The 55,477-nt window shown below is 71.8% G+C and carries 50 protein-coding genes and 1 pseudogene (2 of these 51 cut by a window edge); 22 read left to right on the top strand and 29 right to left on the bottom strand.

The features are described 5' to 3' along the window. The 7 genes in view from ACFFIC_RS16020 to ACFFIC_RS15990 are tightly spaced (at most 60 nt apart) and all read right to left on the bottom strand, a layout consistent with a single transcriptional unit that may run on beyond the window. Positions 1-837, bottom strand: partial view of a Bug family tripartite tricarboxylate transporter substrate binding protein gene (locus tag ACFFIC_RS16020; protein WP_377052097.1) — the 5' portion only. It extends 138 nt beyond the left edge of the window; 837 of the gene's 975 nt are visible here — the first part of the coding sequence; its start codon is at positions 835-837; the stop codon falls past the left edge of the window. A gap of 60 nt (positions 838-897) precedes the next feature. Next, positions 898-1,890: a 3-hydroxybutyryl-CoA dehydrogenase gene (locus ACFFIC_RS16015; RefSeq protein WP_377052095.1), complete on the bottom strand. Its 993-nt coding sequence runs from the start codon at positions 1,888-1,890 to the stop codon at positions 898-900. Then, entirely contained in the window at positions 1,880-2,989 is a 1,110-nt protein-coding gene (locus tag ACFFIC_RS16010) for an NAD/NADP-dependent octopine/nopaline dehydrogenase family protein (RefSeq protein ID WP_377052093.1), read from the bottom strand. The genes ACFFIC_RS16015 and ACFFIC_RS16010 overlap by 11 nt, the downstream gene beginning before the upstream one ends. Next, positions 2,986-4,461, bottom strand: coding sequence for a class I adenylate-forming enzyme family protein (locus ACFFIC_RS16005; RefSeq protein WP_377052091.1), 1,476 nt, complete (start codon positions 4,459-4,461; stop codon positions 2,986-2,988). The genes ACFFIC_RS16010 and ACFFIC_RS16005 overlap by 4 nt, the downstream gene beginning before the upstream one ends. Then, positions 4,458-5,726 (bottom strand): acyl-CoA dehydrogenase family protein, encoded by a 1,269-nt coding sequence (locus ACFFIC_RS16000; protein WP_377052089.1) that lies wholly within the window; start codon positions 5,724-5,726, stop codon positions 4,458-4,460. Before ACFFIC_RS16000 ends, ACFFIC_RS16005 begins: the two co-directional genes overlap by 4 nt. Continuing rightward, positions 5,726-6,475: an alpha/beta fold hydrolase gene (locus ACFFIC_RS15995; RefSeq protein WP_377052087.1), complete on the bottom strand. Its 750-nt coding sequence runs from the start codon at positions 6,473-6,475 to the stop codon at positions 5,726-5,728. Before ACFFIC_RS15995 ends, ACFFIC_RS16000 begins: the two co-directional genes overlap by 1 nt. A 60-nt stretch (positions 6,476-6,535) precedes the next feature. Continuing rightward, positions 6,536-7,582, bottom strand: a complete 1,047-nt coding sequence (locus tag ACFFIC_RS15990) for a M29 family metallopeptidase (protein ID WP_377052085.1) — start codon at positions 7,580-7,582, stop codon at positions 6,536-6,538. 80 nt (positions 7,583-7,662) lie between these two features. Between ACFFIC_RS15990 and ACFFIC_RS15985 the strand changes: the two genes are divergently transcribed. Further along, positions 7,663-8,082, top strand: coding sequence for a MarR family winged helix-turn-helix transcriptional regulator (locus ACFFIC_RS15985; protein ID WP_377052083.1), 420 nt, complete (start codon positions 7,663-7,665; stop codon positions 8,080-8,082). Here the strand turns inward: ACFFIC_RS15985 and ACFFIC_RS15980 are convergent, their stop codons facing one another. Together ACFFIC_RS15980 and ACFFIC_RS15975 are read right to left on the bottom strand one after the other, a co-directional pair. Then, positions 8,083-8,844, bottom strand: a complete 762-nt coding sequence (locus ACFFIC_RS15980; protein WP_377052081.1) for a 3-oxoacyl-ACP reductase — start codon at positions 8,842-8,844, stop codon at positions 8,083-8,085. It lies immediately after the preceding gene. After that, positions 8,841-10,517 (bottom strand): electron transfer flavoprotein-ubiquinone oxidoreductase, encoded by a 1,677-nt coding sequence (locus ACFFIC_RS15975; protein ID WP_377052192.1) that lies wholly within the window; start codon positions 10,515-10,517, stop codon positions 8,841-8,843. Before ACFFIC_RS15975 ends, ACFFIC_RS15980 begins: the two co-directional genes overlap by 4 nt. 76 nt (positions 10,518-10,593) lie before the next feature. On the opposite strand from ACFFIC_RS15975, the gene ACFFIC_RS15970 reads away from it, so the two are divergent. Both ACFFIC_RS15970 and ACFFIC_RS15965 read left to right on the top strand, forming a co-directional pair. After that, positions 10,594-11,496, top strand: a complete 903-nt coding sequence (locus tag ACFFIC_RS15970) for a uracil-DNA glycosylase (protein WP_377052079.1) — start codon at positions 10,594-10,596, stop codon at positions 11,494-11,496. Positions 11,497-11,828: 332 nt separating this feature from the next. Continuing rightward, complete coding sequence (locus ACFFIC_RS15965; RefSeq protein WP_377052077.1) at positions 11,829-13,859, top strand: lytic transglycosylase domain-containing protein; 2,031 nt, start codon at positions 11,829-11,831, stop codon at positions 13,857-13,859. 9 nt (positions 13,860-13,868) lie between these two features. On the opposite strand, the gene ACFFIC_RS15960 is transcribed toward ACFFIC_RS15965, so the two are convergent. Beyond that, positions 13,869-14,330, bottom strand: a complete 462-nt coding sequence (locus tag ACFFIC_RS15960) for a MarR family winged helix-turn-helix transcriptional regulator (RefSeq protein ID WP_377052075.1) — start codon at positions 14,328-14,330, stop codon at positions 13,869-13,871. A 153-nt stretch (positions 14,331-14,483) separates the two neighbouring features. On the opposite strand from ACFFIC_RS15960, the gene ACFFIC_RS15955 reads away from it, so the two are divergent. Together ACFFIC_RS15955 and ACFFIC_RS15950 are read left to right on the top strand one after the other, a co-directional pair. Then, positions 14,484-15,206, top strand: a complete 723-nt coding sequence (locus ACFFIC_RS15955) for a class II aldolase/adducin family protein (protein ID WP_377052073.1) — start codon at positions 14,484-14,486, stop codon at positions 15,204-15,206. A gap of 14 nt (positions 15,207-15,220) precedes the next feature. After that, positions 15,221-16,183 carry a Bug family tripartite tricarboxylate transporter substrate binding protein gene (locus tag ACFFIC_RS15950; RefSeq protein ID WP_377052071.1) on the top strand — a complete coding sequence of 321 codons (963 nt, stop codon included), beginning with the start codon at positions 15,221-15,223 and terminating at the stop codon, positions 16,181-16,183. Between the two features lie 47 nt (positions 16,184-16,230). Here the strand turns inward: ACFFIC_RS15950 and gtdA are convergent, their stop codons facing one another. Next, positions 16,231-17,304: a gentisate 1,2-dioxygenase gene (gene gtdA, locus ACFFIC_RS15945; protein WP_377052069.1), complete on the bottom strand. Its 1,074-nt coding sequence runs from the start codon at positions 17,302-17,304 to the stop codon at positions 16,231-16,233. A gap of 159 nt (positions 17,305-17,463) precedes the next feature. On the opposite strand from gtdA, the gene ACFFIC_RS15940 reads away from it, so the two are divergent. Continuing rightward, entirely contained in the window at positions 17,464-18,690 is a 1,227-nt protein-coding gene (locus tag ACFFIC_RS15940; RefSeq protein ID WP_377052067.1) for a 3-hydroxybenzoate 6-monooxygenase, read from the top strand. A gap of 258 nt (positions 18,691-18,948) precedes the next feature. Here the strand turns inward: ACFFIC_RS15940 and ACFFIC_RS15935 are convergent, their stop codons facing one another. Further along, positions 18,949-21,765, bottom strand: a complete 2,817-nt coding sequence (locus tag ACFFIC_RS15935; RefSeq protein ID WP_377052065.1) for a phosphoenolpyruvate carboxylase — start codon at positions 21,763-21,765, stop codon at positions 18,949-18,951. Positions 21,766-22,085: 320 nt separating this feature from the next. Between ACFFIC_RS15935 and ACFFIC_RS15930 the strand changes: the two genes are divergently transcribed. From ACFFIC_RS15930 to uca, 4 genes and pseudogenes are all read left to right on the top strand, one after another. Continuing rightward, positions 22,086-22,574, top strand: coding sequence for a hypothetical protein (locus tag ACFFIC_RS15930; RefSeq protein ID WP_377052063.1), 489 nt, complete (start codon positions 22,086-22,088; stop codon positions 22,572-22,574). Continuing rightward, positions 22,571-22,885, top strand: a pseudogene (locus tag ACFFIC_RS15925) (FAD-dependent oxidoreductase); the annotation flags it as partial. The gene ACFFIC_RS15930 and the pseudogene ACFFIC_RS15925, both read left to right, overlap by 4 nt. 19 nt (positions 22,886-22,904) lie before the next feature. Further along, positions 22,905-23,768, top strand: a complete 864-nt coding sequence (locus ACFFIC_RS15920; RefSeq protein WP_377052206.1) for a hypothetical protein — start codon at positions 22,905-22,907, stop codon at positions 23,766-23,768. A gap of 88 nt (positions 23,769-23,856) precedes the next feature. Then, entirely contained in the window at positions 23,857-27,465 is a 3,609-nt protein-coding gene (uca, locus tag ACFFIC_RS15915; protein WP_377052061.1) for an urea carboxylase, read from the top strand. Here the strand turns inward: uca and ACFFIC_RS15910 are convergent. Genes ACFFIC_RS15910 through ACFFIC_RS15855 form a run of 12 tightly spaced genes read right to left on the bottom strand, consistent with a single transcriptional unit; the run spans position 27,462 to position 40,474 of the window. Beyond that, complete coding sequence (locus ACFFIC_RS15910; protein ID WP_377052059.1) at positions 27,462-28,748, bottom strand: MFS transporter; 1,287 nt, start codon at positions 28,746-28,748, stop codon at positions 27,462-27,464. The genes uca and ACFFIC_RS15910 overlap by 4 nt on opposite strands. Continuing rightward, entirely contained in the window at positions 28,738-30,324 is a 1,587-nt protein-coding gene (mdoH, locus tag ACFFIC_RS15905; RefSeq protein ID WP_377052057.1) for a glucans biosynthesis glucosyltransferase MdoH, read from the bottom strand. The genes ACFFIC_RS15910 and mdoH overlap by 11 nt, the downstream gene beginning before the upstream one ends. Further along, a complete protein-coding gene (locus ACFFIC_RS15900; protein ID WP_377052055.1) occupies positions 30,321-30,926 on the bottom strand; it encodes a uracil-DNA glycosylase family protein in 606 nt (201 codons plus the stop codon). The genes mdoH and ACFFIC_RS15900 overlap by 4 nt, the downstream gene beginning before the upstream one ends. A 41-nt stretch (positions 30,927-30,967) precedes the next feature. After that, the gene (locus tag ACFFIC_RS15895) at positions 30,968-31,705 is read right to left on the bottom strand and encodes a PIG-L deacetylase family protein (RefSeq protein WP_377052053.1); all 738 of its coding nucleotides are present in this window, start codon (positions 31,703-31,705) and stop codon (positions 30,968-30,970) included. Positions 31,706-31,716: 11 nt separating this feature from the next. After that, positions 31,717-32,955, bottom strand: a complete 1,239-nt coding sequence (locus tag ACFFIC_RS15890) for a glycosyltransferase family 4 protein (protein WP_377052051.1) — start codon at positions 32,953-32,955, stop codon at positions 31,717-31,719. Then, the gene (locus tag ACFFIC_RS15885) at positions 32,952-33,776 is read right to left on the bottom strand and encodes a sugar phosphate isomerase/epimerase family protein (protein ID WP_377052049.1); all 825 of its coding nucleotides are present in this window, start codon (positions 33,774-33,776) and stop codon (positions 32,952-32,954) included. Before ACFFIC_RS15885 ends, ACFFIC_RS15890 begins: the two co-directional genes overlap by 4 nt. Next, positions 33,776-35,272 carry a YcaO-like family protein gene (locus tag ACFFIC_RS15880; RefSeq protein WP_377052047.1) on the bottom strand — a complete coding sequence of 499 codons (1,497 nt, stop codon included), beginning with the start codon at positions 35,270-35,272 and terminating at the stop codon, positions 33,776-33,778. The genes ACFFIC_RS15885 and ACFFIC_RS15880 overlap by 1 nt, the downstream gene beginning before the upstream one ends. Then, on the bottom strand, positions 35,269-36,120 hold the full coding sequence (locus ACFFIC_RS15875) for an MBL fold metallo-hydrolase (RefSeq protein WP_377052045.1): 852 nt from the start codon (positions 36,118-36,120) through the stop codon (positions 35,269-35,271). Before ACFFIC_RS15875 ends, ACFFIC_RS15880 begins: the two co-directional genes overlap by 4 nt. After that, positions 36,111-37,145, bottom strand: a complete 1,035-nt coding sequence (locus ACFFIC_RS15870; RefSeq protein ID WP_377052043.1) for a Gfo/Idh/MocA family protein — start codon at positions 37,143-37,145, stop codon at positions 36,111-36,113. Before ACFFIC_RS15870 ends, ACFFIC_RS15875 begins: the two co-directional genes overlap by 10 nt. After that, on the bottom strand, positions 37,139-38,248 hold the full coding sequence (locus ACFFIC_RS15865) for a class I SAM-dependent methyltransferase (RefSeq protein ID WP_377052041.1): 1,110 nt from the start codon (positions 38,246-38,248) through the stop codon (positions 37,139-37,141). The genes ACFFIC_RS15870 and ACFFIC_RS15865 overlap by 7 nt, the downstream gene beginning before the upstream one ends. Further along, positions 38,245-39,162 carry a hypothetical protein gene (locus tag ACFFIC_RS15860; protein ID WP_377052039.1) on the bottom strand — a complete coding sequence of 306 codons (918 nt, stop codon included), beginning with the start codon at positions 39,160-39,162 and terminating at the stop codon, positions 38,245-38,247. The genes ACFFIC_RS15865 and ACFFIC_RS15860 overlap by 4 nt, the downstream gene beginning before the upstream one ends. A 10-nt stretch (positions 39,163-39,172) precedes the next feature. Continuing rightward, on the bottom strand, positions 39,173-40,474 hold the full coding sequence (locus tag ACFFIC_RS15855; protein WP_377052037.1) for an inositol-3-phosphate synthase: 1,302 nt from the start codon (positions 40,472-40,474) through the stop codon (positions 39,173-39,175). Positions 40,475-40,556: 82 nt separating this feature from the next. Between ACFFIC_RS15855 and hisD the strand changes: the two genes are divergently transcribed. Genes hisD through ACFFIC_RS15840 form a run of 3 tightly spaced genes read left to right on the top strand, consistent with a single transcriptional unit; the run spans position 40,557 to position 43,641 of the window. Then, positions 40,557-41,864 carry a histidinol dehydrogenase gene (hisD, locus tag ACFFIC_RS15850; RefSeq protein ID WP_377052035.1) on the top strand — a complete coding sequence of 436 codons (1,308 nt, stop codon included), beginning with the start codon at positions 40,557-40,559 and terminating at the stop codon, positions 41,862-41,864. Beyond that, on the top strand, positions 41,861-42,625 hold the full coding sequence (locus ACFFIC_RS15845; RefSeq protein ID WP_377052033.1) for an SDR family NAD(P)-dependent oxidoreductase: 765 nt from the start codon (positions 41,861-41,863) through the stop codon (positions 42,623-42,625). The genes hisD and ACFFIC_RS15845 overlap by 4 nt, the downstream gene beginning before the upstream one ends. Beyond that, positions 42,622-43,641: a LacI family DNA-binding transcriptional regulator gene (locus ACFFIC_RS15840; RefSeq protein ID WP_377052031.1), complete on the top strand. Its 1,020-nt coding sequence runs from the start codon at positions 42,622-42,624 to the stop codon at positions 43,639-43,641. The genes ACFFIC_RS15845 and ACFFIC_RS15840 overlap by 4 nt, the downstream gene beginning before the upstream one ends. A 10-nt stretch (positions 43,642-43,651) precedes the next feature. Here the strand turns inward: ACFFIC_RS15840 and ACFFIC_RS15835 are convergent, their stop codons facing one another. Continuing rightward, complete coding sequence (locus tag ACFFIC_RS15835; protein ID WP_377052029.1) at positions 43,652-44,338, bottom strand: aspartate/glutamate racemase family protein; 687 nt, start codon at positions 44,336-44,338, stop codon at positions 43,652-43,654. Beyond that, entirely contained in the window at positions 44,335-44,523 is a 189-nt protein-coding gene (locus ACFFIC_RS15830) for a hypothetical protein (protein WP_377052027.1), read from the bottom strand. Before ACFFIC_RS15830 ends, ACFFIC_RS15835 begins: the two co-directional genes overlap by 4 nt. 548 nt (positions 44,524-45,071) lie before the next feature. Here ACFFIC_RS15830 and ACFFIC_RS15825 point away from each other — a divergent pair. Then, positions 45,072-46,067 carry an isopenicillin N synthase family dioxygenase gene (locus ACFFIC_RS15825; RefSeq protein WP_377052025.1) on the top strand — a complete coding sequence of 332 codons (996 nt, stop codon included), beginning with the start codon at positions 45,072-45,074 and terminating at the stop codon, positions 46,065-46,067. A 191-nt stretch (positions 46,068-46,258) separates the two neighbouring features. Further along, positions 46,259-47,887, top strand: a complete 1,629-nt coding sequence (locus ACFFIC_RS15820) for an SDR family oxidoreductase (RefSeq protein WP_377052023.1) — start codon at positions 46,259-46,261, stop codon at positions 47,885-47,887. Positions 47,888-47,978: 91 nt separating this feature from the next. Here ACFFIC_RS15820 and ACFFIC_RS15815 read toward each other — a convergent pair whose 3' ends face one another. Next, on the bottom strand, positions 47,979-48,311 hold the full coding sequence (locus ACFFIC_RS15815; protein ID WP_377052021.1) for an NIPSNAP family protein: 333 nt from the start codon (positions 48,309-48,311) through the stop codon (positions 47,979-47,981). Positions 48,312-48,346: 35 nt separating this feature from the next. Beyond that, positions 48,347-48,937, bottom strand: a complete 591-nt coding sequence (locus ACFFIC_RS15810) for a TetR/AcrR family transcriptional regulator (protein WP_377052019.1) — start codon at positions 48,935-48,937, stop codon at positions 48,347-48,349. A gap of 269 nt (positions 48,938-49,206) precedes the next feature. Between ACFFIC_RS15810 and ACFFIC_RS15805 the strand changes: the two genes are divergently transcribed. From ACFFIC_RS15805 to cynS, 7 genes are read left to right on the top strand one after another with little or no spacing between them, the layout of a single operon-like run. Further along, positions 49,207-49,746, top strand: coding sequence for an OsmC family protein (locus tag ACFFIC_RS15805; protein WP_377052017.1), 540 nt, complete (start codon positions 49,207-49,209; stop codon positions 49,744-49,746). Further along, complete coding sequence (locus tag ACFFIC_RS15800) at positions 49,746-50,870, top strand: acyl-CoA dehydrogenase family protein (RefSeq protein ID WP_377052015.1); 1,125 nt, start codon at positions 49,746-49,748, stop codon at positions 50,868-50,870. Before ACFFIC_RS15805 ends, ACFFIC_RS15800 begins: the two co-directional genes overlap by 1 nt. Positions 50,871-50,897: 27 nt before the next feature. Beyond that, positions 50,898-51,773, top strand: coding sequence for a sulfurtransferase (locus tag ACFFIC_RS15795; protein WP_377052013.1), 876 nt, complete (start codon positions 50,898-50,900; stop codon positions 51,771-51,773). Positions 51,774-51,795: 22 nt separating this feature from the next. Then, positions 51,796-53,139 (top strand): CmpA/NrtA family ABC transporter substrate-binding protein, encoded by a 1,344-nt coding sequence (locus ACFFIC_RS15790; protein ID WP_377052011.1) that lies wholly within the window; start codon positions 51,796-51,798, stop codon positions 53,137-53,139. Between the two features lie 5 nt (positions 53,140-53,144). Further along, positions 53,145-53,993, top strand: a complete 849-nt coding sequence (gene ntrB, locus ACFFIC_RS15785) for a nitrate ABC transporter permease (RefSeq protein WP_377052009.1) — start codon at positions 53,145-53,147, stop codon at positions 53,991-53,993. Between the two features lie 4 nt (positions 53,994-53,997). After that, a complete protein-coding gene (locus ACFFIC_RS15780; RefSeq protein WP_377052007.1) occupies positions 53,998-54,882 on the top strand; it encodes an ABC transporter ATP-binding protein in 885 nt (294 codons plus the stop codon). A 9-nt stretch (positions 54,883-54,891) separates the two neighbouring features. Further along, positions 54,892-55,338 (top strand): cyanase, encoded by a 447-nt coding sequence (gene cynS, locus ACFFIC_RS15775; RefSeq protein WP_377052005.1) that lies wholly within the window; start codon positions 54,892-54,894, stop codon positions 55,336-55,338. A 25-nt stretch (positions 55,339-55,363) separates the two neighbouring features. Here the strand turns inward: cynS and ACFFIC_RS15770 are convergent, their stop codons facing one another. Next, on the bottom strand, positions 55,364-55,477 hold the 3' portion of the coding sequence (locus tag ACFFIC_RS15770; RefSeq protein WP_377052003.1) for a glutathione S-transferase family protein. The gene runs 849 nt beyond the window's last position; 114 of the gene's 963 nt are visible here — the last part of the coding sequence; its start codon lies off the right edge, out of view; the stop codon is at positions 55,364-55,366.

Genomic DNA, 55,477 nt, shown 5'->3' with positions numbered 1-55,477 from the left:
CGGGCTCTCGATCGCCGCGCGGAGAAGGGCGTTCAGGCGCTCCACCACCGCCGGCGGCGTGCCGGCGGCGACGGAGACGCCCTGCCAGCCATAGGCCACGGCGCCGGGATAGCCGAGCTCCACGGCGGTCGGCACCGCCGGCAGCGCGACGGCGCGGCTGTCACCCACCACCATCAGGGCGCGGGCGCGGTTGGTGGAAAGGAAGGGAAGGCCATTGGTCACGTCCACCACCACGCAGTCCACCTGGCCCGCGACCATGTCGTTCATCGCGGCGGGCATGCCGCGATAGGGGATATGGGTGGCGTCCAGCCCGGAGCGGCGCTTCAGCACCTCCATCGCCAACTGGTGCGGCGAGGCGACGGCGGGGGTGCCGAAGGTGATGCTGCGCGTCTTCGAGGCCGCCAGCATGGAGGGGAAGTCCGTGAAGGGACTCTCCGGGCGCACCACCACCAGCATGGGGAAGCGGCCGATGAAGCCGACGCTGGTGAGGTCGCGGTCGGGGTCGAAAGGCAGGCGGGCGTAGAGGGCGGGATTGTAGACGAGCACGCCGTTGTCGACGTGCAGCAGGCTGTAGCCGTCGGCGGGGGAACGGACGACGTTCTCCGTGGCCACGATGGCGCCGCCGCTCGGGCGGTTCTCCACCACGATGTTCTGGCCGAGCGCCGGGCCCATCTGGCGCGCGATCATGCGGGCGAAGATGTCGCTCGCGCCGCCGGGGGCATAGCCGACGACCCAGCGGAGCGGGCGCTCCGGCCAGGGGCCCTGGGCGCGGGCCCCCGTGGCGGTGGCCGCCGCCCCGGCAACCGCCAATGTTGAAAAATCCCTTCGACCGATCATCCAGCGTCTCCTGATGCCTGCGGCCGTGGCTCCGCGCGTCGTCCCCTGTCGCGCCCCGGTTCAGTCCGGCAGCACGGGTGGTTTGGCGAGCCCTTCGGCCCGCAGCCTCTCCACCAGGGCGCCGAGGCGCTGGCGGCGGTAGGAATCGATGTCCCGGCCCGCATAGTCCAGGAAACCCTGCCCGGTGCGAAGCCCGATCCGGCCGTCCCGCATGTTGCGCTCGATCACCTCGGGCGCGCGGTAGCGCTCGTGGCCGAGGGCGCCGGTGAGGTAGCGGCTGGCGTGGTAGAGGATGTCGCCGCCGCCCCAGTCGATGAACTCGAGCATCCCGAGAACGCCGAAGCGGAAGCCGAAGCCGTATTTCACCGCGCGGTCGATCTCCTCCGCGCTGGCGACGCCCTCCTCCACCATGCGGGCGGCCTCGTTCATCGCGAGCGTCTGCAGGCGCGGGACGATGAAGCCGGGGCTGGCGGCGCAGGTGACGGGGACCTTGCCGACGGATTCCAGCAGGGCGTTCAGGCGCGCCAGCGTCTCGGGCGCGGTGTCGCGGCCGGGGGATACCTCCACGAGCGGGACGATATAGGCGGGGTTCAGCCAGTGGGCGTTGAGGAAGCGCGCCGGGTCGGCCACCGCCGGGGAGAGATCGTCCACGAGGATGGTGGAGGTGGTCGAGGCGAGGATGGCGCCGGGCGCCATCATGGCGGAGGCGCGGGCGAGGGCGTCGCGCTTGAGGTCGAGGATTTCGGGCACGCCCTCGAAGACCACGGCCGCTTTCCCCAGGGCCCCGGCGGCGGCTGCTTCGGGCACCACGCGAACGCGGGAGAGCAGGGAGTCGGCGTGCGCGGGATCGAAGAGGCCGAGTTCGCCGAGGGTGCGGAGCGCGTCGCCGATCTCCGCGAGGGCCTCGCGCTCCAGGGCGGCGAAGGCCTCGGGCGGGCGGGGCTTGGCGTCCACCAGCGCGACCTCGTGGCCGGCATAGGCGAATCCCACGGCGATGCCGCGGCCCATGCGTCCGGCGCCGAGGCAGGCGATGGGCGGGCGCTCAGAAGCCATGCTGGAGGACCCGGGCGATGCCCACGCGGTCGAGGCCGCCGAGGCCGGCATCGGCCAGGGTGCGGCCGGCGAAGTCCGGCGTCTCACCGCGGATGGCAGCGCCGATGGCGGAGAAGGCGCGCGCGAGCGGGACCGGCACGCCCGCGAGTTCGGCCGCCGAGATGATGAGGGAGAGGCCGAGGCGAAGGTCCTCCATCATGTAGCGGTGCTCGGTGAGCACGATGCGCTCCCGCCAGTCGCCGGACTCGGTCAGGCGGTCATGCGAGGCGCGGCCGTACATCCATTCCTCGCCGGTCTTCGCGTAGTGGTGGGCGAGCGGGAAGTGCGGGGCGCGGTAACCCAGCGCCTCGCGCACCGCCACGCGCTCGGCGTCCAGCGCGTCCGTGGTGCGGCGGATGGCGGGAACGGTGCCCTCGTTGTGGATGTCCCATTTCTCGAAGTGCTCGAGCGGGCCCGCGTTCATGACGATGAGCGGGGGGTGAATGATGGCGCCGGCATTCATCAGCGCGCCCGACAGGGCATCGCCGCAGGGCTCGATCACGCCGGGGAAGGCGGCGCCGATGACGTCCAGCGCCATCTCCGCGCGATCCAGCGGGAAGACGCCGACGGGAAGCCGCGTGGCGCGGACGGTGATCGAGACCTGGTGCGGCCCGTGCTTGCGGGCGAGCCAGGGCAGCGTGCCGGTCTCGGCGAAGGCTACCCTCGGCGCGCGGCCCGCGTTATGCAGCGCGCGGGCCATCAGCACCGTGCCGAGCGTGCCGGGGGGAAGGAAGACGACCTGCCCGTCCGCCAGGCAGGGGGCGAGGAGGCGGGCGATGTCGGGCTGCGCGGTGGCGGGGGCGGGGCAGAGGATCAGCTCGGCGCCGCGCAGGGCCTCCGCCATGTCCGTGGTGACGAGGGCGAGGCGCGCCTCCTGCGTGCCGCGCGCATCCTTCACGGCGATGCTGCCGCCGGCGGCGCGATGGGCTTCGACGGCGGCCGCGTCGCGCCGCCAGAGCCGCACCTCGTGCCCGGCCAGGGTCATGTCGCCCGCGGCGGCGAAGGAGCCGTTGCCGCCCCCGAGCACGGCGATGCGGAGGCGGCGGGCGGGCGGCGTCATGCGCGGGCGGTCTCCATCAGCGGGCGGAGCTCGAAGTGGCGGACCTTGCCGAGCGCGGTGCGCGGCAGGGTGTCGGTGAAGACGACGCGGCGCGGCACCTTGAAGCGGGCGAGCTGGGCCGCGACGTGCTCGCGCACCGCCTCCTCCGCCAGGGCCGCGCCGGGGCGGAGGACGAGGAAGGCGACGGGCACCTCCTGCCATTTCGGGTCGGGCGCGCCGAGCACGGCGGCCTCGGCGATGGCGGGGTGCTCCAGCAGCACGCGCTCGACCTCGGCGGGGTAGATGTTCTCGCCGCCGGAGATGATGAGGTTCTTGCGGCGGTCGTGCACGTGGAAATGGCCGGCTGTGTCGCGGGTGGCGATGTCGCCGGTGCGGTACCAGCCGCCCTGCATGCAGGCCGCCGTCGCGGCCTCGTCGCGCCAGTAGCCGCGGAAAAGGTTGCGGCCGCGGAGAAGCACCTCGCCAGCGGTGCCGGGCGGAAGCTCGCGACCGTCGTCGTCGGCCACGCGGGCCTCGCAGAGAAGACCGGGCAGCCCGGTGGAGGTCGGCGCGGTCGTCGCGCAACCGAGGCGCGTGTAGATCGCGATGGGGCAGCTCTCCGTCGCGCCGTAGACCTGCAGCAGCGGCAGGCCCCGGGCCGTCACGGCCCCGACCAGGGCGGGATGCACGGGCTCGGAGCCGGTGCTGATGGCCCGGAGGGATGAGAGGTCGGTCGTTTCCCATCCCGCAGCCGCCATCAGGGCGCGCAGCGTGGCGGGCACGGTGAGCAGAAGGCTGGGGCGGTCCTTCGCCACCGCCGCCAGCACGACGTCGGCGGAAAAGCGCGGGTGGATGGTGATGGTGGCGCCGGCCTGGAGGGCGGGCGTGGTCTGGATGTTCAGCCCGCCGACATGGAAAAAAGGGAGAACGGAGAGGACGTGATCCTCCGCCGTCATGCCGTGCATGTGGTGGCTCATGACCGCGTTGTGGAACAGCGCCTCCTGCGCCAGCAGCGCGCCCTTGGGGCGGCCGGTGGTGCCGGAGGTGTAGACGAGCAACAAGGGATCATCGAGCGTGCCAGGGCCATCCTTGTCCTCGGAACCTTCGGGGATGGCCAGCGGGGCGGTGGGCAGATCGGGCGCTGCCTCGTGCAGCGTTTCTGCAAAGGCGGCTTCAGCAAAGGCGATGCGCGGCTGGGCGTGCTCGATGATGTAGCGCAGCTCCGGCGCGGCCAGGCGCCAGTTCAGCGGCAGCAGGATCGCGCCGAGGCGGGCGCAGGCGTAGAGCAGCGAGAGATAGGACGGCGCGTTCGCCGCGAGCACGGCCACGCGGTCGCCGGGGCGCACGCCGTGGCGCGTGCGCAGCAGGTGCGCGGCGCGGGCGATCTCCCGCGCGAACTCCGCGTAGGTGATCGCGGCTCCCTCGAAGCGGATCGCGACCTTGTCCGGTGCGAAGGCGGCGTTGCGGTCGATGGGGGCGGCGAGGTTGGTCACTCGTCCTTCTCGCCGGGCTTGTAGAGCGTGTCGCGGCCGAGGCGGTCGAGGCAGATCTCGGCGGTCCAGGGCAGCATGAGGGAACCGCAGCGGCTGTCGCGGTAGATGCGCTCCAGCGGCAGGCTGCGCAGCATCGCCTGGCCGCCGCAGGTGCGGATGGCCTTGGTGGCGAGGGCGTTCGCGTTCTCCATCACCGTGTACTGCGCGGCATAGGCGCGCTGCACCTGCTCGCGCGTGGGGTCGGGGCGGGCCTCCCGGATGGCCTGGAACCAGAGGGCCTTGGTCTGCTCGAGCATGATCCGCATCTCGGCAACCGCGATCTGCTTCGTCGGGAACATGCGGCGCTTCACGGGGGGCGTGCCCGGCACCTCGCCGCGGAGGTAGGAGACGGCGAAGTCGTAGGCGGCCTGGGCGAGGCCCATGTAGGTCGGCGTCAGCGTCATGAACATGTGTGGCCAGCGCCCGGCGGCCTGGAAGTAGACGCCGCGCGGCATGAGCATGGCGTCCTCCGGCACGAAGACGTCCTTCAGCAGCAGCGTGCGGGAAACGGTGCCGCGCATCCCCAGCGGATCCCAGTCGCCGACGATGGTGACGCCCTCAGCCTTCGCGGGGATCGCGAGATAGAGGGTGTTGCGGCGGCTGGCGGGCTCGTTGCCCGTGCGTTCCGTGCAGAGGATGCCGTAGTAGTCGGCGGCACCCGACAGGCTGGCGAAGATCTTCTTGCCGTTCACGATGTAGCCACCCTCCACCGGGCGCGCCTCGGTGCCGAAGGCAATGGCGCCGGCGGCGGCCGCCCCGCCCTCGGAGAAGGGCTGGGAATAGATGGCGCCCTCCTCGACGATGCGGCGGTAGTGGCGGGACCGGCGGGCGCGGTGGGTGGCGCGGTCGGCCTCAGCCATCTCCAGGTCCTCCGACAACAGGCCGGACCAGAGGGTGGAGCAGACGTGCATGTTCCAGGAGAGGGCTGTCGCTCCGCAGTAGCGGCCGAGTTCCGCGGCGGTAAGGCAATAGGTGGTGAAGTCCGCGCCCTCTCCGCCGTCCTCCTCGGGCACGCAGATGCGGAGAAGCCCTTCCCCGTGCATGTCGTGGAAGTTCTCGATGGGGAAGCGCGCCTCGCGGTCGTAGGTGGCGGCGCGGGGAGCCAGCACCGCCTTGCCGAAGCGGCGCGCGCGGGCGGTGAGCTCGGCCTGCTGGGGCGTGAGGTTGAAGGCCTCTGGCGCGAAGATCGGCTCGTCCTGCAGGAGGTCGGCGGGAAGCGTGTCCATCAACGGGGCCCTTTCAGGTGGCGGTCCAGGAAGTCCAGGACGGCGGCGTCGAAGGCATCCGGCGCCTCGATGTTCGGCAGGTGGCCGGTGTTGGGAAGGCAGACATAGGCTGCGCCCGGGATCTTGCCGGCCATGCGCTGCATCATCGGCGCGGGCGCGTTGGTGTCGGCCTCTCCGGCCAGGCACAGGACGGGGACGCCGATGGCGCCGAGGTTGGCGCGCTCGTCGAAGGTGACGAGGGCCCGGACCGCCGCGCGGAAGGTGGCTTGTGGTGTCGCGCCCAGCGCTTCGATCGCCAGATCGCGGAAGGGGGTGCCGCCCGGGCCGGTGAGGGCGGCGAGGGTTTCGGGCGCGATGTCGGCCAGGGTCCGGCCCTCCTCCAGCGGCTTCAGGCGGGCGGCGACGAATTCGCGCTGGAACTCGCCGGAGGGATTCCCGAAGGCGGGGCTGGTGGCGCAGAGGATGGCGGCGGCATAGGCGTCGGGCCGGCGGCGCAGCAGGGTCTGGGCGACCATGCCGCCCATGGAGTGGCCGAGCAGGACGGGGCGTCTCAGGCTGCGCGCCCCGATGGCGGCCTCCACGTCGGCGGCCATGGTCTCGAAGTCCAGCGCATCGACCGGCGGGCGGGCGCCGTAGCCGGGGAAATCCAGCGGGATGGCCTCGTAGCCGCACGCGGCGAAGGGCGCGCGCTGGGGTCGCCAGAGCCGTCCGTCCGCGCCGATCCCGTGCAGCATCACGACCGGGGTCATGGATAGGCCCTCGTTGCCGCGCCGATCATATGAAAAGGAATGGATCTGTCCAGCACGGAATCACCCGAACACCGGCTGAACCTCACCGCCCAGCACCACGGGGGTGCCGTCGATGAGAATGTCCGTACCCATGACGGGGATGTCGAAATGGCCGGGCGTGTAGCGGCCTGCGAACTCGTTGGCCCCGGTGGAGAAGAGGAAGTTGCCCGCCACGGCGCGCAGCTCCGTACCGTTGGTGTCGCGCCCGTCGTACATGGAGAGCGCCTCGTAGCGCGCGGCCGGGTTCATGCCGAAGCCGACATGGGAGACGGCGTAGGCCTCGCGGTCGCCCCAGGCGGCGAAGCTCCGGCGCAGCATCTCGGCATCGGGGCCGGTGCCCTCGATGGCCGTGACGTAGTCGGACTCGATCGTCAGGCGGATGGGGGCGGCGAGGTAGCGCTTGAAGGTGAGGTTGATGTCGCCGGTGTCCAGCACCAGCGTGCCGTTGACCGTGCCGGCGGCGGGAAAGCTGACAACAATGCCGCCGGGCCAGTGGGCGAGGGTCCCCGGGCGGTCCGTCCAGCCCCAGACACCGACGGTGGCGGCGCCGGCCATATCGACCTCCAGCGCCGTGCCGGCGGCCGAGCGGACGCTCATGCGGTGCGATCCGCGCAGCATCTTCGTGGCCGCGCGGACCTGGGCGGCCAGCGCGTCGTCCGGGCGCATCCGCTCCAGCGCCTCCGGATGCTCGTTGGAGATGGAAAGGATGCGGGCGCCGGCCTTGAGGATCGCGGCGGTTTCCCGCGCGTGCATCAGGCCTTGCACGGTGAGGTCCACGACGAGGCTGCTGGCGGAGAGGGCCCCGACCACGGGGGCCAGGCCCTCGATCGCCTCGCTCGCGCCGGTGGAGCGGATGGGAACGGGGTGCGGGTTGCGGGCGGTCGGCAGGACGATGTGGAAAGGGCGGGCGCCGAGGCGGAGAAGGGCGAGCTCGGCCAGATGGACGTTGAGAGCGCGGGACTGCGTTTCCGAGAGGATCGCGACCACCTCCCCCGGGCGGACCGCGCATTTGGCCAGAACCTCGGCGAAGGCCTCGATCCACTTGTGCTCGATGCGGTCCGCAAACATGCTGCCCCTCCCCTGCTCGCGGCGCATTCGGGCGCGGGTGGCGGCCGGCGTCAAGAAATATGAAAAGAGATGGGTTTCCCGTGGCCTTCACCGAGACCTACCTGCCCTATCTTCTCGCGCGGGCGAGCCATTCGGTGTCCTCCTCCTTCCACGCCGCGCTGAAGGACTGGAACCTGTCGGTGCCGGAATGGCGGGTGCTGGCCTGCCTGGCCGAGGCGGACGGACTGGCCGTGGGGAAGCTCGCGGATATGGTCATGATGAAGCAGCCGAGCATGACCAAGGTGCTGGACCGGATGGAGGGGGAGGGCCTTGTGCGCCGCAAGGGTGCGCGGGAGGACCGGCGGCGGGTGCTGATCCACATCACGCCGGAGGGCCGTGCCCGGGTGAAACCGGTGCTGGCGGCCGCCCGCGCCCATCAGCGGGAGAGGCTGGCGCCCTTCGACGAGGCGGAGCGCGCCATCATCCTGCGGGCACTGCAACTGCTGATCGGGGAGGACTGATCAGTCCCGGACGAGGCCGCCATCCACCACCAGGTTCTGGCCCGTCACCGCACGGCTCCAGGGGGAGGCGAAGAACAGGACGGCATCCGCGAATTCCTCGGGCGTCGTCACGCGGCGCAGCGGTGTGGATTGCGCGATGAGGTCGAAAACCGCCCCGGGCGTCGCGGCGCTCGCGTCCGTGGTGCGGAGAAGGCCACCGGAGAGCATGTTCACCGTGATCCCCTGCGGCCCGAGATCGGCGGCGGCGGTGCGGGTGAGCGAGAGCAGCGCGGCCTTGGCGGCGGTGTAGTCGTGGTAGGGCACCACCGGGTTCTGGAACAGGTTCGTCCCGATGGTGACGATGCGGCCGAAGCCGCGCGCGGCCATGGCGGGGGATGCGGCCTGGATGAGGTTCAGGGCGCCGCGGACGGAAACCTCCATCTGCGCCGCGAAGTCGGCCCAGGAAATGTCCGCGATCTTCGCACGGTCATCGCCGTTGAAGCGGAAGTCCGAAAGGGCGTTGTGCACGACCGTGGTGACGGGCGTGCCGAAACGGATCTCGGCCGTGGAGAGCATGGCCGCCACCGCGCCGGGATCGGTGACATCCGCCTGCATGGCCATGGCGCGGTCCCCGAAGGGTGCCGACACCGCCGCCGCCGCCTCGGCGCTGCGGCGATAGTTCACCACCACCCGCGCGCCTTCCCGGCCAAAGGCGGCCGCGATGGCCGCCCCCAGCCCGCGTCCGGCGCCGGTGACGAGGACGACCTGCTCGTCGATCCTCACATGCCACCGATGTAGTTGGGCCCCCCGCCGCCCTCGGGCGTGCGCCAGTCGATGTTCTGCGTGGGGTCCTTGATGTCGCAGGTTTTGCAGTGGACGCAGTTCTGCGCGTTGATGACGAGGTGCACGGCGGCGTCGCCGGCCTCGGTCGTGGCACCCTGCCCCGTCGCCTCGGCGTCCGGCGTGCCGCGCAGCTCGCGCTCGGCTTCCGGGCCCACGGCCTCGTAGACGGCGGCGGGGCAGTAGCGGCTCTCGGGGCTGCGGAACTGGTCCCAGTTCACGCCCTTCCAGCGCGTCGGCTCGCGCAGCACGAGATGGCTCGGCTGGTTCTCCTCGTGGTTCGTGTTGGACAGGAACACGGAGGAAAGGCGGTCGAAGGTCAGCTTCCCGTCGGGCTTGGGATAGGTGATGCGCTTGCTCTCGGCGGCGGGCTTGAGGGTCTCGTGGTCGGCGTGGTGCACCCAGGTCCAGGGCGCCTTGCCGCGGAACACATAGGTGTCGAGCGCGGCGGCGGCCATGCCGCCCCAGAAGCCGTATTTCGCGAAGCCCGGGCGGATGTTGCGCACGCTGTGCAGCTCGTCCCAGACCCAGGAGTGGCGGATGGCCTCGGGATAGCTCTCCAGCACCGGCGGCGGGCTGCCGCTGGCAAGCGCCGCCGCCACGGCCTCGGCCGCGACCATGCCGCTCTTCATCGCGGTGTGCGTGCCCTTGATCTTCGGCACGTTCAGGAAGCCGGCGGTGTCGCCCACCAGCATGCCGCCGGGGAAGATCAGGCGCGGCACGGACTGGGCGCCGCCCTCGTTCAGCGCGCGGGCGCCATAGGCGATGCGCTTGCCGCCCTCGAGGAAGCCGCGCACGGCGGGGTGGGTCTTGAAGCGCTGGAACTCGTCGAAGGGCGAGAGCCAGGGGTTCTTGTAGTCGAGGCCGACGACGAAGCCGATGGAGACGAGGTTCTCGCCGAGCATGTAGAGCCAGGAGCCGCCATAGGTGTCGCTCTTCAGCGGCCAGCCCGTGGAGTGCCACACCAGGCCCGGCGTGTGCTTCTCCTTCGGGATCTCCCAAAGCTCCTTCATGCCGAGCGCGAAGGTCTGCGGCTGACAGTCCTTCCGCAGGTCGTACATCTCAAAGAGGCGCTTGGTGAGCGAGCCGCGGCAGCCCTCGGCGAAGATCGTGTAGGTGGCGCGGAGCTCCATGCCCGGCTGAAAGTCCGGCCCCTCCTCGCCCTCCTTCGTGATGCCCATCACGCCCGCGACGATGCCCTTCACCTGCCCGTCCTCCACCACGAGGTCGGAGGCGGCGAAGCCCGGGTAGATCTCGATTCCCATCGCCTCGGCCTTCGCGCCCAGCCAGCGGCAGACGTTGCCCAGCGAGACGACGTAGTTGCCGTGGTTGTTCATCGCGGGCGGCGTGGGCAGCTTGATGGCGCGCTTCTCGGTCAGCAACATGAAGCGGTCGTCGCCGGCCGGCGTCATCAGCGCCGGTGGGTCGTCGCGCCAGTCGGGGAACAGCTCGTCCAGCGCGCGCGGCTCCAGCACCGCGCCGGAGAGGGTGTGGGCGCCGATCTCCGAGCCCTTCTCCACGAGGCAAACGGTGGCGTCCGGCGCGGCCTGCTTCAGCCGGATGGCGGCCGCCAGCCCCGCGGGGCCGCCACCGACCACCAGGACGTCGAATTCCATGCTCTCGCGGTCTGACACGGGTGCTCCTCCTGAGATTGCTCCGGATGTAGCGTCGCCCCGGGCCGGCTGTAACCCCATGCCATTGCACGAAGACCCGCCGGGGGGCGATACCTGGGGAATGGAGCTCGACGGGGCCGAGACGGCCGCCTTGCTGGCCGCGCTGGAGTTGCAGATCGCCTGGGGCGCCGACGAGGCGCTGGACGAGGCGCCGCAGGACCGCACCCGGCCGCGGGCGGCGGCGGAACCGCTGGCCCCGCCGTCCGCCCGGCCCGCCGCGGCTCCGCCTCCGGCGGCTTCCACCCCGCCCGCCTCTCCGGGCCTTCCCCTGCCCGCCCTGCGGCCCGCGCCTTCCCTGGCCTTCGCCCCCGCATCGGCCCGGGCCGGGGCGCTGGCTGCCGGCGCCGACAGCATCGGGGCGTTGCGCGAGGCCCTGGCCGCGCTCGACCATCCCCTGCGGGAAACCGCGGGCAACCTGGTTCTGGCCGATGGCGTGCCGGATTCCGGCCTGGTGCTGGTGGGCGAGGCGCCCGGGGCCGACGAGGACCGCCAGGGCCGGCCCTTCGTGGGCGTGTCCGGGCAGTTGCTGGACCGCATGCTGGCCAGCATCGGGGTGGAGCGGGCGCGCAACGCCTATCTCACCAACATCCTGCCCTGGCGGCCACCCGGGAACCGCACCCCCACGGACGCGGAGATGAACATCTTCACGCCCTTCGTCCTGCGGCACCTGGCGCTGGTCCGGCCGCGCCACGTGGTGCTGCTGGGCGGCACGGCCGCCAAGGCGCTGCTGCGGCGGAACGAGGGGATCACCCGCCTTCGTGGGCGCTGGCACGCCCTGGATGTGCCGGGGCTGGGAACGGTGCCGACCCTGGCCACCCTCCACCCTGCCTATCTGCTGCGCCAGCCGGCGGCCAAGCGGGACTCCTGGGCCGACCTGCGGCTGCTGCGGCGCGCGCTGGATGAACCCGCTCCGGCAAGCTGACCGGAACGTGAAGGGCTCGCCCGGGCCAAGCCTTTGATTCCGGGTTGTGCGGGTGCGGCATCACGCGCTCGCGGGTTGCCCCTCCCGGCACAGGCCCCTAACCGTGCCGCCATATGCGAGCTTCCCCCCCCGGGCTCGATCGCCGTCCCCCCCGGCGAAGGCGTGCGGCATGGGCGGTGCTGTTGCTGGCGGTTCTCCTTTGCGGACCCGTCGCGGCCGCCCCGCACCGTGCGCCGGAGAGCCATACACGGCGCGAGCAGGTTCTGCCGCGCGACAACCAGCGTGCCGCGGTTTCGCGGCCAGGACCCGTGCGTTCCGGGCCCTCGCGACCCGTGTCCGTGCGGCCCGTGCCTCCTCGCCCCGCGCGGGGCCAGGCGGGACCGGCGCGGGCCGAAGCGCGCCCGGCGGCGCGCGGCCGGGCGCCGGAAGCGAAGCCCCGGCACGAGCCGGCGCGCGCGGCGCGGCGCGAACCGGCGCGCGGCATCGCGCGCGCCGCGCGGCCTTCCAGGCCTTTGTCGAAGGCCGCGGAGCTTCGCCCCCATGCGCCGGAGCCGGCTTCCCTCGCCCCATCCCAGCCCCGGGCATCCTTCGGCCGGCTGCAGGAAATGCAGACGCCGCAGGAAATCGCGCTGGCCTTCGAGCGCACGCCGCTGGCCGGCTTCGCGCAACCGGCCACGCCGCCGGGCCTCCCGCAGCCCCTGGCCCCTTCCGACGCGGCGCGGCTGCGGCGGATCTTCGAGCTGCAGGCCCGGGGCGAGATGATCCAGGCGACGCGCGAGGCGGAGCGGCTCGATGACCGGCGGCTCATGGGCCACGTGCAGGCGGACCGCTGGCGGCCCGGCGGGGTGGAGCCGACGGTGGCGGAGCTGCGCGCCTGGCTGGCCGAGCACGCCGACCAGCCCGACGCGCCCCGGCTGCACGCCCTGCTGGTGGCGCGCCTGCCCCAGGGGACTGCCGTGCCGCCCTTGCCCGGGGAAGCCGTGGCCGAGGAGGTGCCAGCCCCCGGCCAGGAGGTCCCGCCGGAGGAGCGCGCCCCGCCCGCCGCCGCCGGCGCGCCGCTGGCGCGCAACCCCGCGCTGGACCGCACGGTGCGGGACATGGCCGCCCGGGGCGATGTGCAGGACGCGCTGTGCTTCATCGCGAACACCCGTGGGATGACCCCGGCCTATGCCGCGGCCCTCCAGACGGATGTGGCCCTGGCGCTCTTCACCGGGGGCAAGGACCAGGACGCCTTCCGCGTCGCGTCGCTCGCCACGCGGGCGCCCCAGGCACCAGCGCAGGCATCCTATCTGGCGGGGCTCTCGGCCTGGGGGCTGGGCCAGTACGAGACGGCGCTGCCCTTCTTCGAGAAGGCGGCGCGCGACGAGGCCGCCCCGGCCGTGCTGCGCGCGGCCGCCGCCTTCTGGACGGCGCGCGCCGCCGTGCGGTCCCGCCGGCCGCAGGGCTATGTGCCCTGGATGCTGCAGGCCGCGCAGGAGCCGCGGACCTTCTACGGGCTGGTGGCGCGCCGCGCGCTGGGCCTGCCGCCCGGCTTCGCCTGGGAAAGCGACGTGGCCGGGGAGGCGGAAAGCGCCGTGCTGGCCGAGACTGCCGGCGGGTGGCGGGCGCTGGCGCTGATCCAGGTCGGGCAGAAGGCGCGGGCGGAGGCAGAGCTGCGCCGGCTGTGGTCGGTGGCCAAGGGCAATCCGGCGCTGGCGCGCGGGATGCTGGCGGCGGCGACGGGCGCGGGGATCACGGAACTGGCGACCATGCTCGCCTCCCAGGCGCAGGCCGCGGACGGGCGCCCGCGCGACTACGCCCGCTTCCCCGTGCCGCGGCTGGAGCCGCAGGGCGGCTGGCGGGCCGATCCGGCGCTGATTTACGGGCTGGCGCGGCAGGAATCCAACTTCGACCCGGATGCTGTCTCGCCCGCCGGGGCGCGCGGGCTGATGCAGGTGATGCCGGCCACCGCCGCCTATGTCACCGGCGACGCGGCGCTGCGGGATGGCGGCAACCGGCGGCTGCACGATCCCGGCTACAGCCTGGAGCTGGGGCAGCGCTACCTGCTTCAGCTTTCCGGGCAGGAGAACGTGCAGGGGGACCTGATCCGGCTGCTGGCGGCCTACAATGCCGGGCCGGGCAATCTTTCCCGCTGGATGCCCGCCAACGGGCATCGCGAAGACCCATTCCTGTTCATCGAGAGCATCCCGTTCAACGAGACGCGGGCCTATGTGCAGCGCGTGCTGGCCTATTCCTGGATCTATGCCAGCCGGCTCGGCCTGCCCTCGCCGAGCCTGGACGCGCTGGCGGCGGGCAGCGCCCCGCGCTTCCTGGGCGTCGATGAGCTGGCGCGCATGGTGGCGCGCAGCCGGGCGGGCCGCTAGCGCGCCACCCTACCCCGCCGCGCTCCGGCGCAGCGGGGCCGGCGTCACCTCGTTGTGGACCTCGGCCAGCTGGGCGAGCAACCGCATGAAGGTGAGGCGGTCCGCGTTGGAGAGGGGGGCGAGGATGCGCTCCTGCACGCGGCGGACCGCCGGCTCCACCCGGCGCAGCAGGGCCTCGCCGGCCGGGGTGATCCGGAGGCGCTTGGCGCGGCGGTCCCCTCCGGCATGGGCACGCTCGATCCAGCCCTTCGCCTCCAGCCGCTCCAGCACCCCGCCGAGCGTCGAGCGGTCGAAGGCGATCAGGGCGGACAGGCGGGTGGCGTCCACCTCCGGGTTCTCCCGGATGGCGTAGAGGGCGCTGAACTGCACGGAGGTGAGGTCATGCGCGCCGACCTCTTCGGCGAAGAGGGCGCCGGAGATCTGCTGGGCACGCCGGATCAGGTGCCCGGGCATCGCGTAAAGATCGTGCATCGGGTGCGGGTTCCGTGTTCGTCCTTGGGGGTGGATGCGCTTCAGCCTCCGGCAGGGCCGGTTCGATTGACGGCATGCTGAAAGAACGCATACTGCCTTTCAACGAAAATGGGCAGGGCACCTGGTGTTCTCCCCCGGGGATGGAGGCCGCGCTTGAAGCAGGACCTGTACGGCATGCTCGGCGATCTGGTGATCGCCAACCGGATCCTCGCGCATGAGGGCGTGCTGGACGATTTCGGGCATGTGGCCGTGCGCCATCCCGACCGCGCGGACCGCTTCTTCGTGTCCCGCTCCCGCTCCCCCGAGATCGTCACGCGCGACGACCTGCTGGAGTTCACGCTGGATGGGGTGCCGGTGGACCCGAAGGGGCTGCGGCCGTATCTCGAGAGCGTGCTGCACGCGCGGATCTTCGCGGCCCGGCCGGACGTGCAGGCGACGGTCCACCACCATTCCCCGGCGGTGCTGCCCTACACCGTGATCGACTACGTGCCGCTGCGCCCGGTGTTCCACATGGCATCCGTGCTGGGCGGGCCGGTGCCCGTGTGGGACAGCCGGGACGAGTTCGGCGACACCAACATGCTGATCGACGACGTGCCCAAGGCCGACAGCCTGGCGCGCGCGCTGGGCGGCGGCACCTCCGTGCTGTTGCGCAACCACGGCGCCACCTGCGCCGCGCATTCCCTGCCGGCCGTGGTCTTCGTGTCCGTCCGCATGAAGGATAACGCGGAGCTTCAGTCCCGCGCCATGGCCATGGGCAAGCCCCGTTACCTCACCGAGGGCGAGACGCGCATGACGGCGGAGATGCTGATGGGGGAGCGTCCGCTCGACCGGGCCTGGTCCTACTGGCGCGCCCGCGCCGGTTATGGCGGTATCTGAGAAGGAGAGTGGGCATGAGCATCCACCGACGCCATCTCGGGGCCGCCGCCCTGCTGCTCGGGCTTCCCGCCGCGGCGCGGGCCCAGCGCCGGCCGGTCCGCCTCGTGGTCCCGGCCGCGCCGGGCGGGGCGATCGACGTGATCGGGCGCATCTACGCGGCCCGGCTGAACGACGTGCTCGGCGCCACCTGGGTGGTGGAGAACCGCTCGGGCGCCAACAACACGCTGGGCGCGGCCGAGGTGGCGCGCTCGGCGCCCGACGGGCTGACCTTTCTGGTCAATGCCGACATCCAGTTGATGGCGAAGCGCGTGATGCGCAGCGTGCCCTATGACCCCGTGGCGGACTTCACGCCGATCTCGCGCCTGGCGACCGCACCCATGGTGCTGGTGGGCCATCCGCGCAACACGCCGGAGGGCGGGGCCGCCGCGCTGGTATCGGCCATGAAGGCGGCACCCGACCGCTTCGCCTTCGCCAATTCAGGCCTGGGTTCCATGGGACACCTCGCCACCGAGGGCTTCAAGCGCGAGGTGGGGCTGGACAGCCTGGTGGTCACCTATCGCGGCACGGCGCCGGCGCTGACGGACGTGATCTCGGGCAACACGGCGCTGATGGTGGCACCGCTGGGCTCGGCCCTGCCGCAGATCGAGGAAGGCCGGCTGCGCGCCTTCGCCATCATGGGGCCGCGCCGCGCCGCCCGCGCGCCAAACATCCCGACCATCGCGGAGCAGGGCATGCCCTCGCTGGACTTCACGCTGTGGTACGCGCTCTGGGCGCCCAAGGGGCTGGCGGATGCCGAGGCGGACCGGGTGAGCGCGGCCGTGCAGGCGATCTCGCGCGAGCCGGAGACGCGCGCCAAGATCGCCGAGCAGGGCGCGGAGCCCGTGACGGAGGACCGCGCCACCTTCGCCCGCTTCATCGCCACCGAGGACGTGCGCAGCGGGCAGATGGCGCAGGTGGCCCGGATCGAGCCGGAGTAGCCCCTCCGGCCCGCACGCCGTCAGGCGTTGCCGCAGGCAGCGGCACTTCAAACGTTGCCGCGGTCCTCGCGCCAGAGGTGCAGGGCCTCCTGGATCGGGCGGTCGGAGAAGGAGAACAGCACGCTGTCCTCCGCCGGCTCGTGCCGCACGCTCTTCCAGGAGGGTACGACGAAGACGTCGCGCTTGCCCCATTCCACCACGAAATCGTCGCCGATGATGGAGCGGCCGCGGCCCTCCATGGGCACGAAGACGGTGGCGTCGGTGGAGCGGTAGGCGGCGGTGGCGAAATCCTTGGGCAGGAGCTGGATGAAGGTGCCCATGGTCGCCATGGCGTGGTTGCCGGTGATCGGGTTGGCGTAGCGCATCTTCAGCCCGTGGCAGGGATCCCAGGCCTCGGCGCGGCGCATGCGCTCCAGCGCCTCCCGCGTGCGGGCATAGGGATAGTTGAACACGGGGGAGCTGCCGCCGCTGGCTTTGTGGTCCACCGGAAGCAGGTTGGCGCCGAAGCGGGCGTCGCTGTCGCCCAGCGGCCGTGTGACGGGCTGCTCGTCCTGGCCGAGATGCTCGGCGAAGGAGGCGTCGAGAAGCTGCACCACCGGGATGTCCAGCCCGTCCAGCCAGAAGATCGGGCGGTCGCTGTCGTTGCCGTGGTCGTGCCAGGCCATGGGGGGCGTGATGATGAAGTCGCCCTCCTCCATGATCGTGCGCTCGCCGTTCACGGCGGTGTAGGCGCCGCTGCCCTCCAGCACGAAGCGCAGCGCGGTCTGGGTGTGGCGGTGGGCGGGCGCGACCTCGCCGGGCAGGACGAGCTGCACGCCGGAATAAAGCGAGGTGGTGATGCGGGACTGGCCGCGCAGCCCCGGGTTCTCCAGCACCAGCACGCGGCGCTCGGCCTCCTTGGCGGTGATGAGGCTGCCGGCCTCCATCATGGCCGCGCGGATCTCGTCGAAGCGCCAGCTGGCCGGGCGGCAGGCGCTGCGGGGTTCGGGGGTGACGAGCTCGGCGAGCGAGAGCCAGAGCGGCGTCATGTTCCGCTGGCCGATGCGGCCATAGAATTCCTGGCGCTTCGCCTCCACGGCCGCATCCTGCGTGCCGGGCGCGGCATTCAAGTTCGTGTCCATGGTCGCCTCCCTGTTTGCCGTTTGACCGTACACGGACAATCCGTGTAGGGTCAATTATTCCCTGCCGGTTCCCCTGGGCCCTGCGGAATGTGCACCGCATCCGTGCCGCCCAGCCCAGGGCCTGCCAATCAACAAGACCATGCACCCGGAGGACCAAGGATGACCACTCGCCCCGAAAAGCCGATCCTCATCGCGGGTGGCGGCATCGGCGGCCTGGCCGCGGCGCTGGGCCTCGCCCGCGCCGGCTTCACGGTGACGGTGTTGGAACGGGCGGCGGTGCTGGGGGAGATCGGCGCGGGCATCCAGCTCGGCCCCAACGCCTTCCAGGCCTTCGACCACCTCGGCATCGGCGACGCCGCGCGGGCCATGGCGGTCTATGTGGACCAGCTTCGCCTGATGGACGCGCTGACGGCGGAGGACATCGCCGTGATCGACGTCACCGAGCCTTTCCGCAAGCGCTTCGGCAACCCCTATGCCGTGGTGCACCGCGGCGACCTGCACGGGGTGTTCCTGCGCGCCTGCGAGGCCAGCCCACGGATCACGCTGCGCACCGGCTGCGCCGTGATGGACTACCGACAGGAGGGCACGGGGGTCACGGCCCTCCTGCAATCGGGCGAGGCGGTGGAGGGTTCCGTGCTGATCGGGGCGGACGGGCTGTGGTCGCGCATCCGCGCCCGCGTGGCGGGCGACGGGCCGCCGCGCGTGACCGGGCACACCACCTACCGCTCCGTCATCCCCACGGAGCAGATGCCCGAGAACCTGCGCTGGAACGCGGCGACGCTCTGGGCCGGGCCGAAGTGCCACATCGTCCACTACCCGCTGTCCGGCTGGAAGCAGTTCAACCTCGTCGTCACCTACCACAACGATGCGCCGGAGCCGGTGGCCGGGCAGCCCGTGGAGGAAGAGGAGGTGATGCGCGGCTTCCAGCACGTCCATCCCCTGGCGCAGAGCATCATCCGGCACGGGCGCGACTGGAAGCTCTGGGTGCTGTGCGACCGCGACCCCACGGAGAGCTGGGTGGACGGGCGCGTGGCCCTGCTGGGCGATGCCGCGCATCCCACGCTGCAATACCTGGCACAGGGCGCCTGCATGGCCATGGAGGACGGCGTCTGCCTGGCGCAGGAGATGGCGGCGCACCCGGGCGCGGCGGAGACGGCGCTGGAGAACTACCGGCGGCGGCGGGTGCTGCGCACCGCGCGGGTGCAGCTGCAGTCCCGCGCGGTGGGGGACCACATCTACCACCCGGCCGGGGCCCATGCGGCTCTGCGCAACAGCGTCATGGGCGCCAAGACCCGGGAGCAGTGGTACGACGCGATCGACTGGCTCTACGGCCAGACCGGCCTGGGCGACGTGCCGGCGGGCGCACGGGTGGCGGCGGAGGTCTGACGGAACTTTTCCCGGGATGGCCCTTGGGAGAGGAACAAAGAGTTCTTCCCCTCCCCATCGGCTTTTTCTCTGCCACGGGAATTTTCCGCGGTGGGGGCGCCTCGGGTCGGTGACCCGAGGCGAGGGCTGGGAGCAGGGAACACCCGCAACAGACGGATGGGCATCCAGGGGCCTCATGCCCGGGGCGTGAAAGGCCCGGAGAGGACGGCGCCCTTTCCGGGGCCGCAGCGGCTGACGCTCAGCATGCGAGCCCCCGCCTCACCCGAAGGCGCCGCACTCGAGCGACACCACCGCGCTGGCCTCGCGCACCATGGCGAACAGCTCGCGCAACGGCTCCATCAGCTCCGCGTGCTCGCGCCCATAGCCGCCATAGCGGGGCGCAGGAGGCTCGCCATAGTCCAGGGCGGCGCTGGGCGGCTCGTGCGCGGGAAAGACCTGGTCCAGCAGCGTCGCCGCCTCCTCCACGTCCAGCCGCAGCAGCCGCCGCAGCAGGCTCTCGCGCGTGACGCCGTGGCGGGGCGAGAATTCCGGCATGTTCACCGCGCGCATCCAGATGCGGTGCACCAGCATCAGCCGCAGCGCGTGCACGGCGAAGAGCCGGTCGGACATATGGGGAGCATCGCCCTCGGCGGGCCAGGCACCACGGAGAGCGGTGTCGTCGGCCAACAGGCGGCGGAACACGCGGCGGACGGGATCGCCCAGTCCCTGCTCCTCCAGCGCCGTGGCGACGGCTGAGAGGGAAGCGGCATTGGCGGGGCTGCGCGCATTGGCCGCGCGGTCCAGCCACATGCCGGGGTCGAGCGTGGTGACGTAGCCGCGCAGGATATCGGGGTCCGAAAGCGAAAGGCCCGCGCGGGCGAAGGCCATGGCGCCGGCGAAGCGGGGCGACTTGCGGAGCAGCTCGGAGAAGCCCTCCGGCTCCCGCGAGGCGCCGGCGCCCAGGCCGTGGGTGAGGTTGGCCAGGAAGCCGAGTTGCTGCAGCACGGCGTTGTTCGGTATGGCGCGCAGTTCGCGGGCGTGGCGGATGGTGGCGGGGCCGCCCGTGTCGCTCTGCCGCGCGGCGGGGCGCGATCCCGTGCGGTCGAGCAGGGCCGGGCCGAAGCCGCCGAGCAGGCCGGCGTAGCCGGGATCGTCCACCAGCACCGCCATGGCGCTGCGCATGCCCGCGAAAAGGTCGGCGGCAAAGCCGGCCTCGATGTAGACGGGGTCCTTGATCTCCCCTGGCACCTCGCCCGGCGGCGGGGCGAAGGCGTGCTCGGCGATGCGGGCGATGGCGGCATGGGCCAGGGCGGGGGTGCCGAACAGCGCGTAGCCGTCGCCGCCCTGGAAGCTGGTCTCGATGCGCGTCGGGATGCGGGCGGCGGCGAAGGCGGCGCGGACGGCCGGCGGGTCCAGGTAGTCCAGGCGGGCGGCCAGGCCGTCCGGATGGCCGCCGCGGCCCAGGCCCTCGCCGTGCGTCTCGAAGAGAACCACCTCCAGCTCCCCCATGCCGTGGCGGGCGAGGAGGTCGGCGACGCGAAGCTTCAGCCGCTCGATCAGGTGGCTGGCGGCGGGCTGGCCGACATAGCGGCCGGAATCCGAGTAGCCGAACTGGAGGCACAGGCGCCCGATCCCGCGCAGATAGGCCCGCCAGTGCGGGGAGCGCAGCGCTTCCTCGATCACGCGCTCGCCCCGGCGCTCCAGCGCTTCCGCAGTTTCGAAGAGGGGGCTGATCTCGACATGGCGCTCCACCCCGCAGAGGCGGGCGAGGAGGAGGGCGGCGAGGAGGGTGAAGCCGCTCTCGGTTTCGGCGACAAGGAAGCGGACGGGCTTGGAGGCGTCCACGTGCTTGGCGATCTGCGCCACCGTCATCATCAGCCGCATGGCGCTGGCCGATTCCGCCAGCAGGCCCCCGGTGTCCACCGGCTCGGGCTTCGCCTCGTCGAGCGCCGCGTTGATGGCGCCGAACAGGGCGCGGCGGCGGGCGGCATCGTCCGGGGCGCCGCCGAGGGCGGGCACGCGCAGCCGGGCGGCGTTGTGGAGCTGGGCGGCGTTCAGGCGGGTGTGGGTCTGGGCGAGGGACAGGCCGTGGGCCGCCAGCCCCGCGCGGGCGACGCAGAGGGCGAGGCGGGCCTGATCGTCCGGCGCCTGGGCGATGGCTGCGCCGAACAGCTCCAGCAGGGGCTCGGGCGTGGTGAGGGCGTCCTCGCGGCGCCCAACCAGAAGCAGGGCGAACTGGCGGGCGGCCTCGGGGTCCACACCCGCCCCGGAGGGCGGGCAGGCGGCGATCTGGGCGCGCAGGGCTTCGAGCGCCAGCGCCAGGCGCTCGCGCAGCGGGCCGGTGCCGTCCGGCGGCAGGGCGGCGATCTGCGCCTCCAGCCGGGCGAGGCCGAGTTCCTTCATGCGCAGGCGCAGGCGCAGCGTGTCCTGCCAGCCGATATCGGTGCGCCCGTCCGTGTCGTAGCCCACCCAGGAGGAGAGCAGCACGGGAGAGGGCACGAGGCTGCGCCAGCGGTCCGGCCAGAAGTCCCGGCCCACCGCAAGGAAGGCGGCGGACAGCCGGTCCAGGGCGTCGCGCCCGTTGGCCATGGCGGCGACGGCCTGGGTGAACTCCTCCTCCAGGTCCGGCGGCACGGGGCGCAGGGGGAGGCCCGGCGGGGCTGGCGTGCCGCAGGCGGCCTCGGCCAGGGCACGGTTGGTGCCACGCGGCAGGGAGAAGGTGGGATGGGCGGTGAACACCGCGGCGGCCCGCGGGCGCTCGCAGGCCTGGCGGAAGGCGGCGAAGGGCACGGGGCTGTCCGCGGGGTCGGGGCGGGCGGCACGGGTGGCGACCGCGATCAGGGCGGCGTCCGTGGCACCGGCATCGGTGCCGCCGAGCTTGCGGGCCAGGGCCGCGGCGCGGTCGGCGAAGGCGAGGTCGCCCAAGTGGCGCAGCGCCTCGCGCAGGGTGTCCAGGGTCAGGTCGCCGTCGTCCAGCCGGCGGCTGAGGACGAGGGCCATGGCCAGCGCCGGGGTGGCGAAGGGATCCCCATGTCCCTGGGACCGCGCGGCGGCGGCCAGGCCGGGCAGGTCGGGCATGTTCGTCCGTTGGGCCATCGCTTCTCTCCCGCATCGCGTACCGCCCGACGCAAGATCGGGCCGCGGAGGAGGGTGGGCGCCCCAGGCGGTTTGGCAAAGCCCTTGCGCGTGCGCCGCAGCACGGCGGCGGGCGCCAGGGAGATGGAAACTGCGAGTTCTTCTGGTGGATGCGGATGCGGAGCGCGCTGCCCTGGTCTCGGCCGGGCTGGAAGCGGCGGGCTGCACCGTGGTGGCCATCGCCTCCGACACCGCGGACCTGACAAGGCTGGCGCGGGGATCGGGGGCGGAGGTGATCGTCTGCGACCTGGACGACCCCGGGGCGCGGTGCACTGGAGAGCATGCGGGCCCTGAACCGCAACGGACCGCGCCCCGTGGTGCTGTTTGCCGAGAAGGGCGAGCCCGAGCAGATCGAGGCGGCGCTGGAGGCGGGAGTTGCCGCCTATGTGGTGGAAGGGCTGGTGCCGGGCCGGGCGCGGCCGGTGATCGAGGTGGCGATCCGCTGTTTCCGCGCGCACCACGCCATGCGGACGGAGCTGGACGCAACGCGCGCGACGCTGGCGGCCCTGTCCGGGTATCTCGTCGGCGAGGTGGAGCAGGCGGCGCTCATGACGCACTTCCTGGCCGGGCCGCAGGCGGCCGGGGCGCGATACCGGCCCGGCAAGCCGATCGCCTCGCTCGACCTCGCGGCGCGCTGCGCGGTCACGGGGCGTGGAGAGCGGATTGCCTATGACGGGTGCGTGCTGGCCACGGGCAGCAAGTCCTTCCGCCTGCCGCTGCCGGGCGCGGACCTGCGGGGCGTGATTCCCTGGCGGAGACGCGGCGAATGATCGAGGTGGCGCGCGAGGGCTGGCCCATGGAGCGGCAACTCGGCCACGACGCGGGCACGCTGCTGGCCGGGCGGCTGCGGGCACGCGACCTGATTCTGCGCATGCCGGTGGAAACCGTGGCGATCGAGAGCAACGGCCGGGTGGAGGCGGTCTGGCTCAAAACCGGCGAGCGCATTCCGGCGCGGCTGGTGGCGATGTCGGTCGGCGTACGGCCGAACACGGACCTGGCCCGCGCGAGCGGCCTGTCGGTGAAGCGCGGGATCGTTGCGGACGACAGGATGCGCACCAGCGACCCGCATGTGCTGACGGCCGAGGAATGCGCCGAGGTGGATGGGCGGACCATCGGCCTCGTTGCCCCTCCTGCGCCCGGCGGGGGAGGCGCGGCCGGACTGGTGGATCATCGCCCAGGTGGCGGCGCGGCTCGGCTGGGCCACCGATTTCACCTGGGACGGGCCGGCCGCGATCTTCCGCGAGCACGCGGCGCTGACGGGGCTCGGCAATGGCGGCCGGCGGGCCTTCGACATCTCGGGCCTCGCGGGCATGACGGACGCGGAATACAAGGCCATGGCGCTCACGCGCTGGCCGGTGCCGGCAGCGGGCGCGGCCCCCGCGCGCTTCTTCGCCGACGGCGCCTTCCCCGCGGGACGCGCGAGGTTCGTCGGGGTGTCGCATGCCGAGCGTCCGGAGGGCGACGGGCGGCTGACGCTGCTCACCGGCGGCACGACCCGGCAGGGGTCGAGGCGCCGGCGGAGGCCTTCGCCCGGCTCGTGGCCCTGCTGCCGGTGGAGGGTGGGGAATGGGCGCGGCTGGAGGATCCCTCCGGCCGGGCTGCATCGCGGCGTGCTGCTGCGCGAAGGGCGGGCAGAGGCGGCGCTGTTCCTGGGGCCGCACCAGCGCCTGCCGCCGCGGGACTGGCCGGCGGGGGTGCTCGCGGGGAATGGCGTGGCGCCGCTGGCCGCGCTGCTCGCCGGGAGGGTAGCGGATGGGCCGCCGCCCTCCCCCAACCTCCGCGTCTGCCACGGGGTTTCCCAGGACGCGGTACGGGGCGCGGTGCGCGGTGCGCGGCGGGGCGTGCAGCCTGGCCGCGGTGGGCGAGGCGACGCGCGGGCACGGGCTGCGCCCGGAGATCGCGGCGCTGCTCGCGGCCGGGACCGTGGCCGCCTGAGCGGAGCCGGCCGTTCCGGCATGGCATGAGGCTTGCTGCGCACGGGTCGCGGCCTGGGCGCCGGCCCGCGCGAGACGGGCGACCCGGGCTCGCCAAGAGCCCGGAGCCCCGCCCCCAGTGTCGCAGAACGTCCCGTTCCAGACCGTCCTGATCGCAAACCGCGGCGAGATCGCCGTCCGCATCGCGCGCACCCTTAGGGCGATGGGCATCCGCAGCGTCGCCGTGTACTCGACCGCCGACCGCAACAGCGCCCATGTCGGCGCCTGCGACGCGGCGGTGGAGCTGCCCGGGAACGGGGCGGCGGAAACCTATCTCCGGGGCGAGCTGATCATCGCGGCGGCGAAGGCCGAGGGCGCGCAGGCCGTGATCCCCGGCTACGGCTTCCTGGCGGAAAACGCCGACTTCGCCGAGGCCTGCGAGGCGGCGGGGCTGGCCTTCGTCGGTCCGACGCCGCAGCAGATGCGGGACTTCGGCCTCAAGCACGCCGCACGCGCCATCGCGGAGAAGGCGGGCGTGCCGCTGACGCCCGGCACCGGCCTTCTCGGCGGGCTGGAGGAGGCGCGCGCCGCGGCGGCGCGGCTGGGCTATCCCGTGATGCTGAAGAGCACGGCGGGCGGCGGCGGCATCGGCCTCACCCGTTGCGCGGACGAGGCGGCGCTGGAAGCGGCCTGGGATGCCGTGCAGCGGCTGGCCGCGAACTTCTTCAAGGACAGCGGCGTGTTCCTGGAGCGCTGCATCGACGACGCGCGGCACGTCGAGGTGCAGATCTTCGGGAACGGGCGCGGCAAGGTGGTGGCGCTGGGGGAACGCGACTGCTCGCTCCAGCGGCGGAACCAGAAGGTGGTGGAGGAGACGCCGGCGCCGAACCTGTCCGACGCTGTGCGGGCGCGGCTGCTCGACTCCGCGGCGCGGCTGGGGGAGGCGGTGGGCTACCGTTCCGCCGGAACCGTGGAATACATCTACGACCGCGCGCGGGAGGAATTCTACTTCCTCGAGGTGAACACGCGCTTGCAGGTCGAGCATCCCGTCACGGAGGCCGTGCTCGGCATCGACCTCGTGGAGTGGATGATCCGCACGGCGGCGGGCGAGCCTCCCGCGCTGGAGGCGCTGCCGGTGCCGCGCGGCGCCTCGATCGAGGTGCGGCTCTACGCGGAGGACCCGGCGCATGGGTTCCAGCCCTCTCCCGGCACGCTGACGGAGGTGCTCTTCCCCGCCGATGCGCGGGTGGATGGCTGGGTTTCCACGGGCACCGAGGTCTCGCCTTATTACGACCCGATGCTGGCGAAGCTGATCGTCCACGCGGAGAGCCGGCCGGCAGCCATCGCGAAGCTGCGCGCGGCGCTGGACGCGACGCGGCTGGGCGGCATCGCGACGAATCTCGACTACCTGCGTCAGGTGGCGGCCTCGCCCGCCTTCGCGGCGGGTGACGTGTCCACCCAGGCGCTCTCGCGCTTCGCCTACCACGCCATGGCGGCGGAGGTGCTGGAGCCCGGCACCTTCACCACGGTGCAGGACCATCCCGGCCGCGTCGGGCACTGGGACGTTGGGGTGCCGCCCTCCGGCCCGATGGACGACCTCGCCTTCCGCCTGGGCAACCGCATCGTCGGCAACGGGGAGGACGCGGCGGGGCTGGAATGCACGCTGGCGGGCCCGACGCTGCGCTTCCACACGGATGGCGTGGTCGCGCTGACGGGCGCACCGGCATCCGCCACGCTGGACGGCGAGCCGGTGGCGTGGTGGGCGCCCGTGCCGGTGCGCGCCGGCCAGGTGCTGACGATCGGGCGGGCGACGACGGGGTGCCGCAGCTATCTCGCGGTGCGCGGGGGCTTCGACGTGCCGATGTATCTCGGCAGCCGCTCCACCTTCGTGCTCGGGCAGTTCGGCGGGCATGCCGGGCGCGTGCTGCGGACGGGGGACATGCTGCCGCTCGGGCGGCCCGCACCGGGTGCGCCCGCGCCGGGCGCGGCGCCGGCCGCGCTGGTGCCGTCCTATCCCACGGAGTGGGAGGTGGGGGTTCTCTACGGCCCGCACGGCGCGCCGGACTTCTTCACCACCGGGGCGATCGACGCGTTCTTCGCCGCCGCCTACGAGGTTCACTACAACTCCAACCGCCTGGGCATCCGCCTGATCGGGCCCAAGCCGAGCTGGACGCGCAGCGACGGCGGCGAGGCCGGGCTGCACCCCTCCAACGTGCACGACTGCGAGTACGCGATCGGCAGCGTGAACTTCACCGGCGACAGCCCGGTGATCCTGACGCGGGACGGGCCGAGCCTGGGCGGCTTCGTCTGCCCCGTGACGATCGCCAAGGCGGAGCTGTGGAAGGTGGGGCAGGCCAAGCCGGGCGACCGCATCCGCTTCCGCCCCATTCCCTTCGACACGGCGCTCGCGCTGGAGCGCGCGCAGGATGCGTCGATCGCCTCGCTCTCGGCGCCGGACGTGGTCGCGATGCCGGCGCCTTCCCTCGCGCCGGCCGGTACCGTCTCGGCCTGCGTGCTGGCCGAGTTGCCGGCGGAAGGCGACCGGCCGGAGGTGGCCTATCGGCAGGCGGGCGACCGCTACATCCTGCTCGAATACGGCCCGCCGGTGCTGGACCTGCGCTTCCGCTTCCGCGTCCACGCGCTGATGGAGGCGCTACGGGCCGATGCCGTGCCGGGCATCCTGGAGCTGTCGCCCGGCGTGCGCTCGCTGCAGGTGAACTACGACAGCCGCGTGATCCATCAGCGCGCCTTGCTGGAGACGCTGATCGCGCTGGAGGCCAGGCTGCCGCCCGTGGCCGCGATGCGCGTGAAGACCCGCGTGGTCCACCTGCCCATGGCCTTCGAGGACAGCGCGACGCTCGGCGCGGTGGACCGCTACCGCGAGACGGTGCGGGCCAGCGCGCCCTGGCTGCCGAACAACGTGGATTTCATCCAACGCATCAACGGGCTGGCAACGCGGGACGAGGTCAGGAGCACGATCTTCGCGACGAGCTACATGATCCTCGGCCTGGGCGACGTTTACCTCGGCGCGCCCTGCGCCGTGCCGGTGGACCCGCGCCACCGGCTGCTGACGAGCAAGTACAACCCCGCCCGCACCTTCACGGCTGAGGGCACGGTGGGCATCGGCGGCGTCTATATGTGCATCTACGGGATGGACAGCCCGGGCGGGTACCAGCTCGTCGGGCGCACGCTGCCCATCTGGAACAAGTTCCTCCGCAACCCCGTCTTCACTCCCGGGGAGCCCTGGCTGCTGAAGTTCTTCGACCAGGTCCGCTACTATGAGGTGAGCGAGGCGGAACTCGACCGGCTGCGGGAGGACTTCCGCGAGGGCCGCGCCAGCATCCGCATCGAGGAGGAGGTCTTCGACCTCGGCGCGCACGAGGCCTTCCTGGCCGAGCAGGCGGAAAGCATCGCGGCGTTCAAGGCGCGACAGGCGGTCGCCTTCGAAAGGGAGGTGGCCCGCTGGCGCGAGGAGGACACCCAGCCCGCGGCGGAGGCAACCGAGGCGCCGGCCGAGGAGGAGATGGACGGGCGCAAGGTCGCGGCCGACATCCATGGCAGCGTCTGGAAGGTGCTGGTGGAGGAAGGACAGGTCGTGTCCGCCGGCGATGCGGTGGTCATCCTCGAGGCGATGAAGACGGAGCTTCGCGTCTCCGCCCCGATCGGCGGGACCATCCGCAGCATCCGCTGCCGGCAGGGGCGCCCGGTGACGGCCGGGGAAACGCTGCTGGTGATGGAGGAGGCCTAGGAAAGCCCCAGCCGCCGCGCCACGCCCAGGCGCGACAGCAGGGCGAGCAGGCCGAAGGCGCTGCCGGCCACGAGGCCGACCAGCGGCAGGCCGACAGCGGAGGCGACCTGGCCCGCCATGGCCGAGCCCGCGACGTCGCCCATGTTGAGCGATGCCATGAAGAGGGCGAAGCGCGTGGCCGCCGCGGGGCCGAGGCTCGCCTGCATCACCGCGGGGGCGAGGGCCACGAAGAGCAGGGCGGGCATGACGGTGGAGAGGCCGAGCGCCAGCGGCCCCGTCATCGCGGCCCAGTCCGGGTCCGCGGCAAGCAGCAGCGCCGCCGCGCCGAGATGCGAGGCGGCGCAGAGGGCGAAAAGGATGGCGAGCGCGCGGGACGTGCCCTCACGGTCCGTCCACCACCCCACCAGCAGCGCGCCGGCGGTGCCGGTGACGAGGGCCGTCACGGCCTGGAACCGGGACAGGGCCTCGGCCTCCCATCCGCGGTGCTGGATGAGCTCGACGGTCAGCGGCAGGCGGAAGAGGGCACCGACATAGTCGGTCGCGAAGCAGATCGCGAGCAGGATCAGGGTCGTGCCGCCGGCGAAGCTGGCGGCGAGGCGGCGGAGCAGCCGGGCAAAGGTTTCGCCCGCCGCGTGCGCGTGCGCGGGCGCGGAGCGGAGCGACAGCAGGGCATCCCCTGCCCTTTCCCGCACGATGAGCGGCAGGAGCAGCGCGAAGACGCCGATGCCCAGCAGCGCGGCCGCCGAGGCGTGCAGGCCGTGGGCGGGCAGCATCCAGGCAAACAGGGCCGTGCCCAGCGCGGCACCGCAGACGAACCCGACGCGGGTGATGGCGTTGGCGGTGCCCAGGCGCTCGGCGGGCACGTTGTCGATGATCATGCCGTCCGTCGCGGTGTCGGTCAGGGCCGCGAAGGCGCTCTGCACGAGGAAGACGGCGCTGACGGTGGACAGGCCGGACACGCTCTCGTCCTCCACCAGCAGCAGGCGGGCGAGGGCGAGAAGGGAGAGGGTGAGGGCCGCGATGACCCAGAAGCGGCGCCGCCCCATGGCGAAGCCGCCGAAGCGGTCCACCACCGGGCCCCAGAGGGGTTGCAGGATCCAGGGCAGGCCGACGGTGGCGACATGGGCACCGACCGCCGCAGCCGTGGCGCCCATGGCGGCGTAGTGGTTGGGCAGGGCGGTGAGCGCGAAGCCGGCGACCAGGCCCTGATAGGCGTAGAGGCCGGCGATGACGGCATAGCGCCAGGCGGGCGCGGCAATGAGCGGAACGGTTTCAGCCCGCATCGGGGGAGGCGGTCAGGACGCAGAAGGGAATGGCGAGCAGCAGCCCCGCGCAGGCCGGCAGCCCCGCCAGCACCGCGAAGGCGGAGCCGGAGGTGGCGAGAAGGCCGAGGATGACGATCCCGGCTGCGGTGTGCGGCCAAAGGAGGGCCGCGGCCTCGCCCCAGGAGACGCGGCGCTCGGCGCGGTGCTGCGCCAGCCAGGTGCCGCGGCGGAGGCCGAAGGCGTGGGAGAGCACCGTCAGCGTCTTGTCGAAGGCGATGATCGCATCGAAGAGGAGCAGAAAGACGCTCTCGGCCAGGGCCGTGCGGAAATAGGGCAGGCCGGCGCCCTGAAGCAGGGCCACGGCGTGCCCAGCCAGGCGCGGAAGGTGCAGCGCACCATAGCCGAGCGCCAGCAGCGCGACGAGCGTGCCGCGCGGCGTCCCCTCCCCGTCCATCGCGGCGTTGAGGGCGGCCAGCGGCAGCATGGCGAACCAGAGCGGGCCGAGGACGTAGTGCAGGATGGCCTGCAGCATCTGGAACCGCCCGAGCGCGCCCAGGGAGGGGTCGCGCAGCAGGTGGCGGTACTGCAGGTTGCCCGCGGCCCAACGGCGGTCCCGCACGAGAAACTCCGGAAGGTTCGGCGGGTGGGACTCGCGGGAACCGTCGCCGCCGGGCGAGGTGTCCGGCAGCACGCGCACGGCCCAGCCGGCCGCGTGCAGGCGCGCGGCCTCCACGTGGTCGTGGGAGAGGATGTGGCTGCCGTCCGGCAGGGTGGGCAGGCGGCAATGGGTGCGGAAGGGCGCGATGCGGACGAGGGCGTTGTGGCCCCAGAAGGGACCCTCCGTGCCCTGCCACCAGTTCTGCCCGACCGCCCAGGTGAGGGAGCCCGGCCGATGGCCGGCGCCGAAGAGGCGGCCGAAGGGCGCCGCGGCCGGACGGCCGGCGATGGTGGATTGCAGGATGGCGAGTTGGGAATCGGCCTCCATCGCCCCGACCATGCGGAGAACGGCGGCCGGCGTCATCTCGGAATCGGCGTCCAGCAGCAGGATGAGGTCGAAGCCGGCGGCGTGGTGGTCGAGGAAGTCCATGACGTTGCCGGCCTTGTAGCCGGTGTTCTCGAGACGGCGGCGGTGCAGGACGGTGCCGGGGCGGTATGCCCCGGCGAGGCGGCGGATGGCGGCCTCCTCGGCGCAGGCGCGGCGGGGGTCGGCGGTATCGGAAAGGACGGCGATGGCAAAGCGCGCGCCGTGGCCCCTCTCCACCAGCCCGTCGAGCAGGCGCGCGAGGGGCGGCAGCACGGCCTCCGTGTCCTCGTCGCGCAGGCAGACCGCGAGCAGGGTGCGGAGAGTGGGCCGACTGGCGGGCACAGGTGCCGCGTCCTCGCCGCGCAGCCGGATGGCCGCGCCGAGAAATCCTGTCGCGGCGGAAAGGCCGAGCCAGGGTGCGTTGGCGAGGAGGCAGAGAAGGAGAAGCACCTCCCACCCCGTCCAGCCGCCGGGGGAAAGGACGCGCAGCCCCAGGTCGACGAGGAGGAGGGCGACGAATGCGACGAGGGCGGCGAAGAGGCGGCGGCGCGCGCGGAGATCCGCCGTCACGCCGGGGTGGCGCGCAGCAGGGCGGCGGCCTCGTCCAGTACCGCCGCGATGCGCGCGGGAATGGCCGGGCTGGTGCAGACATAGGTGGGGCTGGGATGCGGCATGGCCAGCACCGGCAGCGCCGCGCGGGCGGCGCGGATGGCGGGCTCCGCCGCCGCGGCGAAGCGGCCGGCCAGCACCGCGACGCGGAGCCGCGGCAGCAGCCCGAGCAGCGGAGGCAGGAAGTCGAGGCCGGCGCGCAGCTCCGCCATCCTCGGCGCGCGGTTGAGGGCGCCCGGGGCGTGGATGATCCAGGGCACGGCGTTCCAGATCAGCGTATCCGCCCGCGCGATGCCGGCGGCACCAAGGAAGCGGCGCAGATTGGCGCCGGTGCCGCCGGACTTGTCGCGGGAGACGATGGCGTGCTCGTGCGACATGCGGGGGCCCGGGGTTTCGAGCAGAAGCAGCAGCCGCGCCTCCACGCCGCCGTCGAGCGGGTCCGGATCGGGCACGGGGCGCCCGGTTGCTTCGTGGATGCGGCGGGCGAGGGCGCGGATCGGCGCGGTGTGCCCAGCGGTTTCCAGCAGCGCCTGTCGAGCGGCGAGCTCGGCCGCGTTGGCCAAGGCACCAGCATGGGGGGCGCCCGCGTGAGGGCCGCGGGGCATCAGGCGGCCCGGGTCAGCGGCGGCGCGTGGCCCTGGGCGCGGGCGATTTCCTCCCCCCCCGTCGCGGCGAGGGCGCGGGCCAGGCCGTCCGCGCCGCCGAACTGGAAGCCGAGCTGCGTCGCGTAGGCGGCGCAGGCCGCGTGCTTGGCGGCGGGATCGGTGGGGAGCCGGGTTTCCGGGTAGCGCGCGAGCATGGCCTCGAAGGGGCGGCGCGGGGTGTCGGCGCGGGTGGTGTAGGGGAAATCGCGCCACCAGAGCGTGGGCAGAGGGGAATCCACCAGCTGGAGCGCGCGCACGGTGAGGACGTGGTCCACATGGCCGCCGATCGCCTGGGGAGCCAGGAGCAGGTCGGGGCGGAGTTCCTCCAGCAGCGGCTCGATCGCCGCGGCGGCATCGAGATGCGCCATGTCGTCCGAGCGCGGCGCGGCGAAGAGGGCGGCGGCGGAGGCGTAGCCGCGATGCGGGGCCTCGCGCAGCGGAAGGTGCAGGGGGCGGGCTCCGAGGGCGGCGCAGGCGGCGCGGTCCTCTTCGCGGCGGATCGCCATGTAGTCGGCCTCGGGCGGCAGGCCCTTGTCGGTCTGGCAGGCCAGGGCGAAGCCGGCGGGGTCCGGGACGGTGGCCGTGAAGAGGGTGGCGACCACCACCTCCCAACCCTGCCGGGCAAGGAGCGCGAGGGCGCCGCCGGCGGAAAAGGCCGCGTCATCGAGATGGGGGGAGATGGCAAGGGCGAGCGGCATCGGGAGCGGCTTCAAAGAAGATGCGGGGTGGCGCGGAAACGGCACTCGGAGACGGGAAGGGCGGGGTCGAAGGGCGTGTCCGGCCGGGTGCCGCGCACCTCCTCGTAGATTCCCATGATCTGGCGGCCGACGGCGTCCCAGGAGTAGGTGCGACGGCACTCCTCCAGCGCGGCCGCGGCGAGCCGGGCGCGGAGCGGGGCGTCCTCGATGATGCGCCGGAGGTTCGTGACGAGGGCGGGGATGTCGCCGGGATCGGAGAGCAGGCCGTTTTCTTCGTGCCGCAAGCAGTCCACCACGCCGACGGCGTTGCAGGAGACGGTCGGCAGGCCGCTCGCCATGGCCTCGAGCACGGTGTTGGAGAAGCCCTCCGCATAGGTGGGGGAGACGAAGACATCGGCCTCGCGGTAGAGGGCCGGTGCGGCGGCGTAATCGGCATAGCCGGCGAAGCGGGTGCCGAGATTCAGTTCGGCATCGCGCTCGCGGCAGGCGTCGAGGTCGGGGCCGATGCCGCTGATGGTGGCGGCGAAGGGCACGCCCTCGTCCCGCAGGATGGCGAGCGCGTCGAGCATGTCCAGCGCGCCTTTCCGGCGGTCCACACGGCCATGGTAGAGCAGGCGCACGGGGTCCTGCGCGTCGCCGGGCGCGTGGCCGGGGGCTGGGTGGAAGCGGTCCACCTCCACCGCGCCGGGAACGATGGTGAAGCGGTCCCGCGCGACGCCGAGGCGGTCCACCACCTCCTGCGCGAAGCTGTCGCAGCCGATCAGCAGGCGGTCGGCGTGGTTGAGGACGCGAAGCATGGCCTCGCGGTGCGTCTCGCAGCAGGAGCCGACCCAGTGGCCGTCGCCACCCTGGATGGAAACCACCGTGGGCACGCGGATACGCCGGGCGGCCAGCAGCACGGCCCAGCCATTGGGATAGCCGTACTGGGCGTGCAGGACGTCGAAGGGCTTCCTCGCGTGCTCGGCGAGAATGGTGTCGACCATGTCATCGACATCGCGCTCGAAGTCCGCGCCGCCGGGTTCGGCGAAGGCTTCCTCGCCCAGGGAACGCCGGCCGATGACGGTGACGCCCTGAACCTCCGGCGGGGGGCCGCCGCCATAGACGCGGGTTCCCACGGCGTCGCCGCGGTACTGGCTGACCATGGTCACGTCATGCCCGGCCGCCGCGAGCTGGCGCAGCAGGTTGATGGCGTAGACGCTCATTCCGCTGATGGCCGGAAAGAAGCGGCGGGAAAGGAAGAGGACCCTCATCGCGCGCGGCAGTCGCGGAGCCAGGCAAGGGATTGCGGGATCATGCTGTCGGCCCGGTGGCTCTCGCGCGACAGTTCCACGCAGACGAGGCGCTGGAAGTCGATCGCCTCCAGCGCGTCGAGGCAGGCGGGGATGTCCATGTCGCCCTCGCCGAAGGGAAGGTGGATGTGGGTGCCGCGCGCCATGTCCTCGATGGCGACGGTGCCGATGTGCGGGGCAAATTCGTGCACGGCGCTGGCGGGCTCCCGCTCGCCCGTCACCAGCAGGTGGCCGAGGTCGAGTGCGAGCGTCAGGCCAGGAAGATCAAGGGCCGTCCAGTCGTCCACCGTTTCCACCAGCATCCCCGGCTCGGGCTCGAAGGCGGCGGTGATGCCACGGTCCGCAGCATGGTCGAGCACGCGGGCGACACCCTCCCGCAGCCATTCCAATGCCTGTTCGCGCACAACCCCCGGGCGCGGCACGCCCGCCCAGAAGGAGACGGCCTCGGCGTCCAAGATGGCGGCGATGTCGACCGCTCGGTTGAGAAAGGCGACGCGGCGGCCACGGCCCTCGGCCGCAGGGGTCAGCAGCGTCGGCTCGTGCTTCGCGCGCGGATCCAGCAGGTAGCGTGCGCCGGTCTCGATGACGCAGCCGAGCCTGCGGGCGGAGAGATCGCGCGCGAGGGCCTCGGCGCGGCGCTCCCAGCCGTCCTCCATCGGATCGAGGTGGTGGTGGTCGAGCGTCAGCGCCACGCCGTCGTACCCGGCATCGGCGATAAGGGCGACGGCGTCGGCTAGGCGGTGGTTCGCGGCACCGTTCGTGTTGTAGGCGAAGCGGAGCATCACGCCGGCACCGCCTGCCCGCGGCCCTGCGCCCCACGCCTCTGCGCGAGCACCATCTGGGCGGAGAAGGTGCCGGTCTCCCGGTACATCGGGTAGATGCGGCCGACGAGGCGGTCGGCCAGCGCGCCGTCGAACCAGGCGGGGCCGCCGGCCCGCGCCTCGTCATCCCGGCGCAGCAGCACGCGCTTCGCGCCGTCGCGCGGGGCGTCGAGGATCAGCGGGTCCCGGCGCGCGCGCAGCCGGCGCACGCCGCGCCACCCGATACGGTGATAGCTCATCGTCTCGATCTCGAGCCCGGGGATGATGACCTTCACCGCGCGCACCGCCTCCCCTGGAGGGGAGCAGTCGACGTAGAGGACCTCGATCCCTTCCGCCGCCAGCCGGTCCGTCAGGAGGGCGAGGCGGTCTTTCGAGTCAGCCACCGCCTCGGCGGAGACGGTCGGCAGTTCCGAGAGCTTGCGGTGGCTGCGCGCGGCGAAGACGCTGTTGGCGAGGCGGGCGCGCAGGCCTTCGGCGTCCTGCTCCATCCACTCCACCATGGCGTCGAGCGCGCGCGGCTCCTCCTCGTCCAGCATGGCGACCTTCATCTGGCGCTCGACGTAGTCCAGCGGCAGGGCGTCGCGCAGCAACGGGATGGGGCCGTGCGTCGCGGCCTTGCGCGCGCGGGATCCGCAGAATTCCAGCAGCGCCTTGCGGAGGGTGCGGTTGCGGTCGGGATGCACCGCCTCGCCGCAGGAGGTGACCTGGATGGGGGCCGTGGGCCGGCCACGGTCATCGCCGACGACGTAGAGGTTGGCCATGCCGAAGTCGTCGGCCGCCAGCTTCACCATGACATCGATGCCAAGCGACGTCAGATGGTCGAGAAGCCCCTGCACCGCCGGGTCCTGCACGGCGTCGAGCTCCACCGACACGCCCTGGTCCAGCGCGCGGTAGTTGACGACGTTCCCATCCCTCTGCAGCGCCTCCATGATGCCATGGGCGATGGCGTGCTCCATGTCGAAGCCGGCACCGAGGCCGTTGGTGATGGGCGTGATCAGCCGCGGCTTCTCGTCACCGAGCTGGTAGGGATAGGCGGCGACCCATTCGCGCGGCACGAGGATCGTCTCCCCCGACGGCCAGCGCTTCGCCTCGATCCAGGTGAGCGGCATGTCCGGCGTGTAATCGGAGCCGGCGGACAGGCAGAGGGTGAGCGGGTCCACCACCGCGCGCGCGCGGGAGAGTTCCGCGTAGTTGCCTTCGGTGCGGGGCGCCCGCGCGACCCATCGGCCGACATGCACCTCCTCGCACAGCTCGCCCAGCGCGCCGACCTCGGCCTCGATGGAGGTGAAGCCATAGCCGTAGCCGGTGGTGGCGGGATAGTTCTCGACCAGCAGGTTCGCCTGGACCACGGGAATGCCGGTGCGGTCCAGGTGGTCGATGCGGAAGGTGGAGACGTGGGCATGCTTCGGCATGGTGGCGCGGAAGGCCTCGGCCACGCGATGCAGTTCGTCGCTCATGCGGTCCTCTTCTCCGCTCGCCGGCGGAGTTCGTCCATGGGGATGTGCCGCACGCCCGGGGGGCCGCGCAACTGGTCGTCCAGCACGGCGAGCGCGATCTCCGTGGTGATGCCGCGCGCGTGCTCGAAGGGGGTGCAGACGGTATCGAACTCCACCGCGCCGATGACATCGCGGTACTTCCGCACCTCCCCCGGCGAGAGCGGGATGTCCTTGTGAAAGGCCTTGTGCGTGGAAACCGCGAGGTTCTCGCCCGCCTCGCCCTGGTCCACCTTGAAGGCATCTCCGCAAAACAGCGTGCGGCGCGGCTCGTCGTAGAGCACGGCCTGGCCCTCGTAGTGGCCGCCGACATGCATCAGCGTCTGCCCCGGGCGAAGCTCCAGCGCCTCGTCATAGGGCCAGGTGACGCGAAAGGCCTTGGTCATCCGGAGGTCGTCTTTCTGGATGGCCATGACCTCGGGCTCGAACACGTCCTGCAACTGCCACAGCGCGCCGTAGCCGTGGCAGTGCGACGCCGCGAGGAAGCGGATGCCGCCCAGGCGGCGTATCTCGTCGAGCATCTCCGGGGTGTAGTAGGGCGCGGCCTCGAAGGCGGTGTTGCCGTCGGGATGCAGCAGCAGCCACCCCGTGCCGTTCAGGCCGAAGGGGGGCGAGGTGCTGAAGGCGACCATGTCACGATCGAGCTGGCGCCAGGAGCCGGTGAGCTTCGCCGCCACCTCCTCCTCGCGCAGGAAGTGCCAGCCGTCATGCGGCAGATCGTTGCGCGTGTCGTCACAGACGGGGCAGGAGCGCGGCTCGAAATGCTTCTGCCAGAAGCCGCAATTGGCGCAGGCCCAGGGTGTCAGCGGCATGCGGGGCCCTCCGAATAGGCGCGGTGGAGAAGGCGCATGGTGTGCAGGTCGCGCGCGGCGCTGAAGGTCTCGCGGTCGCCGGTCGCGATCGCGTGGGCGAAGGCGGCCATCTGGCGGGCGAAGGGCGAGGCATCGGCATCCGGCACCGAGAGTGGGCGGCTGCGGCCCTGCGCATCCGTGTGGGTGACGCGGCCGCCGGCATCCTGGCCCATCGTGTTCTCCGCCACGATCTGCCCGGCGGCACCGAGCACCTCGAGACGGCGGCGGGGCAGGGCGTCGGGGCAGTTGTAGGCGACATGCAGCTGCACCAGCGTGCCGCCAGCCGTGCGGCCGATGAGCAGCGCGCCGTCGTCGACGGCGTAGGGCTGCACCCGGCGCTGCGTGAGGGCCGCGATCTCCTGAACAGGTTCGCGCAGCAGGTATTCGGCCAGGTCTAGCCCGTGCGGGGCGAGGTCCATCAGCGCACCGCCGCCGGCGCGCGCGGGATCGGCACGCCAGTTGTCGCCCTCGCCGGTCACGCTCCAGTCGGGGCCAAGCCAACAGGCATAGGCGATGCGGATCACGGTGGGCGTGCCGATCAGCCCCGCGGCAACAGCCTCACGCATGGCGGCGTGGGCGGGGTGGTGACGCTGGTCGAAAGCGGTGCCGAGGAGGATGCCAGCGCGCGAGGCGGCCTCGGCCATGGCCTCGGCATCGGCCAGCGTCGCCGCCATCGGCTTCTCGCAAAGCACGGGCTTCCCGGCCGCCGCCGCGGCCTCGACGGCCGCACGGTGGAGGTGGTTCGGCGTCGCGACATAGATCGCGTCCACCGCGGGATCGCCGAGCAGGGACGCGAGGTCGGCATGGGCGCCGCCTTCGAGGCGGAGCGCCGCACGGGCCGCTTCCCGCGCGGCCGGCATCGGGTCACAGACCGCGCGCACGGCGTGCCCGGCGGCGAGGATCGCCGGGGCGGCATAATCACGCGCCACCCAGCCGTAGCCAACGATGCCCCACCCCAGCGTGCGGGCGGCGAGCGCCGTCACCATCGCTCCGGCAGGTCCAGCAGCTCGCGCCGCATGGCCCACTCCGCCGTTTCGGCGGTGGCGACCGCATGCTCCGGGCAGGTGGTGCGCGCGGGATAGGTGGCGCGAGGGCCGTATTCCCGCTCGTAGCGCTCGGAAGGCCAGGTGATCTCGCCGGCGCTGTAAAGCGGGTTGCGGCGGAGGAAGGCGCCCTCAGGCGGAAGCGCCAGGGCGCCCGTCACGGCGCGCGCCCCGACCGTCCCCGGCCCGGCGACGACGGAGAAGGCCTCGGCGTCGCGCAGCGCCGCGGGCGGCGCGGAACGCGGGGCACGGCGATCCAGGGCGGCGCGCGTGAGTTCAGCATCGTCATACGCGATGGCGTCGGGGAAGAGCGCCGTCAGCTCCTCGGCCGTAAGCGCGGCGCCAGCTGAAAGGTTCGGCCATTCCCGGTTGTGGACATGGCCAATGGCGAGCCATCCCTCCTCCCCCGCCATCTCGCGCAGTCGCGCCAGGATCGGCGCCTTGGGTTCGAGGAAGTAGAAGGCGTCGTGGCAGGCCACGAGATCAAATCGGCGGCCCTCGCTGATAGGCCAGGGCTGCATGGCGGCGTCAACACAGACAAGTTCCGCCTCCGGCGCCACCCAATGCCGCGCCACCCAGAGCTTGGCAAAGACAACATCGGCACCTGTGGTGGCCACGCCGCGCTGGGAAAGCGCGCGCAGGTACTGGCCTATGCCGCAGGCCAGCTCGAAAGCGCTGCGCGGCGCCGTCCAATGCGCCTCCATCAGCGCAAGGCCCGCCAGAAAGGTCGGGTCGCTCCAGCGATGCGCGAAGTAGTCGCCAACCGGTCCCCAGGAGAGATGCGCCATAGCCTCGCGCAGGGTGAGCGCGGCACGATTGGTGACAAGCGCGCGCAACGCCCCCGGCTCGGCGGTGGGTCCCCGCCACCAATCGTCCTGGTCGGCCAGCAGCAGCACGAGGGCGCCGTCGCGATCGCCGGCATCAAGGCGCGCCAGCGCTTCGGCCGCGAGCTCCGGACGGGAGGCCCGGGCGAAGGCGATGTCGTCGATGACCGGCCAGCGGCGGCCGGCCACATCCAGCACCGAGTGCGGCGTGTCCGGTGTCATGCCGCAAGTCCCATGGCGGCGAGCAGGCGGTCCTGAAAGGGCTTCACCGGCCCTTCATGCACGAGCGCCATGTCGTTCAGCACATAGGACATGCTCGCCTTGCCCGCGCGAAGATGCTGCTCGATCTGCAGCACGCGATCCAGCGTGTCGGCGGCGTGGAAGGCGCGTCCCTCCGGTGTCGCGGCATCGGGCAGGATGGCGCGCGCGCCGCGCACCGCGCCCGCCAGCTCGGACGGAAGCTCAGCCAAGGCCATCTCCGTCGCACGAGCGAAAGCCGGCTCCAGGTGGTCGCCCAACAGAACCTCGCCGGCGAAGCCGGAGTCGGGGATCAGCGCGTTGTGCAGGTGGTGCGAGAGGGAGGCGAGAAAAACCACCTCCGGACGCGCGTCGTAGATCGGGCAAAGCAGCACACCATAGACTGCGACCATCAGGCAGTGTTCAGCGTGGTTCTCAGGCGGTTCCAGCAACAGGCGCGGGCGTCCGGGGCAGGTCACGCCGGCACGGGGCTGCCCCGCAAGCTGCGCGACAAAGGTCGGCACAGGGCCATCCGCCTCAGCGGGCGGCGCTTGCCGGAGCATGGCGAGGAGCGGGGAGTCCACCTCCTCCGCAGCCTCCTCCAGGGCCCGGGCGAGAATGGCCTCCGTGGCGGCGCCACCGATGCCAAGCGCACCCATCACCGCTCTGTCGATATCGCCCATCCGCGTCGCAGCCAGCGCGGCTGCCGTGGTGGCGCGCCAGACATCCCCAAGCGGTCGCCCCTCGCACAGGGCTGACCAGGAGGCAGCGAAGAGGCGGTCCGCAATCGAGCCCTCGCGACCGGCGGAGCGGATGCGCTTCAACTCGCCGAGTTCGCGGAAAAGGCCGAGGATCCGTGCCGGCGGCGCTTCAGCCGCCGGCACAATCCCATCCGTCATCGGCAGGAGCTCACTGCGGCGCCCCGAGCCAGTCCATCAGCATACGCTCCTGCACATGGAAGGCATGCTCGGGGTCGTGGCCGTTGCCCACCATCGGCGCCTTGAAAAACAGCGAGAGCTGCTCCTGCACACCGCCGTCGCCGCGCTGCTGGGCAAGGTCCAGCACGCGCGCGATCTCAAGCGCGAGCGGAGCCGCCAGCACGCTGTCCTTGCAGAGGAAGTTCACCTTGATCTGCATGCGATGGCCAAGGAAGCCGGAGATGTCGATGTTGTCCCAGGCCTCCTTGTCGTCGCCGCGCGGGCGGTAGTAGCGGATGTCCACGAGATGGTCCTCGACGTGGTAGCCGAGGATGCTGTCAAGCACCTTGCCCTTGGTGTCGAGCTTCGACGCCAGGCTGTCCTTGTCGCGCAGCGCCTCGCCGTCCCGGTTGCCCAGGATGTTGGTGCTGAACCAGCCATCCACGTGCAGCGCGCGCGAGCGCAGCGCAGGTGCCAGCACCGTCTTCATCATGGTCTGGCCGGTCTTGCCGTCCTTCCCCGCGACGGGGACGTTGCGCGCCTTGGCGAACTCCTTCAGAGCCGGCGCGTCAGCCGCCAGGGAGGGCGTGAAATTGCCGTAGGGCACGCCGCTCTCGATCGCCGCATAGGCGTAGAGCATGGCCGGGCCGATCGAGGGATCGTCGCGGTCGAGAGCGCGCTCGAAGGCATCGAGCGAGTTCAGCGCCTCGTCATCGCCAGGCGTGCGCTCGGTGGAAGCGAGATTGATCATGACGATGCCATCGGCACCGCTCGTCGTACGGAAACGGCGAAGATCGGAGGCAATGGCCTCCACCGCCGCGCGATGGCTGGGTGCCTCGTGCTTGTTGGCGCCGGTGACACCGCGGCAGAACTCACCGCTGCCGACAGCCGGCCAGGGGCGGATGGCGGAAAGCGCCTTGCCCGTTTCGGCGAGCTGCGTGTCGTTCAGCACGCGGTGACTGCCAGCGGCGGAGGCGAGGTCGGCCCCGTCCAGGTCCCAGCCGCCGAACACCATGTCACGGTAATCCACGAGCCCCGGTACGGAAACCTCCGCGAGTGGCAGACCGTCCAGCCGGTTCGTGCCGCGACGAATCACCTCGATCCCCGCCACAGCGGTGGTGGCCACGGCACCGCCGAGACCCACGACCGCCACACCCAGTTTCCGCCCCGTTTGCGCAAGCGACATCATCAAACCCCAGGAAGCCTTCGGGGTAAAATGGATCGTCTGAGCGCTGCGCCAATCACGAACGGGTGTGCCCGCCGGCAAGGTGGCTCTGCGCACCAGCCTCTCCACGATGCCCTCACCAACGGATTGACGGCCCTGCTGAACGGCTCTACCCCGATTGCATACGCATGCAAAAACAGGGGAAACGAAGATGGCGCGAGTTCTGAAGCAAGGGCGCGATGCCGGCTCGATTGCCGAGGACGATGCCCGCGTGCGCGTCACCGTCGAGAGCATCCTGTCTGACATCGGCACGCGCGGAGATGCCGCCGTGCGCGAGTACTCCGCCCGGTTCGACAGCTGGGATCGGGAGGACTACCGCCTGACGGACGCCGAGATCGAGGGGTGCCTCTCACAGCTCACCGCGCGCGACCTCGATGATATCCGCTTCGCTCAGGAGCAGGTCCGGAACTTCGCGCAGCACCAGCGCGAGGCCATCCGCGACATCGAGGTGGAAACCTTGCCCGGCGTCGTGCTGGGGCACCGTAACATCCCCGTGAACTCGGTGGGCTGCTATGTTCCGGGGGGCAAGTACCCCCTGCTGGCCTCGGCGCATATGTCCGTGATCACGGCGAAGGTGGCGGGCGTGGGGCGGATCGTGACCTGCGCGCCGCCCTACCGCGGACGCCCGGCTCCCGCGATTGTCGCCGCGCAGCATCTGGCTGGAGCCGACGAAATCCTCTGCCTCGGCGGCATCCAGGCGGTCGGCGCGATGGCGCTCGGCACGGAAAGCATCGCGGCGGTGGACATGCTGGTAGGGCCCGGCAACGCCTATGTGGCGGAAGCCAAGCGTCAGCTCTATGGCCGCGTCGGCATCGATCTCTTCGCCGGGCCGACGGAAACCCTGGTGATCGCGGACGAGACCGTGGATGCCGAGATGTGCGCGACGGACCTGCTCGGACAGGCCGAACACGGCCCGAACTCCCCCGCCATCCTGCTGACCACCTCCGAGCGCCTGGCGCGGGAGACCATGTCGGAGGTGGAGCGCCTGCTCGCTATCCTGCCCACCGCCGAGATCGCGCGGCGGGCGTGGGAGGACTATGGCGCCGTGATCGTCTGCGACTCCGAGGAAGAGATGGTGCGCGTGGCCGACGACATCGCCTCGGAGCACGTGCAGGTGATGACCCGCGACCCCGACTACTTTCTGAACCACATGACGAACTACGGCGCGCTGTTCCTGGGCCCGCGCACCAACGTTTCCTTCGGCGACAAGGTGATCGGCACCAACCACACGCTGCCGACCAAGAAGTCCGCGCGCTACACGGGTGGGCTCTGGGTCGGCAAGTTCCTCAAGACATGCACCTACCAGCGCGTGCTGACCGACGAGGCCTCGGCCATGATCGGCGAGTACTGCTCGCGGCTCTGCATGCTGGAAGGCTTCGTCGGCCATGCCGAACAGGCGAACGTGCGCGTGCGCCGCTATGGCGGGCGCAACATCCCCTACGGGCAGGCGGCGGAATGATGTTGCCGGCCACTCCCTCCTTCCGCCTGGACGGGCGGCGCGCGCTGGTGACGGGAGCCGGCCGCGGCATCGGCCTGGCCGCCGCGGCGGCGCTCGCCGGGGCGGGCGCACATGTCACGCTGGTGTCGCGCAGCCCCGCTGAGATCGAGGCAGCCGCGGCCGAGATCCGGACTGGCGGCGGGACCGCCGACGCACTGGCGCTCGACGTGCTGGACATCGCGTCCATGCAGTCCGCCATCGCCGCCGCCGAGCCTTTCGACATCCTCGTCAACAACGCCGGCACCAACCGTCCCCGCCCCTTCACCGAGGTGTCCGTGGAGGATTTCGACGCGGTGATGGGGCTGAACGTCCGTGCCGCGTATTTCACGGCCCAGGCCGTCGCCCGGCGGCTGGTGGCGGCGGAGCGGCGGGGCGCCATCATCAACGTCTCGTCCCAGATGGGGCATGTGGGCGGGGTGAACCGCACCGTCTACTGCGCCTCCAAGTTCGCGATGGAGGGGATGACCAAGGCCATGGCCATCGACCTCGGCCCGCATGGCATCCGCGTGAACACGCTCTGCCCCACCTTCATCGAGACGCCGATGACGCGCCCCTATTTCGAGGACGCGGCGTTCCGTTCCTTCGTGCTCTCCAAGATCAAGCTCGGTCGGCTGGGGCAGGTGGAAGACCTGATGGGCGCCATCCTGTTCCTCGCGGGCGACGGCGCCGCGCTGATGACCGGCAGCGCCCTGGTGGTGGACGGAGGATGGACGGCGGAATGAGGGCGGCGCCCGTCGCCGCGCGCCGCGTCACGGCGACCGACGTGGCGCGTCGCGCCGGCACCTCCCAGTCTGCCGTCAGCCGGGTCTTCACCCCCGGCGCCAGCGTCTCGGCCGATCTCCGCGAACGGGTAATGCAGGCGGCGCGTGACCTGAGCTACCGGCCCAACGCCATCGCGCGCTCGCTCAGCACGCGGCGCTCGCGCATCGTCGCGGTGGTGGTGGCGGAGTTGGGCAACCAGTTCTACCCCCTGGTGCTGGAGGCGCTCTCGGCGCGCCTACAGGAGAAGGGCTACCAGATCCTCCTCTTCACCACCGGCCCCGGCGCCGCCGGCGATCCCGTGATCGAGCAGGTGATGCGCTATCAGGTGGATGCGGTGGTGCTGGCCTCGGCCGGCCTGTCCTCAGCCCTGGCGCGGGAATGCCGCGGGCTTGGCGTGCCCGTGGTCATGTTCAACCGCACCACCGACGATCCGGAGCTTTCCTGCGTCACCGGCGACAACGAGCGCGGCGGGCACCGCATCGCGCGGTTCCTGGCGGCGGGCGGGCACCGGCGGCCTGCCTTCATCGCGGGGCTGGAAGGCTCGTCCACCAGCCGGGACCGCGAGCGGGGCTTCACGGCAGGGCTGGCGGAGGCGGGGCTCGCGCCACCCGCGCGGTCGGTCGGGTACTACAGCTACGAGGGCGCGGCCGAGGCGGCGCGGACCCTGCTGCGCGCGCCGGCAAGGCCCGACGCGGTGTTCTGCGCCAATGACCACATGGCCATCGCCTGCATCGAGGTGGCACGGCACGAGTTCGGCCTTTCCATTCCCGATGACCTCTCGGTTGTCGGCTTCGACGATGTCGGACCGGCCCGCTGGCGCAGCTTCGACCTCACTTCCTTCTCGCAGCCACTCGGGCCGATGGTGGAAGCCACCATCGGCATGCTGCTGGAGTTCATGGAGACACCGGACCTGCCAACGCGGCGCGTGGTGGTGGAAGGAAACCTGGTGCTGCGGGGTTCCGCCCGGCTTCGCTAGCGGACTCCTCTCACCGCAACATGGACCGCAGCGCCGAGACCGCACTGTCCGGCGTGGTCAGCACCGGCACGTTCACCCGTGCGCGCACGGCCGGGGCGCTGCGCGCCATCGAGAATTGCGCGATCACGATAGAATCCACCGGGGGCAGCGCGGCCGCCGCGGCCGCGATCAGCGCGTCGTGCTCCTCGCCCCGCCCGGCCTGCAGCGCCGCCAGCGCGCCCTCGACCAGCCTGGCCTCCACCACCAGTGCCTTGCCCTGCTCGCGTCCCATCGCCTCCAGTTCCGCCAGCATGGGCGCCCGGGCCGGCGGGAAGGTGCAGAGCAGGCCGATGCGGTTGCCGTGGCCGATGGCCTCCCCGAAGGCGGATTCATTGGGCTTGAGCACGGGGATGCGCTGGTCGCGCTTCACCGCGTCGATGGCCGGGCCGAAGGCCGAGCAGGTGAAAAGAATGGCGTCGCTCCCCCGTCCCTCCGGGCCGGCATCGGCGGCGTAGCGGCCGACGGTGCGGAAGCGCTCGGTCATCTTGAGGCCGAGGCGCCCGTCATCGGCGGCGTGGTCGGCCGAAAGCGAGCTGTCCAGCAGGTCGTGCGTCTCCGCCTCCGGCCAGCTGGCGGCGAAGGCGGCGTGGATCGGCGCCAGCGAATCGCGCAGCGCGTGGATGAGCATCACGCGCTTGCGCGCGCCCGTTGCCGTCATGTCCCGTTCCTCTCCTGGCGGTGCGCGAGCAGCGTCTTGCCGGCCATCGGCAACCCCGCAATCCCGATGTCGCCCGGCAGCGAACCCGTGATGAGGAGCGCGCGCCGGTCCGGCCCGCCGAAGGCGACGCCGACGGGGTGATGGTGCTTCGGGGCGGGCGGGCGGACAAGGTGGGTCGGCAGCATGGTCCTGCTCCACCGCGATCGCGGCCCGGCCACGAGGCGCCCCGACCGGCCGAGCCGCCGCCACCCCGGGCCGCGTTGAGGTGCAGGCAGGAAACACCGTCGGGCGGCGGATCGCGCTTGCATCGCCGCCGCGCCGCGGACTAGGTTCCGCCCGCGAGTAGAAGCGGTCAGGGCGAGCCCGCCCAGGACATTGCTCCGGCACCTTCCAGCCGAGGCACCCATTGCTCGCACCTCCCAGACCCGAACCGATCCCGCAAGGCGCCGCTCCGCGCCGTGCTCCGCAGCCCCCCGGCCGCGCAAAAGGCCGCGCCCGGCGCTCCGGCGGCGCGCGGACCCGTTCTTGCAGACCCGCCCCATCCCTGCTGGCACGTCACGACGAGCCGCGGGAGGGCTGACCAGATCCCGCCCGCGCGGCGATCCCCGCCGGCGGGTGGCGAGCAGGAGTAGAAGCGGTCGAGCGCCCCGGGGCACAACCCCTTCCGGGCCGGACATTGCTCCTTCAACCGGAGGCAGGCCGCGGCCGCTTCCCCTGACCGAGGAGAGTTAAGATGAGCGCCACCCAGCAGAGCTACGGCCTGGAAGAACTGAACCGCGAGAAGACCTTCGGGGGCATGGGCACCACGAAGGAACGCAAGGTCCCCCGGATCGACATGGGCAACTTCGAGGCGCGCAAGGCCGAGATCGCCGACCAGCTCTGGGCCGCCTCCACCGACACCGGCTTCTTCCAGCTCGTCAACCACGGCATCACCCAGGACCAGATCGACGAGGCCTTCGACCTTTGCGCGAAGTTCTTCAACCTGCCGATGGAGAGCAAGGCGAAGCTGCCCATGCTACGCGGCACCAACACCGGCTGGGAATACAAGACACAGGTCCGCCCTTCCACCGGCACCCCCGACAACAAGGAATCCTTCCAGATCACCGTGCCGCGCATGAAGGGCCTCTGGCCTTCGGGCGATGAACTTCCGGGCTTCAAGGCGGTGATGCTGGCCTTCGAGCGCGCCAACTGGGCACTGGGGATGAAGGTGCTCTCCTGCTTCGCCCTCAAGCTCGGCTTCCCGCCGGACTTCTTCACCGAGGCGCACGACCCGACCTCGCCCGAGTACCAGTCCACGCTTCGGATGATCCACTACATGGCGATGGAGAATGCCAAGCCCGAGGACTTCACAGGTTGGCGCGCGGGCGCGCACACCGACTACGACTGCCTCACCCTGCTGCACCAGCGCACCGGACAGGGCGGCCTTCAGCTCTGCCCCGGGAAGGAAGTCACGGGCGAACTGGCCTGGACCGACGTGCCGCCCCTGCCGGGCGTGATCACCTGCAACATCGGCGACATGCTGATGCGCTGGAGCGACGACCAGCTTCAGTCCACCCTGCACCGGGTGCGGATGCCGCGCGCCGACGAGTATCTCGGCCCGCGCTACTCGCTGCCCTTCTTCTGCCAGGCGAACAAGGACGCGGTGATCCGCAGCGCGAGCGGGCGGTTCGAGCCGATCACGGCCCACGACTACCTGCAGCAGCGCATCGCGGCCAATTTCGCGGGCTAGTTGCGGGCCCGCCAAGGCCGCCGGGAAGGAAGGGCGCCGGGCACCACCCGGCTCCCTTCGCACCGGCGTCATCGCGCTGGGTCGGCAGGGAGGGGACAAGGAGGGATCGGCACGGGGCAACTGCGGGGAACACCGGGCAAAACCATGGGAGGCCTGCGTCGTTGAGACCCCGCAATGCCGAGGACCCCCCCATGCCCGCACCCAAGCTGAAGCCCCTATCGGAGCAGGTGATCGTCATCACCGGCGCCACCTCCGGCATCGGCCTCGCCACCGCCCGCATGGCCGCCGACCGGGGCGCGGCCGTGGTGATCGCCGCACGCAACGAGGACGCGCTGAACGCGCTGGCCGCCGAGATCCGCGCCAAGGGAGGCCGCGCCGAACCGGTCGTGACCGACGTGGCCGACATGGCCCAGGTGGAGGCGATCAGCGCCGCCGCCATCACCGCCTTCGGCGGCTTCGATTCCTGGTGCAACAATGCCGGCGTCGCCATCTTCGGCTCGCTGGAGGACGTGCCGCTGGAAGACCAGCGCCGCCTGTTCGACGTGAACTACTGGGGCATCGTGCACGGCACCCTGGTCGCCGCCCGCCACCTCAAAGGCAAGGGCGGCGCCATCGTCAACACCGGCAGCGTGCTGTCCGACCGCTCCATGGCGCTTCAGGGGCCCTACTCGGCCTCGAAGTTCGCCATCAAGGGCGTGACCGAGGCCTTCCGCACGGAATTCCTGGCCGAGGGCTACCCGATCAGCGTGACGCTCATCAAGCCCGGCCCGATCGACACGCCCTATATGGAGCATGCCCGCAACCTCCTGGGCACGACGGGCACGCGCAACCCGCCGCCGAGCTACCACCCGCGCGTGGTGGCGCGCGCCATCCTCTACGCCTGCGAGCACCAGGTGCGCGACCTCGTGGTCGGCGCCGGCGGGCTCGCGGTTTCCGCCATCGGGCGCCTCGCCCCCAAGCTGACGGACCTGATCATGAGCAAGATCGCCAAGCCGAGCCAATCGAGCAACGAGCCCGGACGGGCCGAGCGGCGCGACAATCTCTATGACGCGCGTGAAGACCTGGCCGAGACCTCCTCCCTTTCCGGTCCCCCGCCGCGGCGCACCTCCTTCCTGCTGGAAGCGCAGATGAACCCGCTCGGCCCGGCCGGAATCATGGTGGGCGCCGCCGCCCTGCTCGCCGGCGCCGCCTTCGGCATGTACACGCTGCGCCGCTCCAAGCCCCTGCCCGAGCGCTTCGCCGACCGCGCCCGGCGCGGGATCGGCTCACTGGGGAGCGAGGTTCGCCGCGGCATCGGCTCACTGGGGCACGAGGCGCGGCACGGCATCGGCAGCCTCGGGCACGAGGCGAGCCGGATCGCCGGCCGCGCTGTCGGCTACGCCGAGAAGGAGGCGCGGCCCTACCTCAGGAGCGCGCGCAAGGAGGGCGGCCGCTTCGCCGACCGTGCCAGCCGCTACGCCGCCTCCACCTATGACGATGCGCGCGAGCGCGGATCGGACCTGTACGACGAGGCGCGCAGCCGTGGGCGTTCCTTCTACAAGTCGGCGCGCGGCGGGAGCGAGGACCTGTACGACGACGCGCGCGACCGGGGCTGGAGCCTGTTCAAGCGCGGCCGCGACACGGCGGAGGACGCGCGGGACACGGGATGGAGCCTGTTCGGCCGTGCCCGCGACCGGGGCGAGGATGCCTATGAGGACGCGCGCGACACCGGATGGAGCCTGTTCGGGCGGGCGCGGCACGAGGCGGAACGGCAGCGCCGCTATGCGGCGAAGCGTGGCGAGGGTCTCCTCGACCGGATCGCCAACGCCCTGAGGGGATGATGGTGGAAGCGAGGCCGGGAGGACCATCCCGGCCTCGCCGCTGTTCCCCCTGGGAACGGACGCCGGGGGAGCTCACCTCCCCCGGCGTTCCTCACGTCTGCTCGGAATAGGCCTTGAAGAAGGCCGTCGGCGCGACGATCCGGTTCTGCATCTCCTGCAGCACGCCAAGCTCCGCCGCCTTGGCGAGATAGGCCTGGAAGCCGGGATCGGCGGCCATGGCGGCGCGGCGCTGCTCGCGGTCCGCCTGGCTGTCATAAGCCCAGAGGTGGACAACGCGGTTGAGCGGCCCCTCCACCGTCGTGTACCAGCCGAGGCAGCGGCCGAGATACTTCTTCTGGATTTCCCAGGCCATGGTTTCGTACAGCTTCACGAACTCGGCCATGCGGTTGGGCGCGCAGGTATAAATCCGCAGGTCCACGATCATCGCGTTCTCCTTGGGTGGGGACACAGGCCCGAAGGTCAGGCGGGCGCACGTTCCTCGACCGCGAGCAGCGCGTCCAGGGTGCGGGCCGCCACACGCAGCACCCCTTCGTCTCCGCTGACCATCAGGGCGGCCACGGTGCCGTCGATCAGCAACAGCAGCTGGCGGGCGAAATCAGCGGGCGCGGCATAGCCGGCTTCGCGCACCAGCCCCTCCAGGAAGTCCAGGCAGGCGCGCTGGTGCTCGCCGGCCAGCTCGCGCAGCCAGGCCTCGCCCTTGGTGTGCTCGGCCACCGCGTTGATGAAGGCGCAGCCATAGAAGCGGCCACCGCCGAACCAGCCGGACAGGGCGGGAATGATGCCGCGCAGCCGCGCCTGCGGGTCGTCCGAGGCCCCCCTCACCTCGGCGGCGAAGGCCTCTCGCCAGACCTCACCTTCCTGCCGCAACGCGGCGCGCACCAGGGCTTCCTTGGAGCCGAAGCGCGCATAAAGCGTCATCTTGGAGGCGCCCGCGGCGGCCAGGATGCGGTCCACGCCGGTGGCATGGATGCCGTCGCGGCAGAACATCTCGCGGGCCACGGCGATGATCCGCTCGTGCGGGGCGGTTGCTTCGGGTGGAGGAAGGGGCACGGCGGTCCCGGCCTTGGACGCGATGAGACTGCTCCTGTCTGGCGCAGGGACTGCCCAGGAAGGGGGCAGTCCCGGAGGGTGATGGTCCGGCAGGCCCCTTGATCCCAGGGAAGGCGGCCGTATCGCCTGCATCATGCCGCATCGGAATGGGGCAGGCGAGGGCTTCCGGTGGCTGGCACGCCCGTTGCTCCATCCAGACTGACCGTTCTGTCTAACTCGCCGGAAGTGTCACGGCTGGCAGGCGGCATTCCGCGACGGAGAGAGCCCCCATGAGCGCCCAGCCCGCCACCGCCCTCACCTCCTGCCTCACGCCCATCGACAAGGATGGACTGGAGGGCCTGATCGCCAGGGGCCGCGCCGACCCCGCCGCCATCAAGACCCTGAAATGCCGCACGGTGGCCGAGGGCCGCTTCCGGCACCTCAACATGATCCGCAACCTGCCGCCCCATGTCGTGGACGAGCCGCCGGCCCTGCTGGGCGACGACACAGCGCCGAACCCCTCGGAGGCGGCCCTGGCCGCGCTCGGCTCCTGCCTCGCGGTCGGCATCCACGCCAACGCCGTGGCCCGCGGCATCACGGTGCGCAGCCTGGAGGTTGAACTCGAGGCGGACATCAACATCACGGCCGTCTGGGGCACGGGCGACACCTCGCCCAAGCCCGTGGGCTTCGAGGCGGTTCGCGCCAAGGTGCACCTGGACGCCGATGCGCCGAAGGAGGAACTGGACGCGCTGATCGCCCATGCGGCGGTGTGGTCGCCCGTGGCCAACACCTTCACCAAGCCCGTCGCCCTCGACGTGAAGGCCGCCTGATGGACGGCGCCGGCCCCGTTCTCCGCGGAACCGGCACGGCGTCCGTCCTGGAGCGGGTGCGCCGGCGCGTTTCCAACGAGTTGAAACCGGAGGCCGACCGGATCGACCGGGAAGGCCACTACCCCCTGGCCACGCTCCAGGGCTTCGGCGCGGACGGCGCCTTCGCGCTGCACCTGGCAGGGCACACGCCCCTGGCCAGGGCTGACCTCTGGGCCGCGATCGAGGCCATGGCCGCGATCGGATCGGCCTGCATGTCCTCCGCCTTCTGCGCCTGGTGCCAGGACGCCTGCGGCTGGTACCTGGAGAACACCGCGAACGCCGCCCTGCGCGAGCGCCTGCAGGGCGGCGTCGCAAGCGCCGCGCTGATGGGCGCGACGGGCCTGTCCAACCCCGTCAAGGCGCTCTCGGGCATCGAGCCCTTCAACCTCCAGGGCAAGAAGGTGCCCGGCGGCTGGCGGGTGAACGGGGTGCTGCCCTGGGTGTCCAATCTCGGCGAAGGCCATGTCTTCGGCACCATCTTCCAGGCCGCCGACGACCCGGCCCACAAGGTGATGGGCCTGTTCACCTGCGGCGCGAACGGGGTGAGCATCCGGCAGAGCGCGCATTTCGTGGCGCTGGAAGGCACCGGCACCTTCGGCATCCGCTTCCGGGACGCCTTCATCCCCGAGGAGGACCTGCTGGCCGACCCGCTGGGCGGCATGGCCAGGCGCATCCGCCCCGGCTTCATCCTGTTGCAGACCGGCATGGGCTTCGGCGTGATCGAGGGCTGCATCGAGGCGATGCAGCGGCCCGGAACCGGCAGCGGGTCGAGCAACCGCTTCCTGCCGGACGGGCCCGCGGAACTGTGTGACCGCGCCGCCGCCCTGCGCGACACGGTGGCGGCACTGGCCGCCACGCCGCACGACCCATCGGACGACTACATGCGGCGCGTTCTCGAGGCCCGGCTGGCGGTGAGCGAGCTGACCCTGGCCGCCACGCAATCCGCCGTGCTGCACGCCGGCGCCCGCGGCTACCTCATCGGCTCCGGCGTGCACCGCCGGCAGCGGGAGGGGGTCTTCGTCGCCATCATCACCCCCTCCGTCCGCCACCTCCGGCAGGAACTCGCCGGAATGGCCCGGAACTAGCATCCACCTCAGCAACGGAGACGTATCGTGAGCGAGAAGGTCCTGCTTTCCCCGTCCGAGCTGTCCGACATGCTGGGGAAGCCCGGCACGGTGCTGATCGACACGAGGTCCCCCGAAGCCTTCGCCGCCGGGCACATCCCGGGCGCGGTCAACCTGCACGACATCTTCACCTATCTCGCCACCTCCTCCGCCGAGGGGATGGAGGCGCTGCGCGGCAAGTTCGCGGAGGGCTTCGGCGCGGCCGGGCTCGGCGGCGCGGAGACGGCGGTGCTTTACGAGGAGAGCATGAACTCCGGCTTCGGCCAGTCCTGCCGCGGCTGGTTCCTGCTGAAGTTCCTCGGCTATCCCGACGCCACCGTGCTGCTGGGCGGCTTCGCGGCCTGGAAGGCGGCCGGCGGCGCGGTGACGGCCGCGGCCTCCATGCCCGGGCCCAAAGCCTTTCCGGTGGTGGACACCGGCACGGCCTGGATGATCGACCGGGACACGATGCTGGCCTCGCTGGATGACCCCTCCATCGTCAAGCTCGACGTGCGCGACGCCGACGAGTGGATCGGCGCCTCCTCCTCCCCTTACGGCCCCGACTTCTGCCCGCGCAAAGGGCGCATCCCCGGCGCGAGATGGATCGAGTGGTACCGGCTGATGAAGCCTTCCGCCGGCGGTCCGACCTTCAAGTCGGCGGACGAGATCCTGGCGGAGTGCCACTCCGTCGGCATCACGCCGAAGACCCCTGTTTATCTCTACTGCTTCAAGGGCGCCCGTGCCTCCAACACGCTGGTCGCGCTGAAGGCCGCGGGGGTCGAGGACGTGCGGCTCTATTTCGGCTCATGGAACGAATGGAGCCGTGACGAAAGCCTTCCCGTCGAGAGCGGCCTGCCCTGGTCGCCATCACCAGCCACCGCCTGATCCCTCACGGAGACAACCGCGCATGAGCCAGCCGCCTTCCCGACATCTCCCCGGTTGCGCCTGCGGGCGGCACGGCAGCGATCTTCTCTGCGATGCCGCCGTGGCGGATGGCACGGGCGCGATGGGCGAGGCGGCGCAGCGCGCCGTGCTGCGCGCGGTTTTCCCCGGGGCGGCGACGCGCCGCGCCCTGCTGCAGGCCGTGGGCGCCGCCACTGTGCTGGCGGCGCTGGACCGCGTGCTGCCGCTGGCCTCCGCACGGGAGGCCTTGGCGCAAGCCCCGGGCACGCCCGAGAAGCGCGACCTGAAGGTCGGCTTCATTCCCATCACCTGCGCGACGCCGATCATCATGGCCCACCCGATGGGCTTCTACAGCCGCAACAACCTCAACGTGGAAGTCATCCGCACCGCCGGCTGGGCCGTGATCCGCGACAAGGCCATCGCGCGGGAATACGACGCGAGCCACATGCTCTCCCCCATGCCGCTGGCGATGAGCATGGGAGCGGGCGTCGCGGCCCCGGTGGCCTGGTCAGTCGCGGCCATCGAGAACACCAACGGGCAGGCCATCACGCTGGGCAGCAAGCACAAGGAGAAGCGCGACCCGAAGGACTGGCGCGGGTTCCGCTTCGCCATTCCCTTCGACTACTCCATGCACAACTACCTGCTCCGCGGATATCTCGCCGAGAACGGCATCGACCCCGACCGCGACGTGACGATCCGCGCGGTCCCGCCGGCCGAGATGGTCGCCAATCTTCGCGCCGACAACATCGACGGCTTCCTGGGCCCGGATCCCTTCAACCAGCGCGCGGTCTTCGACGGCGTGGGCTTCCTGCACGTGCTGACGAAGGAGATGTGGGACGGCCACCCCTGCTGCGCCTTCGCCGTGCCGCGCGCCATGCCCGCGGAGGCGCCGAACACCTTCGCCGCCCTGATGCGCTCCATCGTGGAAGCCACGGCCTACGTGGCCAGGCCCGAGAACCGCAAGGAGGTGGCCGGCGCCATCGCCGCCCAGAACTACCTCAACCAGCCCGTCACGGTGGTGGAGCAGGTGCTGACCGGCACCTTCGCGGACGGCCTCGGCCGCGTGCAGCGCGTGCCCGACCGCATCGGCTTTGACCCCTTCCCCTACGGCACCATGGCGGTCTGGATCCTGACGCAGATGAAGCGCTGGGGGCAGATCCGCGGCGACCTCGACTATGCGGGCGTGGCGTCCCAGGTCTTCCTCGCCACGGAGGCCGGGCGGGCCATGCGCGAGCAGGGGATACCCGTGCCGGCCGAGCCGATGCGCCCCGTGACCATCTACGGCAAGCGCTTCGATCCCTCCCAGCCCGAAGCCTATCTCGCCAGCCAGACCATCCGGCGGAGCTGAACACCTTGGGCAGACCTGTTCCCGGGTGGAAATCCGCCCTGCTCTCGCTCGTGCTCCTGGCGCTCTTCCTCGGCGCCTGGGAGCTGGCGGTGCGGCCAGCGGGCGGCGGCACGGCTGTGGTGGACCCCGAATACGCGGCACTCCTCGGGCAGGCGGCGCAGCAGGGCAACGCCACGCCCATGCCGGGACCGGGCGAGGTCGCGCGGCGCCTCTGGGAGCTGTTGCGCGACCCCTTCTACGTGCGCGGCTCCAACGACCAGGGCATCGGCATCCAGCTCGCCCATTCCATCGGCCGCGTGGCCATGGGCTTCGGCCTCGCCTGCCTCGTCGCCATCCCCCTCGGCTTTCTCATCGGCATGTCGCCCCTGCTCTACGGCGCGCTGAACCCCTTCATCCAGGTGCTGCGCCCGGTCTCGCCGCTGGCCTGGATGCCGCTCGCGCTCTACTCGATCAAGGACAGCTCGATCAGCGCGATCTTCGTCATCTTCATCTGTTCCATCTGGCCCATGCTGCTCAACACCGCCTTCGGCGTGGCGGGCGTCCGCAAGGAATGGCTGAACGTTGCCCGCACGCTGGAGGCGGGGGGCTGGCGCACCGCCATCCGCGTGATCCTGCCGGCGGCCGCGCCCACCATCCTGACGGGCATGCGCATCTCGCTCGGCATCGCCTGGCTGGTGATCGTCGCGGCAGAGATGCTCGTGGGCGGCACCGGCATCGGCTACTGGCTGTGGAACCAGTGGAACAACCTCTCCATCGCCGACATCATCATCGCCATCCTGCTGATCGGCGTGGTGGGGCTGGTGCTGGACCGGCTGCTGGGCATCGCCGCCCGGGCGGTGTCCTATGCGGAGTGACGCCATGGGCACCGCCCCCGGCCTTCGCCTCGCCGAGCCCGCATCGCCGCCCGCCGCCCGCCCCTATGCCAGCGTGGAGGGCATCGCGCGCCGCTACGGCGCCGTCGCGGTGTTCGAGGATGTGTGGTTCGGCATCGGCCGCGGCGAGTTCGTCTGCCTCGTCGGCCATTCGGGATGCGGCAAGACCACCATCCTGAACATCCTGGCCGGGCTGGAGCCGCCGGATGGCGGCGTTCTCGTTGTGGACGGCAAGGAGGTCACCGGTCCCTCGCTCGACCGCGCCGTGATCTTCCAGGGGCATGCGCTCATGCCCTGGCTGACGGCGGCGGGCAACGTCGCCTTCGCGCTGTCATGCCGCAACCCGAGATGGTCCCGCGCCCGGTGCGAGGAGGCGGCCGGGCTGGCGCTGGCCCGCGTCAACCTGGCGCATGCGGCGGACAGGAAGCCCGCGCAGCTTTCGGGCGGCATGAAGCAGCGCGTCGGCATCGCCCGCGCCTTCGCCCTCGCGCCCAAGATGATGCTGATGGACGAACCCTTCTCGGCGCTGGACGCCCTCACCCGCGGCGCGCTGCAGGACGAGGTCGCGCGGCTGGTGGCGGAAGCCAGCCAGACCGCCTTCATGATCACCCACGACGTGGACGAGGCCATCCTGCTGGCCGACCGCATCCTGCTCATGTCCAACGGCCCCGGCGCCCGCATCGCGGAGGTGGTGGTGAACACCCTGCCCCGCCCGCGCACCCGCGCGAACCTGCACCACATGCCCGGCTACCACCCGCTGCGCGACCACATCCTGGATTTCCTGCTGACGCGCAGCAGCCGCTTCGACGCGAAGGCACCGCCCGCCGGCTGGACGCCCCGCACGCCGCCGATCACCCAACCCGCCGCCTAGAGAGCCATGATGAACGACGCGAAGACCGAACTCGGCCGCAAGATCCTCCGGATCAAGAAGAAGCAGGGCCTCAAGTGGACGGAGGTTGCCGACCGCATCGGCATGAGCCCGGTCTGGACCTGCGCCCTCTGCATGGGCCAGATGAGCGCCGAGCCGCACCATGCCCAGGGCATCGCCGACCTTTTCGGGCTGGACGAGGAGGAGCAGGCGACGCTCTGCGAGATCCCCTATCGCGGCGCCCAGCCCCTGCCGCCGACGGACCCGCTGATCTACCGCTTCTACGAGTTGATCCTCGTCTACGGCACCACGTGGAAGGAGATGATCCACGAGGAGTTCGGCGACGGCATCATGTCGGCCATCGATTACGACATGAAGCTGGAGCGCCAGCCCGACCAGAAGGGAGACCGTGTCCGGATCACGATGTCCGGCAAGTTCCTGCCCTACAAGCGGTACTGACCCGTGCACGGGCGGCGGGGTTTCCTCAGCGTCCCCGCCCGTGCGGCGCGTTCAGGTCCTGCACCGGCCCGAGCGGCACGATGCCGGTCGGGTTGATGGTGGGATGGCTTCCGTAATAATGCCCCTTGATATGGCCGAA

The organism is Muricoccus vinaceus, assembly GCF_042433125.1.
In the GTDB taxonomy this organism is placed as follows: Bacteria; Pseudomonadota; Alphaproteobacteria; order Acetobacterales; family Acetobacteraceae; genus Roseomonas; species Roseomonas vinacea.
Note: the sequence above shows the minus strand (reverse complement) of the source record. Positions and strands in the feature narration are given on the sequence as shown.

What these genes read in the sequence shown, in the direction of transcription:
- ACFFIC_RS15920 (WP_377052206.1), top strand. Translation starts at nt 22,905, where the DNA reads ATGGGCGGACCATCGGCCTCGTTGCCCCTCCTGCGCCCGGCGGGGGAG.
- cynS (WP_377052005.1), top strand. Translation starts at nt 54,892, where the DNA reads ATGAACGACGCGAAGACCGAACTCGGCCGCAAGATCCTCCGGATCAAG.
- ACFFIC_RS15950 (WP_377052071.1), top strand. Translation starts at nt 15,221, where the DNA reads ATGAGCATCCACCGACGCCATCTCGGGGCCGCCGCCCTGCTGCTCGGG.
- ACFFIC_RS15840 (WP_377052031.1), top strand. Translation starts at nt 42,622, where the DNA reads ATGAGGGCGGCGCCCGTCGCCGCGCGCCGCGTCACGGCGACCGACGTG.
- ACFFIC_RS15930 (WP_377052063.1), top strand. Translation starts at nt 22,086, where the DNA reads ATGCGGGCCCTGAACCGCAACGGACCGCGCCCCGTGGTGCTGTTTGCC.
- ACFFIC_RS15820 (WP_377052023.1), top strand. Translation starts at nt 46,259, where the DNA reads ATGCCCGCACCCAAGCTGAAGCCCCTATCGGAGCAGGTGATCGTCATC.
- ACFFIC_RS15780 (WP_377052007.1), top strand. Translation starts at nt 53,998, where the DNA reads ATGGGCACCGCCCCCGGCCTTCGCCTCGCCGAGCCCGCATCGCCGCCC.
- ACFFIC_RS15990 (WP_377052085.1), bottom strand. Translation starts at nt 7,582, where the DNA reads ATGTTTGCGGACCGCATCGAGCACAAGTGGATCGAGGCCTTCGCCGAG.
- ACFFIC_RS15860 (WP_377052039.1), bottom strand. Translation starts at nt 39,162, where the DNA reads ATGACGGATGGGATTGTGCCGGCGGCTGAAGCGCCGCCGGCACGGATC.
- ACFFIC_RS15895 (WP_377052053.1), bottom strand. Translation starts at nt 31,705, where the DNA reads ATGCCGCTCGCCCTTGCCATCTCCCCCCATCTCGATGACGCGGCCTTT.
- ACFFIC_RS15830 (WP_377052027.1), bottom strand. Translation starts at nt 44,523, where the DNA reads ATGCTGCCGACCCACCTTGTCCGCCCGCCCGCCCCGAAGCACCATCAC.
- ACFFIC_RS15995 (WP_377052087.1), bottom strand. Translation starts at nt 6,475, where the DNA reads ATGACCCCGGTCGTGATGCTGCACGGGATCGGCGCGGACGGACGGCTC.
- ACFFIC_RS15935 (WP_377052065.1), bottom strand. Translation starts at nt 21,765, where the DNA reads ATGGCCCAACGGACGAACATGCCCGACCTGCCCGGCCTGGCCGCCGCC.
- ACFFIC_RS15815 (WP_377052021.1), bottom strand. Translation starts at nt 48,311, where the DNA reads ATGATCGTGGACCTGCGGATTTATACCTGCGCGCCCAACCGCATGGCC.
- ACFFIC_RS15845 (WP_377052033.1), top strand. Translation starts at nt 41,861, where the DNA reads ATGATGTTGCCGGCCACTCCCTCCTTCCGCCTGGACGGGCGGCGCGCG.
- ACFFIC_RS15800 (WP_377052015.1), top strand. Translation starts at nt 49,746, where the DNA reads ATGGACGGCGCCGGCCCCGTTCTCCGCGGAACCGGCACGGCGTCCGTC.
- ACFFIC_RS15825 (WP_377052025.1), top strand. Translation starts at nt 45,072, where the DNA reads ATGAGCGCCACCCAGCAGAGCTACGGCCTGGAAGAACTGAACCGCGAG.
- gtdA (WP_377052069.1), bottom strand. Translation starts at nt 17,304, where the DNA reads ATGGACACGAACTTGAATGCCGCGCCCGGCACGCAGGATGCGGCCGTG.
- ACFFIC_RS15910 (WP_377052059.1), bottom strand. Translation starts at nt 28,748, where the DNA reads ATGCGGGCTGAAACCGTTCCGCTCATTGCCGCGCCCGCCTGGCGCTAT.
- ACFFIC_RS15870 (WP_377052043.1), bottom strand. Translation starts at nt 37,145, where the DNA reads ATGGTGACGGCGCTCGCCGCCCGCACGCTGGGGTGGGGCATCGTTGGC.
- ACFFIC_RS15835 (WP_377052029.1), bottom strand. Translation starts at nt 44,338, where the DNA reads ATGACGGCAACGGGCGCGCGCAAGCGCGTGATGCTCATCCACGCGCTG.
- ACFFIC_RS15970 (WP_377052079.1), top strand. Translation starts at nt 10,594, where the DNA reads ATGCCATTGCACGAAGACCCGCCGGGGGGCGATACCTGGGGAATGGAG.
- hisD (WP_377052035.1), top strand. Translation starts at nt 40,557, where the DNA reads ATGGCGCGAGTTCTGAAGCAAGGGCGCGATGCCGGCTCGATTGCCGAG.
- ACFFIC_RS15790 (WP_377052011.1), top strand. Translation starts at nt 51,796, where the DNA reads ATGAGCCAGCCGCCTTCCCGACATCTCCCCGGTTGCGCCTGCGGGCGG.
- ACFFIC_RS16015 (WP_377052095.1), bottom strand. Translation starts at nt 1,890, where the DNA reads ATGGCTTCTGAGCGCCCGCCCATCGCCTGCCTCGGCGCCGGACGCATG.
- ACFFIC_RS16010 (WP_377052093.1), bottom strand. Translation starts at nt 2,989, where the DNA reads ATGACGCCGCCCGCCCGCCGCCTCCGCATCGCCGTGCTCGGGGGCGGC.
- ACFFIC_RS15805 (WP_377052017.1), top strand. Translation starts at nt 49,207, where the DNA reads ATGAGCGCCCAGCCCGCCACCGCCCTCACCTCCTGCCTCACGCCCATC.
- ACFFIC_RS15975 (WP_377052192.1), bottom strand. Translation starts at nt 10,517, where the DNA reads ATGGAATTCGACGTCCTGGTGGTCGGTGGCGGCCCCGCGGGGCTGGCG.
- ACFFIC_RS15940 (WP_377052067.1), top strand. Translation starts at nt 17,464, where the DNA reads ATGACCACTCGCCCCGAAAAGCCGATCCTCATCGCGGGTGGCGGCATC.
- ACFFIC_RS15875 (WP_377052045.1), bottom strand. Translation starts at nt 36,120, where the DNA reads ATGCCGCTGACACCCTGGGCCTGCGCCAATTGCGGCTTCTGGCAGAAG.
- ACFFIC_RS15960 (WP_377052075.1), bottom strand. Translation starts at nt 14,330, where the DNA reads ATGCACGATCTTTACGCGATGCCCGGGCACCTGATCCGGCGTGCCCAG.
- ACFFIC_RS15890 (WP_377052051.1), bottom strand. Translation starts at nt 32,955, where the DNA reads ATGAGGGTCCTCTTCCTTTCCCGCCGCTTCTTTCCGGCCATCAGCGGA.
- ACFFIC_RS15865 (WP_377052041.1), bottom strand. Translation starts at nt 38,248, where the DNA reads ATGACACCGGACACGCCGCACTCGGTGCTGGATGTGGCCGGCCGCCGC.
- ACFFIC_RS16000 (WP_377052089.1), bottom strand. Translation starts at nt 5,726, where the DNA reads ATGGACACGCTTCCCGCCGACCTCCTGCAGGACGAGCCGATCTTCGCG.
- ACFFIC_RS15885 (WP_377052049.1), bottom strand. Translation starts at nt 33,776, where the DNA reads ATGCTCCGCTTCGCCTACAACACGAACGGTGCCGCGAACCACCGCCTA.
- ACFFIC_RS15880 (WP_377052047.1), bottom strand. Translation starts at nt 35,272, where the DNA reads ATGAGCGACGAACTGCATCGCGTGGCCGAGGCCTTCCGCGCCACCATG.